The organism is Variovorax sp. GrIS 2.14 (genome assembly GCF_046115955.1).
Lineage (GTDB): Bacteria > Pseudomonadota > Gammaproteobacteria > Burkholderiales > Burkholderiaceae_C > Variovorax.
Genome location: NZ_JBJXIA010000008.1, coordinates 223,948 through 264,463 on the forward strand (window position 1 = coordinate 223,948; position 40,516 = coordinate 264,463).

33 protein-coding genes (1 of these 33 cut by a window edge) are annotated in these 40,516 nt (G+C 64.8%); 16 read left to right on the forward strand and 17 right to left on the reverse strand.

The genetic code is table 11. The annotated features are described in order from the left end of the window. On the reverse strand, positions 1–46 hold the beginning of the coding sequence (locus RCH10_RS15355) for a (2Fe-2S) ferredoxin domain-containing protein (protein ID WP_409053043.1). The gene continues 326 nt to the left of window position 1, outside the view; only the first 46 of its 372 coding nucleotides appear in the window; its start codon is at positions 44–46; the stop codon falls past the left edge of the window. A gap of 191 nt (positions 47–237) precedes the next feature. Between RCH10_RS15355 and RCH10_RS15360 the strand changes: the two genes are divergently transcribed. The 3 genes from RCH10_RS15360 to RCH10_RS15370 all read left to right on the forward strand — a co-directional run bounded on the left by RCH10_RS15360 (position 238) and on the right by RCH10_RS15370 (position 5,656). Beyond that, the gene (locus tag RCH10_RS15360; RefSeq protein WP_409053044.1) at positions 238–1,020 is read left to right on the forward strand and encodes a class II aldolase/adducin family protein; all 783 of its coding nucleotides are present in this window, start codon (positions 238–240) and stop codon (positions 1,018–1,020) included. 129 nt (positions 1,021–1,149) lie between these two features. Then, positions 1,150–2,415, forward strand: coding sequence for an arsenic transporter (locus tag RCH10_RS15365; protein WP_409053045.1), 1,266 nt, complete (start codon positions 1,150–1,152; stop codon positions 2,413–2,415). A gap of 82 nt (positions 2,416–2,497) precedes the next feature. Continuing rightward, positions 2,498–5,656 (forward strand): EAL domain-containing protein, encoded by a 3,159-nt coding sequence (locus RCH10_RS15370; RefSeq protein ID WP_409053046.1) that lies wholly within the window; start codon positions 2,498–2,500, stop codon positions 5,654–5,656. A 27-nt stretch (positions 5,657–5,683) separates the two neighbouring features. Here the strand turns inward: RCH10_RS15370 and RCH10_RS15375 are convergent, their stop codons facing one another. After that, positions 5,684–6,664, reverse strand: coding sequence for an aldo/keto reductase (locus RCH10_RS15375; protein ID WP_323495266.1), 981 nt, complete (start codon positions 6,662–6,664; stop codon positions 5,684–5,686). Between the two features lie 388 nt (positions 6,665–7,052). Between RCH10_RS15375 and RCH10_RS15380 the strand changes: the two genes are divergently transcribed. Further along, on the forward strand, positions 7,053–7,421 hold the full coding sequence (locus RCH10_RS15380) for a hypothetical protein (RefSeq protein WP_409053047.1): 369 nt from the start codon (positions 7,053–7,055) through the stop codon (positions 7,419–7,421). A 33-nt stretch (positions 7,422–7,454) separates the two neighbouring features. On the opposite strand, the gene RCH10_RS15385 is transcribed toward RCH10_RS15380, so the two are convergent. Further along, positions 7,455–7,772 carry a hypothetical protein gene (locus tag RCH10_RS15385; protein WP_323495264.1) on the reverse strand — a complete coding sequence of 106 codons (318 nt, stop codon included), beginning with the start codon at positions 7,770–7,772 and terminating at the stop codon, positions 7,455–7,457. Positions 7,773–7,991: 219 nt separating this feature from the next. Here RCH10_RS15385 and RCH10_RS15390 point away from each other — a divergent pair, with 219 nt between their 5' ends. The 3 genes from RCH10_RS15390 (at position 7,992) to RCH10_RS15400 (ending at position 10,319) form a co-directional block, all read left to right on the forward strand. Further along, positions 7,992–8,237: a hypothetical protein gene (locus RCH10_RS15390; protein ID WP_323495263.1), complete on the forward strand. Its 246-nt coding sequence runs from the start codon at positions 7,992–7,994 to the stop codon at positions 8,235–8,237. A 103-nt stretch (positions 8,238–8,340) separates the two neighbouring features. Next, a complete protein-coding gene (locus RCH10_RS15395; protein WP_409053048.1) occupies positions 8,341–9,840 on the forward strand; it encodes an MFS transporter in 1,500 nt (499 codons plus the stop codon). Positions 9,841–10,088: 248 nt separating this feature from the next. Further along, positions 10,089–10,319 carry a hypothetical protein gene (locus RCH10_RS15400; RefSeq protein WP_409053049.1) on the forward strand — a complete coding sequence of 77 codons (231 nt, stop codon included), beginning with the start codon at positions 10,089–10,091 and terminating at the stop codon, positions 10,317–10,319. Positions 10,320–10,340: 21 nt separating this feature from the next. Here the strand turns inward: RCH10_RS15400 and RCH10_RS15405 are convergent, their stop codons facing one another. The 8 genes from RCH10_RS15405 to bamC all read right to left on the reverse strand — a co-directional run bounded on the left by RCH10_RS15405 (position 10,341) and on the right by bamC (position 19,704). Next, positions 10,341–12,545, reverse strand: coding sequence for an EAL domain-containing protein (locus RCH10_RS15405; protein ID WP_409053050.1), 2,205 nt, complete (start codon positions 12,543–12,545; stop codon positions 10,341–10,343). A gap of 93 nt (positions 12,546–12,638) precedes the next feature. Further along, positions 12,639–13,871, reverse strand: a complete 1,233-nt coding sequence (locus tag RCH10_RS15410; RefSeq protein ID WP_409053051.1) for a pyridoxal-phosphate-dependent aminotransferase family protein — start codon at positions 13,869–13,871, stop codon at positions 12,639–12,641. Positions 13,872–13,913: 42 nt separating this feature from the next. Further along, positions 13,914–14,531 (reverse strand): DUF4337 domain-containing protein, encoded by a 618-nt coding sequence (locus tag RCH10_RS15415; RefSeq protein WP_323495259.1) that lies wholly within the window; start codon positions 14,529–14,531, stop codon positions 13,914–13,916. A 63-nt stretch (positions 14,532–14,594) separates the two neighbouring features. After that, complete coding sequence (locus RCH10_RS15420; RefSeq protein ID WP_323495258.1) at positions 14,595–14,855, reverse strand: hypothetical protein; 261 nt, start codon at positions 14,853–14,855, stop codon at positions 14,595–14,597. A 157-nt stretch (positions 14,856–15,012) separates the two neighbouring features. Then, on the reverse strand, positions 15,013–15,708 hold the full coding sequence (locus RCH10_RS15425; protein ID WP_409053052.1) for an SDR family NAD(P)-dependent oxidoreductase: 696 nt from the start codon (positions 15,706–15,708) through the stop codon (positions 15,013–15,015). A gap of 32 nt (positions 15,709–15,740) precedes the next feature. Then, complete coding sequence (locus tag RCH10_RS15430) at positions 15,741–15,953, reverse strand: hypothetical protein (RefSeq protein ID WP_323495256.1); 213 nt, start codon at positions 15,951–15,953, stop codon at positions 15,741–15,743. Positions 15,954–16,033: 80 nt separating this feature from the next. After that, the gene (locus RCH10_RS15435; protein WP_409053053.1) at positions 16,034–18,517 is read right to left on the reverse strand and encodes a diguanylate cyclase domain-containing protein; all 2,484 of its coding nucleotides are present in this window, start codon (positions 18,515–18,517) and stop codon (positions 16,034–16,036) included. A 65-nt stretch (positions 18,518–18,582) separates the two neighbouring features. Continuing rightward, positions 18,583–19,704, reverse strand: a complete 1,122-nt coding sequence (gene bamC, locus RCH10_RS15440) for an outer membrane protein assembly factor BamC (protein ID WP_409053054.1) — start codon at positions 19,702–19,704, stop codon at positions 18,583–18,585. Positions 19,705–19,815: 111 nt separating this feature from the next. On the opposite strand from bamC, the gene RCH10_RS15445 reads away from it, so the two are divergent. Together RCH10_RS15445 and RCH10_RS15450 are read left to right on the forward strand one after the other, a co-directional pair. After that, positions 19,816–20,418 (forward strand): gluconokinase, encoded by a 603-nt coding sequence (locus tag RCH10_RS15445; RefSeq protein WP_409053055.1) that lies wholly within the window; start codon positions 19,816–19,818, stop codon positions 20,416–20,418. Further along, entirely contained in the window at positions 20,415–21,833 is a 1,419-nt protein-coding gene (locus RCH10_RS15450) for a gluconate:H+ symporter (RefSeq protein WP_409053056.1), read from the forward strand. The genes RCH10_RS15445 and RCH10_RS15450 overlap by 4 nt, the downstream gene beginning before the upstream one ends. A gap of 429 nt (positions 21,834–22,262) precedes the next feature. Here the strand turns inward: RCH10_RS15450 and RCH10_RS15455 are convergent, their stop codons facing one another. From RCH10_RS15455 to RCH10_RS15465, 3 genes are read right to left on the reverse strand one after another with little or no spacing between them, the layout of a single operon-like run. Continuing rightward, entirely contained in the window at positions 22,263–23,765 is a 1,503-nt protein-coding gene (locus tag RCH10_RS15455; RefSeq protein ID WP_409053057.1) for an efflux transporter outer membrane subunit, read from the reverse strand. After that, positions 23,762–26,887 (reverse strand): efflux RND transporter permease subunit, encoded by a 3,126-nt coding sequence (locus RCH10_RS15460; protein WP_409053058.1) that lies wholly within the window; start codon positions 26,885–26,887, stop codon positions 23,762–23,764. Before RCH10_RS15460 ends, RCH10_RS15455 begins: the two co-directional genes overlap by 4 nt. Continuing rightward, positions 26,880–28,061: an efflux RND transporter periplasmic adaptor subunit gene (locus RCH10_RS15465; RefSeq protein ID WP_409053059.1), complete on the reverse strand. Its 1,182-nt coding sequence runs from the start codon at positions 28,059–28,061 to the stop codon at positions 26,880–26,882. The genes RCH10_RS15460 and RCH10_RS15465 overlap by 8 nt, the downstream gene beginning before the upstream one ends. Before the next feature lie 182 nt (positions 28,062–28,243). On the opposite strand from RCH10_RS15465, the gene RCH10_RS15470 reads away from it, so the two are divergent. Together RCH10_RS15470 and RCH10_RS15475 are read left to right on the forward strand one after the other, a co-directional pair. Then, positions 28,244–28,927 (forward strand): response regulator transcription factor, encoded by a 684-nt coding sequence (locus RCH10_RS15470; protein ID WP_409053060.1) that lies wholly within the window; start codon positions 28,244–28,246, stop codon positions 28,925–28,927. After that, positions 28,924–30,345 carry a sensor histidine kinase gene (locus tag RCH10_RS15475; protein WP_409053061.1) on the forward strand — a complete coding sequence of 474 codons (1,422 nt, stop codon included), beginning with the start codon at positions 28,924–28,926 and terminating at the stop codon, positions 30,343–30,345. Before RCH10_RS15470 ends, RCH10_RS15475 begins: the two co-directional genes overlap by 4 nt. On the opposite strand, the gene RCH10_RS15480 is transcribed toward RCH10_RS15475, so the two are convergent. Both RCH10_RS15480 and RCH10_RS15485 read right to left on the reverse strand, forming a co-directional pair. Beyond that, positions 30,329–31,465, reverse strand: a complete 1,137-nt coding sequence (locus RCH10_RS15480) for an ABC transporter substrate-binding protein (RefSeq protein ID WP_323495246.1) — start codon at positions 31,463–31,465, stop codon at positions 30,329–30,331. The genes RCH10_RS15475 and RCH10_RS15480 overlap by 17 nt on opposite strands. Positions 31,466–31,580: 115 nt before the next feature. Further along, complete coding sequence (locus tag RCH10_RS15485; RefSeq protein ID WP_409053062.1) at positions 31,581–33,212, reverse strand: oleate hydratase; 1,632 nt, start codon at positions 33,210–33,212, stop codon at positions 31,581–31,583. A gap of 151 nt (positions 33,213–33,363) precedes the next feature. On the opposite strand from RCH10_RS15485, the gene RCH10_RS15490 reads away from it, so the two are divergent. Further along, a complete protein-coding gene (locus tag RCH10_RS15490; RefSeq protein WP_409053063.1) occupies positions 33,364–34,116 on the forward strand; it encodes a winged helix-turn-helix domain-containing protein in 753 nt (250 codons plus the stop codon). After that, on the forward strand, positions 34,113–36,242 hold the full coding sequence (locus RCH10_RS15495; RefSeq protein ID WP_409053064.1) for a PAS domain S-box protein: 2,130 nt from the start codon (positions 34,113–34,115) through the stop codon (positions 36,240–36,242). Before RCH10_RS15490 ends, RCH10_RS15495 begins: the two co-directional genes overlap by 4 nt. On the opposite strand, the gene RCH10_RS15500 is transcribed toward RCH10_RS15495, so the two are convergent. Beyond that, positions 36,196–36,978 carry a helix-turn-helix domain-containing protein gene (locus RCH10_RS15500; RefSeq protein ID WP_323501332.1) on the reverse strand — a complete coding sequence of 261 codons (783 nt, stop codon included), beginning with the start codon at positions 36,976–36,978 and terminating at the stop codon, positions 36,196–36,198. The genes RCH10_RS15495 and RCH10_RS15500 overlap by 47 nt on opposite strands. A gap of 195 nt (positions 36,979–37,173) precedes the next feature. Here RCH10_RS15500 and RCH10_RS15505 point away from each other — a divergent pair, with 195 nt between their 5' ends. The 3 genes from RCH10_RS15505 to RCH10_RS15515 all read left to right on the forward strand — a co-directional run. Beyond that, positions 37,174–37,932, forward strand: coding sequence for a hypothetical protein (locus tag RCH10_RS15505; protein ID WP_409053065.1), 759 nt, complete (start codon positions 37,174–37,176; stop codon positions 37,930–37,932). 151 nt (positions 37,933–38,083) lie between these two features. Continuing rightward, positions 38,084–38,611: a universal stress protein gene (locus RCH10_RS15510; protein ID WP_409053066.1), complete on the forward strand. Its 528-nt coding sequence runs from the start codon at positions 38,084–38,086 to the stop codon at positions 38,609–38,611. 16 nt (positions 38,612–38,627) lie between these two features. Beyond that, a partial coding sequence (locus tag RCH10_RS15515) for a phosphoketolase (RefSeq protein WP_409053082.1) occupies positions 38,628–40,516 on the forward strand: 1,889 nt, incomplete at its 3' end.

Below are 40,516 nucleotides of genomic sequence, written 5' to 3' on the forward strand. Positions count from 1 at the left end.
GACGGCGGTAGTCGACGATCACTGGTTTGACAGGCTGCTCGCTCATCGGCTCGCTCCCATCAGAAGCTCGCCCGCATGCTGACACGAATTGTTCGCGGTTCAAGCGGATGTAGCAGCCGACCCTCGAACCCTTCGCCGCCATTGCAACCGGCCCCTTCACGCCGCGTGCACGACGTGCCCCAATACTCGATGTCCAATGACATATGCTCCGCTTATCTTCAGTAACAGGAGTCTGATGTGACGGACATCTTTGCCAAAGTAATACCTACCGCCCGCGATGCATCGATGTCCGACTCGGAATGGAAGGCCCGCCAGGAGCTCGCTTGCGCGTATCGGCTCTTTGACCATTTCGGCTGGCACGAACTGATCTACAACCACATCACTGTTCGTGTGCCAGACACACCCTATTTCTTGATCAATCCGTTCGGACTGAGATACGGCGAAGTTCGTGCCTCGAACCTGGTCAAGATCGACGTTGAGGGTCAGATCATTGGTGAGTCTGCCTACTCAGTGAATCCCGCGGGCTTCATCGTCCACTCTGCCATCCATGCAGCGCGGCCTGACGCGCATGCCGTCGCGCACACGCATACGACGGCGGGTCAAGCCGTCGCATGCCATAAGGGCGGACTGTTGCCCTTGAGTTTCACGTCGATGTTTTACACAGATGCCATTGCGTATCATGATTTTGAGGGCATCACCCTTGACCGCAGCGAGCGGGAACGCCTTGCCAAAAATCTGGGCAGCAAGTCGTTGATGATTCTGCGCAATCATGGGCTGCTGGCCTGCGGACCGAGCTTGGCACATGCTTTTCTAGACCTGTATCACTTGCAGCGCGCCTGTGAAGTTCAGGTAGTGGCTCAGGCGGCCGGAGAGGCAATGCTGCTACGGCCACCGCCGGAAGCGGCCGTCCGCAGTGCTTTACAACACCGCGTCGCAATGGACAGGGGCCTGGAACCGGCAATGGCATTCGCCGCGATGGCGCGGATGATGATGGAGAAGGACTCGACCTTCCTCCAATAACAGGGTCAGTTGTCGCCTCCGCCTGGGTTCGCAACATAGGGCGCATGACCGGAGTAAGGCCTGCTCGGAACCCGACCGGAAGCAGCGCGAACGGCTGGCACTGGTGAAATCCGCGCCATCATTCACCCAATGACCCTCGCTCCCCACGAAGCCCACCTCGCAGCCTGGGCCATCGCCGCGCTGACGGCGGCCGGCGTCATCGTGCGGCCGTTCAAATGGCCTGAAGCCGTCTGGGCGGTGAGCGGCGCATTGCTGCTGCTCGCGCTCGGCCTTTTGCCAGTGGACAAGGCATTGCAGGCGGTCGGCAAGGGCACCGACGTCTACCTGTTCCTCATCGGGATGATGCTGCTGTCGGAAACGGCGCGGCGTGAGGGCCTGTTCGACTGGGTCGCTGCGATGGCCGTCAACCACGCGCGCAGCTCGCCGCAGCGACTCTTTCTTTTGATCTACGGCGTGGGCGTGGTGGTGACCGCCTTCATGTCGAACGACGCCACGGCAGTGGTGCTGACACCGGCCGTCTACGCGGCCGCGCGCAAAGCCAAGGTCGAGCCTTTGCCTTACCTGTTCATCTGCGCGTTCATCGCCAACGCGGCGAGTTTCGTGCTGCCGATTTCAAACCCGGCCAACATCGTGCTGTACGGCGATCACACACCGCCGCTCGGCCCCTGGCTCGCGCGTTTCGCTGTGCCCTCGTTGCTGTCGATCGTGGCGACCTACGTCGCACTGCGCTGCACGGAGGGTCGCCGGCTTCCGGTCACTTGCGAAAGCAACGTCCAGGTCACGCCGCTCTCGACCGGCGCCCGCACGGCGCTGGCCGGCCTCGGCCTTACTGCCGTCGCGCTGCTGGTCGTTTCGGCGCTCGACTTGCAGCTCGGCATGCCGACCGCCGTCATGGGTGTGCTGACCACCGCGATCGTGTTGGTCATTGCCCGCGAGTCCCCTTGGCAAGCCGTCAAAGGCGTTTCTTGGTCGGTGTTGCCTTTGGTGGCCGGCCTGTTCGTGCTGGTCGAAGCGCTGGCTGCGACCGGCGTCATCGCGCAACTGGCTCGGCAACTGGTCGCGGGCGTGGAGCGATCGCCGGATGCGACCGCGTGGATTTCGGGTGGGCTCATCGCGGTCGCGTCGAACCTGGTCAACAACCTGCCCGCCGGCCTGGTCGCGAGTTCGACCGTGGCGCTGGCGCACCCGCCGCAGCACGTCATCGATGCGCTGCTGATCGGTGTGGACCTCGGCCCCAATCTGTCGGTGACCGGTTCGCTGGCGACCATTTTGTGGCTCACAGCGATCCGTCGCGAAGGCGAACACGTCGGCTTCTGGCGGTTTCTGAAATTGGGCGCGATCGTGATGCCGCCAGCGCTTGTTCTCGCGCTCGGTGCGCGGCTGCTTTTCGGCTGATACCGGCCAATTTCTACGGGGCTCGGGCAAACGGCCTGTGAGGGCACGCGCCTTGCATCGGTCTGCCGTACTTCGGAGTCCTATGCTGCAATTTCTTTCTCACCGCCTGGGCCGGCTCAGCGTCGGTCGCAAGCTGCTGGTCATCTACCTGCTGGATCTGACCGCGGTGATTTTCATCAGCGGCATCCTCATCAACGAAAAGTTCATCGCTATCGACTTCGGTCGCAAGGAGATGTCGGGCACTGCCTACATCGCCGAGTTGCGGCCGTCGTTGCTGGCGTTGGCTGGGTGGCGCGGCGCCGCTGTGGCGTCTGCGTCAGCGTTGCGCCAAGCCGAGCGCTCGCACGGCGACGGCACGCGCAGCAGCGAGGCCAGCGATGAATTCGTCGACGGCATAGAGCAGTTGTCCAAGACGGCCGATGTGGACAAGGCTGCGGCGGCCCGCATCGTGCTCGAAAGCGGCCGCGCCCTGGTCACCCGCATCGGCAACCAGTCGAACCTGATACTCGATCCCGACCTCGACAGTTATTACACGATGTCGCTGGTGCTGCTGCGTTTTCCGGAGCTGACGGAGCTGGGTGTCAGCATGGATTCGCAATTGCACAAGATCGGTGGCCGCGGCCTGGCCCTGACGGAATCGCGCACGCAGTACTTCATCCTCGAAGGTCGGATCGACGCCATAGCGACCGGCATCAACAGCGACTACAGCGAAGCATTTTCTGCAGCGACGGGCCCGCTCAAGGCGAATCTCGACGCCTCGCGCGTGCGCCTGCTGGCCGGGATCGACCGGTTCCGGCGCTCGGCCCGCAGCGCACTCGAAGCGGGCAGCGCCAGCGAGCTCACCAATTTCGAGGCCGATCAGCAAGCGCTCTTCGCCGACCTCGACAACGCGTGGTCGCTCGCTAGCAAAGAGCTCGACACCATGCTGAGCGCGCGCGAGCACGGCTTCTTCACGCGGATGTGGCTGCACCTGGGCACGGCGTTGTTCCTGCTCATGATGATCCTGACGGCGGTGTTCTACGTCGCCCGGCAAATCTCGGTGCCGCTGCGCCGCCTCTCCGGTGTGGTCGACACGGTGCGCCGCACGGGCGACCACAGCCTGCGCGCGCAGTGGGATAGCGGCGACGAAATCGGACGGCTCGTGCTCGGCTTCAACGACATGCTGGCGCAGCTCGACCGCGAGCGGCGCATTCAGCAGGAGCTGGCCGCCACTGCGCGGGCGGCAGAAGCGCAGCGCGATCTGGTCGCCGCCATTCCGATTCCGTTGATGGTTACCGCCATTCCGGGCCACGAGGTGCTCAACGCCAACGACCCGGCGCAGGCCTGGCTAGGTGGCCGCACGCTCGATCCGTGGGCACTCGGCCTCGACCCTGCGGTGCGCGCGCGGTTCTTCCAGCAGCTGTCGGACCGCAACGCCGTCGATGAATTCGAAGTGCAATGGAAAGGCGGCGCCGAGCCGTCATGGGCCGTGCTGTCTGCGCGCCGGCTCAGCTACCAGGGCCAGGACGCGGTGCTCACCGCCTTCACGCCGATCAACCATCTGAAGTTGATGGAGCAGCGCCTCGAACTGTGGGCAAAGGTGTTCGAGGCGTCGTCCGAAAGCATCATGATCATCGACGCGGAGCACGCGATCCTCACGGTGAACCGTGCGCTGTGCCGCCACACCGGGCATGAGCTTCGCGAATTGATCGGCGCCAAGCCCGAACAACTGCTCGCCGATGTCACGGTGAACCTGGGCGACCTGTGGCCGGTGCTCGACCAGCGCGGTTCGTGGCAAGGTGAAGCGAGCGTAAGGCGGCGCAACGGGATCACCTATCCGGCGTGGCTCATGGCCAGCGTGGTCCGCGACGGCCCCGACAAGATCTCGCACTACATCTTCACTTCGATCGACATCACCGATCGCAAACGCAGCGAAGAGCGCATCCGGTTTCTCGCGTTGCACGATGTGCTGACCGAGCTGCCCAACCGGTCGCTTTGCCTGGAGCGGCTGCGGCTTGCCATGGCGCAGGCGCAACGCACGGGCCAGCGCGTCGGCGTGCTCTTTATCGACCTCGATCGCTTCAAGAACATCAACGACTCGCTCGGTCATCACGTCGGCGACGCATTGCTGCGCTCGGTCGCGCGGCGCTTGCTGGAGGCAGTGCGGGTCGGGGACACGGTGAGTCGTCTCGGTGGCGACGAGTTCGTGGTGGTGCTGAACGGCGTGGCCGACAGCGACGAGATGCTGTCGATGGTCGAGCGCCAGCTGATGCCGCTGATCCGACGCACGCACGAGATCGACGGCGTCGAGCTGAACGTATCGTGCAGCATCGGCATGGCGGTCTACCCCGACGACGCCACCGACATCGACACACTGATGCGCCACGCCGACGTCGCGATGTACCAGAGCAAGGCCAGCGGCCGCGACATGGCGCGCTTTTTCACCGCGGAAATGAACGAGCGCGCACAGAAGCGGCTGCACCTCGAGTCGAAGCTGCGCCATGCCATCGAGCGCGGCGAACTGAGCCTGAACTACCAGCCGCGTATCGATGCGCACAGCGGCGAGCCCATCGGCGTCGAGGCGTTGCTGCGCTGGCGCAACGAAGAACTCGGCCAGGTGCCGCCGGCCGATTTCATTCCGATCGCGGAGGAGTCGGGGCAGATCGTGCGCATCGGCGCCTGGGTGATCGCGCGGGCTTGCGAGCAGTACGCTGCGTGGCGCGACGAAGGGCTCGGTGCGGTGCCGGTGTCGATCAACATGTCGGCGCTGCAGTTGCGCGACAGCGAGCTGATCGGCGTGCTGCGAGACGCCATCGAGGTCAACGGCGTGCGGCCGGCGGACATCGAGATCGAGCTGACCGAATCGACGTTGATGGATTCGGCGGAGCAAACACTGGCGCAGTTGCACGCGCTCAAGTCGCTCGGGGTGTTGCTGTCGATCGACGATTTCGGCACGGGCTATTCGAGCCTCAACTACCTGAACCGCTTCCCGATCGACAAGCTCAAGATCGATCGTTCCTTCGTGCACCGGATGCTCGACGAGCCAGCCGACCTGGCGATTGCGCGCGCCATCATCGGGCTCGGCCACACCTTGGGTTTGCAGGTGGTGGCCGAAGGCGTCGAGAAGGAGCAGGAAGCCGCAACGCTGCGGGGCGCCAGGTGCGACGAGCTGCAGGGCTTCTACATTGCGAAGCCGATGCCGGCGCAGGAACTGGCGACGTGGTGGATTCGTGAGCGTGAACGACAGCCCAGCGCGGCTTGAAATTCGGCCTGCACTTCAGGCTGAAATTCAAGAAAATCCGACCACCGCGTGCGGCACGTACGGCGCCTCGAGTGCGGCAATGTCTTCGGCGCTCAGCGTGAGCGCCAGCGCTGCGACTGCATCGTCGAGTTGTTCCAGTTTGGTCGCACCGATGATCGGCGCGGTGATGCCCGGCGTTTGCAGCACCCAAGCCAGCGCGACCTGGGCGCGCGGCACGCCCAGCCCGGCCGCGACTTTAGCCACCGCCTCGACCACGGCGCGGTCGGCGTCGGCCGTTTTCGCGTACAGCGAGCGACCGAAATCATCCGTTTCGACGCGGGCACTGGTGGTGTCCCAATCGCGCGTCAGGCGGCCGCGCGCCATCGGGCTCCACGGAATGACGGCGATGTTCCGGTCGCGGCAGAGCGGCAGCATCTCGCGCTCTTCTTCGCGGTAGAGCAGATTCACGTAGTTCTGCATCGATACGAAGCGCGTCCAGCCGTGCGCGTCGGCAACCGCGAGCGCACGCGCGAACTGCCACGCGAACATCGACGATGCGCCGATATAGCGCGCCTTGCCCGCCTTGACCACGTCGTGCAGCGCTTCCATGGTTTCTTCGATCGGTGTGCCGTAGTCCCAGCGATGGATCTGATACAGGTCGACATAGTCGGTGCCTAGCCGCTTCAGGCTGGCGTCTATCTCACCCATGATCGCCTTGCGCGACAAGCCGGCGCCGTTCGGACCAGGCCGCATGCGGCTGTTCACCTTGGTCGCAATGACGACGTCTTCCCGGCGTGTGTAGTCGGCCAACGCACGGCCGACGATCTCTTCGCTGCTGCCATCCGAATAGACGTTGGCGGTGTCGAAGAAGTTGATGCCGAAGTCGAGCGCCTTCTTCAGGAACGGGCGGCTCGCCGCCTCCGGCAAGGTCCATGGGTGATTGCCGCGCTCGGGTTCGCCGTAGCTCATGCAGCCGAGGCAGAGGCGCGACACCTGAAGGCCGGTCTGACCGAGACGAACGTATTTCATGGACGGCTTCTTTCTTGGTTTGCTGGATCGATGCGTCATCATGACAGCCGAATCTGTGGAGTTCTGCCCAGTCCCCAAATGTCAACTGTCTGTAACTCGTTCGACTTTCGACGCAGCCGTTTAACAATCGTGCGAACTTTTGGTTACACACGACATGAACTCACCTCGTTGGCTTGGCAGACTTCGCCACATCCTCGCTGGCTTTGGGCCGACACGCGGCAAACGCGCGTCCACGAAGTCGAGGGTCGCTGCTTTGGCACGGTCTGCCACGCGTTCGTCGCCTCTCGTTTCCTCGTCTGCGCCGCGGACCGATTTGCCTAGAACCGATGCGCGGCCCATACCCGCGAAAGTGACGAAGGCAGCGCCGGCCACTGCCACGGTAATCACCTTGACCGTGCCGGTCTCTGTGCCGGTGTCCCTCAAAGCGGCAACCCCGGTGAAAGCCGCACCGGCACTCGCGCTGGCACTCGCACCGACGCCCGCACAGATGCCCACACACACGCCTGCAATGGCCTCAACCCCGCGTACCGGCAAGCCGCAACGCACGCTCGTCGAAGTCCGCGCCGACCTGGCGCGTCTGCGCGAAAGTTCGCGGGAGCGTCAGGCAGAGCGCGAACGCACGCGCGACACCAATTTCGCACCGACTGATTTCATGGACTTTTCCGAGCACGAGATGCAGCCGGTCAAGCCGCAGCCGGCATTCGCTCCCACGGCCTATCTGGACTTCGGCGCCGCCAGGGCGCGCCAGAGACGCTAGAGGAAAAGGCGCCAACCGGGCGCCTTTCGCCGCTCAGCCGCTTTCCACGGTCACACTGGAATCACAGCCGCGGCCCGCAGCGACGAATCGGTGAGCCCAGTGCGCGACCCACGGCGCGGCCCGTCGCAAAGCTTTCGGCAAGAAGTTGGCAGGCTGCTCGATCAACCCGCACCGATAGGCGCCCTGGTCGTCGTTCCAGATCAGCGCCGCACAGGCGCCGCGCAATCGGCGGCTGACAATCGCACCCGCAGGACACGGCTCGCTTACGCAGCACACGCCGCAGCCGTTGCAGGGCTGGCCCGCATCCGGCTTTGCCGGCGCGGCAACATGAAGGTGGATCACCCGGTACATCCATCGATGATCGGCGCAACCTGGCGCGCCGATGCCCCGAATACGGGGACCGGAAGCCAGCTGTTCGGTCCAAATCGCTGATCTCAGAAGTTTTGTAGGACAAAGCCGTCTGAGGGCATAAGTTGTGAAATTAATGCTGGCCTGCAGCACAAATAGTAATCACAATTGCTTACATGGTCGGTTTAACTTTTTCCCAATTCATCGCCTGAGGCCCTCTCCGTGTTGACACTCGCCAACTACTTTCCGGGCACCTCCCGACTGAGCATCAAGGACCTTCGCGAAGTGGCCTACACGGTTCGATGCGACCCCAATCGCGATGGCGGCGCGTCTGAAGCCGTCGCCCGCGCACTCGAATCCGTTGCTGCACTGCGGACGGCACGCCTCGCCAAAATCCGCCGGCACGACGAGCTCAAGGCGATGTCGGTGTTTGAACGCGTTTCGCAATGGGCCGTGGCGCGCATCTGACCCGATAAGGTGCGAGAGCCCCAGCGTCGGCAAGGGCCGCCGCTCGCCGATAGGATGTAGGCCGCCGCTCGGCGTCGAATCGATCGACGTTCGCGGGACCGAAATGACATCTCCCGCCGAATCCGTAAAGACAACCCATCGCCCGCTGGTGATCGCCGCGGTCATGGCCTCGATGGCCATGGTGGCGATCGAGGCCACCATCGTCTCGACTGTGATGCCGCAAATCGCGTCGCAGCTCGGCGGCTTGCATCTTTACAGCTGGGTCTTCGCGTCCTTTCTGCTGGCACAAACAGCGATGACCGTGGTCTTCGGCAAACTCTCCGACGTGTATGGCCGCAAGCCCGTGATGCTGATCGGCATCGCGATCTTTCTGCTGGGTTCGGTACTCGCCGGTTTCGCGTGGTCGATGCCCGCCATGATCTGTTTCCGGCTTATTCAGGGCGTCGGCGCGGGCGCCGTGCAGCCGGTGGCGCTCACCATCGTCGGCGATCTGTATCCGGTGCGCGAACGCGGCAAGGTACAGGGCTACCTGGCCAGCGTATGGGCCATTTCCGCGGTGCTCGGACCAATGCTCGGCGCGCTCATCGTGCAAAAGCTGTCGTGGGGCTGGATCTTCTGGATGAACGTGCCGATCGGCATCGCAGCCGCAGCCGGCTTCTGGCTTTTCTTGCGCGAAGCACCGATCGCACGGCGCGGCTCGATCGACCTGATCGGCGCGTTTTTGTTCACGCTTGGCATCGCGGCCCTGATGATTGCGCTCACCGAGTTCGGGCTCGGCCACGAGGGCGCCGCGATGGGCTGGGCGCTGGTGTTCGTCATCACGCTGGGACTCTTCGTGATGCAAGAGCGGCGCGCACCCGATCCGATGGTGTCTTTCCAGCTGTGGGGCCGCCGCGTCATCGCCACGGTCAACGGCGCTGCGATTCTGTCGGGCATGGCGCTGATCGGCATCACCACGTTCTTGCCGATGTACGTGCAGGTGGTGCTGAAACATTCGTCGGTCGTCGCCGGCCTGGCGTTGACGATGGTGATGCTCGGCTGGCCCATCGGTGCCACGCTCGCATCGCGAACCTTTCAGCGCTTGGGCCTTTGGCGCCTCGTGTTAACGGGGTCGGTGCTGGTGCCGTTCGGTGCCCTCGCCTTCGCGACGATGGGGCCGGAGACATCCGTGTACATCGCCGGCGTCGGATCGTTTCTGGTAGGGCTCGGCATGGGATTGCTCAGCCTGAGTTCGCTCATCCTGATCCAGGAATCGGTCGAGATCACGCAGCGCGGCAGCGCCACGGCTTCCAACATTTTTTCCCGCAACCTGGGTAGCGCGTTGGGAGCGACCTTCTTCGGCGCGGTGTTCAATTACGGGCTGACGCAAGCCGGAACGGCTGGTGGCGCGGGCTTGTTCACCGAAGACCAGCTGCGCCAATTGTTGCAGGGGACGCTGACTTCTCCTGCCAGCGAAATGGCAATTCGGCTGACGCTCGCGGGTTCGCTGCATCTCACCTTCGTCACGATGCTCGCGATCAGCCTGGCGATCGTCGCGCTGGCGTTTTTGTTGCCTCGCCACGGGCTGGAAATCCGGCCGCTGGCAGTGCAGCGAGAGGGCTGAGCTGGCGGGCTGCCCTCGGCTGCTCCCCCGTGCGCCCACCACTTTGCTCTGCGACGTCGCGTGCACCGCATCCAGCCGATTCGCCACGTGGGGTTCGACAAAGAAACGACGTAGGGCGGCGACCACAGCTTTGTGCGATGGCCGCGCACAAGGGCGACGCATCGGCCGGGGTTCATTGCCTGATCGCCTACGGATAAGCGATTCCTGCAATCACAGCGACCGCAGCGTCGCCCACCGGACATCCCGCTTTGGACCTGCTCTCCCTCATTCAATGGCCCGCGTTCGCGGCGTCGGTGGTCGCTGCGTGGCTGGTGGCTTCCAGCTCGAAGCCGCGGCGCAACGTGGGTTTCTGGATTTTCCTTTTGAGCAACGTGTTGTGGGTTGCTTGGGGCATCCACACTTCGGCTTATGCGCTACTGGCTTTGCAGTTTTGCCTCGCTGCAATGAACATCCGCGGCCTCTTCAAGACCGAGGCCTGAGGACCTCTATCTGTTGTCTGCTCAGCACAGACGCAGCACGTTCCTGGTCGGCCTGACGATCGGTGGCATCGACAACGAAAGTCCTTCTCGCAGCAACGCTTCGGTCTGCAGCAACGGCAGCGGCGCACTGAAATAGTAGCCCTGAATCTGCTCGCAACCGTGGTGCCTCAAGAACGCCAGCTGCGCCGCGGTTTCCACCCCTTCGGCTATTACTTCCAGCTTGAGATTGTGTGCGAGCCGGATGATCGCCAGCGTGATGGCGGCGTCGTCGGGCGTGGCGATGATGTCCCTGATAAAAGCGATATCGATTTTCAACTTGTCGATCGGAAAACGCCGGAGATAGGCCAGGCTCGAATAGCCGGTGCCGAAGTCGTCGATCGAGATCTTCACGCCCTGCTGCTTCAGCTCCTGCAGGCTCGTGAGCGTGCGCTCGGTGTTAGACATGAGCGAGCCTTCGGTGAGCTCGAGTTCGAGCAGATTGGCCGGAATCTCGTTGCGTGCCAGCGCCAGTACAACGTGCTTCGCGAGATCGCTCTCGACGAACTGACGCTCCGCCACGTTGACTGAAACTGCGACCTTGCCGATCGGCGAGCGAAGCCACTCGCCGATCTGTCGGCACACGGTGTCGATCACCCAATTGCCGACGCGTACGATCAAACCGCACTCTTCCATCATGGGGATGAAAGCGTTGGGTGAGATCAGGCCATGACCCGGCCGCTGCCATCGCAACAAAGCTTCCAGACCTGACACCGTGCCGTCGCTCAGGCGCACTTTGGGCTGGTAATAGATGACGAACTCGTCGTTATCGACCGCTCGCCGCAATGCCATTTCGAGATCGTGTCGGGCTATTGCGTCCAGGTTCATCTGCGCTGTGAAAGAGCACCACGTGTCGCGCCCGGTTTTCTTGGCGCGGTACATCGCGATGTCGGCGTACTTCAGCAGCGTTTCGGCGTCCGTCGCGTCTTCCGGATAAAAAGTGATGCCGATGCTCGCCGTCAGGACCACTTCGTGGCCCTGCAGATCGAATGGTGCGCGAAGCACGTCGCGTATCTTTTCGGCCACCGCGCAGGCGCTCGGCGCCAGCGCGTCCAGTGTCAACATCAGGCCGAACTCATCGCCACCGAGCCGACCGATCGCGTCATGTCGGGTGATGCAACGCAACAGCCGTGCGCTGAAGTGCAGCAACAGTTCGTCACCGATGGCGTGACCCAGCGTGTCGTTGACGTTCCTGAACTGGTCCAGGTCGACGATCAGCACCGCCAGCCGCGCTGTGCCACCAGCGCTTGGGCTCATGTTGTTGCGCAGCGTTTCGTAAAACAGCGACCGGTTCGGCAAATTGGTCAGCGCGTCGTAGTGCGCAAGCCGATGCAACTGGCGCTCAGTGGCTTTCCGTTCACCAACGTCCCGCACCAGCGCCACGATGAGCCAGCTGTTGCCGAACCGCTGGGCCAGTCGCTCGACCTCCACCGTCACGATGCTCCCGTCCTTACGGCGCAGATCGACTTCCGATTGCTGGGTCGGACCGAGTCCGTCAATCACCGCATCGAATACGCCTTCAATCTGTTGGACCGTGACGTTGCCCAGGTTCGCCGGCCCGCACTCGAACATCTCTGCACGCGAATAGCCGAGCAGTTCGCAGGCAGTCGTGTTGACCTCGACAAAACGCATGGTCTGGCGGTCGACCAGAAAAATCGCGTCGGCGGTGGCGTTCATCGCCGTACGAAATCGCTGCAGATCCGCGTTGCGCGCCTGCACTTGGCTCGCGAGCGACTCGGTATGCCGGCGCAGCAAATCGCTCGACGCTTTCAGGCGAAGCAGGTTGCGTACGCGCAGCCACAACTCGGCACGATCGATCGGCTTCGTCAGGAACTCTTCGGCGCCGGCTTCCAGGCCAGCCAAGCGCGAGTTCGCGTCGACCCTTCCGGTGACCATGATGATGGGAATGTCGCAGGTGGTGACATCGGCCTTCAGTTTCTTTGCAACGGCATAGCCGTCCATGCCGGGCATTGCGACGTCGAGCAGGATGAGATCGGGTGCGCACTCGGCAATGAAAGAGAGCGCCTGAGGTCCGCTGCCAGCGCACTGAATGGTGTAGCCCTCGGGCTTGAGCAGTGCTTGCAGCAGGCGCCGGTTGATATCGTTGTCGTCGACGATCAACACCACGGCGGACTGTGCGGGGCATGTGGTTCGCGACGCGCGTGGCTGGCGCGCTTGATCAGGCTGCAACGAGTCGATTGGAAGGGGGTGACGGAGAGATACCGGTGCAACTTTGCTCATGCACCGTCATTTTCAGATCGACCCGTCAGACCGACCTTTGATTCACGGCATGAATCGATTGCCTGCCGCCAAAGGGGAAAGTCGGGACAGCTGGGAAAGCCGGGATATAGCGCGATCGACACCGCCGCGGCCGAACGGAATGCCCTGTACCGTCATCGCTGCTTCGATGCCGGCGAGGCAGCCGAGGATCATGGCCTCGTTCATATCGCCCAAATGGCCGATGCGAAACGCGCGCCCCGTAAGCGACCCGAGACCGCCGGCCACTGCGACCTGAAAGCGCTCGCGTGCAATGCTTCGCAGCGCTTCAGGATCGACGCCCTCGCCCACCGCGATCGTGGTGACTGACACCGACCTCGACGATGGCACCGTGGCAAAGAAACTCAGCGCGCCCGCTTCGCTCCAGCACGCGACCGCGGCATGTACCGCGTCGGCAATGCGCCGATGGCGCGCGAACACTGCTTCGATGCCCTCGAGCGCGATCAAGCCGAGCGATGCCTCCAGCGCAAAGACCAGACTCTGCGGCGGCGTGCCGCAAAACTTGCGGTAGACGAGCGGGCTCTGCCGCCGTTGCCAGTCCCAATAAAACCGTGGCGTGGTGTTGAGGCGGGAGGCATCCATGCCGCGCGCATTGACTGCGACGAACGCCAGTCCCGGCGGCACCATCAAGCCCTTCTGGCTGGCACCGAGCGCCACGTCTGCCCGCAATGCGTCCATGGCAAACGGCGCCGCCGCGAGCGAAGCCACCACGTCGACGACAAAGAGCGCCGGGTGCCCAGCCCGGTCGATGGCCGCACGCAGCGCCGCCAGGTCGTTGGTGATGCCACTGGCCGTGTCGGTGTGCACCACGAAGACGGCGGTGATCTCGTGCGCCTCATCGGCGCGCAGCACCGCTTCGATCTCGGCCGGATCGATCGGCAAGCCTTCGACCCAGGGCGTGCGAATCACGCGGCCGCCCATCGCCTCGGTCTGCACGGCCCACGATTCGGAGAAGTGCCCTGTGCCCGGTACCAGCACGGCCTGGCCCGGCGCCACAAGATTGGCGATGACCGCCTCCCATGCCCCGTGGCCGTTGGCGGCGTAAAAGTAGACGTCGGACGCTGAGGTTTGCAGCAGCCGCCTGAGTCCGGCTTCGCAGGCGGCGATGCAGTTGTCGAGCCGCGGGTCGGACAGGTCCATCGGCTGCCGGCTCATGGCGTGCAGCACTTCGTCGGGCACCCGGGTCGGACCGGGCGAATGCAGGAACCGGTGGCCCGGCAGGCGTGGCGAATCGTTCATCGCCCGATCCTAGACGCTGATAGCGTCATCCATTGGATGCAGTCAGATGTGCAGCATTGCCAGCGCGCCGACCACCAGGCCGATACCGGCCACGCCGAACATGCCCCACTCCAACCACTTCTTGCGAGTCAGCAAAGCCATCGCCGCCAACGCAATGGCGACTTGCAACGCAGTGGTCGCCTGGGCCCAACGGTGGTGCTGGTGCATTTGCGTTTCGGATTGATGATCCCAATCGGTGGCATCTGTTTCTAGCTTTTGGGCCACGAGCTGGATCTCGGCTTTCTCGCGCTCGTAGCGCACCGCCTTGTCTTGCCATGTGGCCCTGCGATCCTCAGGCGACATATCGCGCGCGAACTCCGCAAGCGACTGTTTCGTGCTCTTGGACTGGTAGTAATTCCACTGATTGGAAGCCTCGGTCTTCTTGATGCCGGCATTGTTCTTGTAGAGCCCGGCGTTCGCCTGCGTCAGGCCGCCCATGTACGAAAAGATAGCGCCAACCGTGGCGATGATTGCGGTGCACACCGCGATCTGATCGGTCATGGTGCGACGACCCGAGTGCGGCGCGGCGTCGTCGTCCGCGGCTTTGTGGCCATGGTCGCCTGCGGGATGTTCGAGCACGTGGTCGTGCGGGCCGTGAGCATGAAAACCGTCACCTGACATGGAATACCTCCGTCACCGAAAATTTTGGGACGGGCGAGTATGACGGTGGTTGTGAAACAGTGGTCAGGACGACCGGTCTCGCACCCTTCGGATCACGCGGTCCGCCAGGTTGGCGAAATAGGCGCGCAGCCGCGCCGCAGACATCCTCTCTTGCTGTTGTGCGGTAGCGAACGCAGCGAGGTCGTCGCCCTTGGGGCCGGTGCCGCTGCCACAGAGCTTGTCGCCCAGCGCCTCGATGATCTTTGCGCGGATGGCAGCGGTCGCGCGACGTCGACCGGCAAGGTCGTCGCGAAGATGTTGCAGAAAGGAGTCTTGATCGTCCATCGGGCCTTTTTCGTTAGGCCCAAGATGTACTACTTTATAGTTCTTTTTCAATCAGCCAAAGTGGCGGTGCCGACGTGGTCATCTTCTGACATGTGTCGTATGCCATCCGACGAACAGGCCGCCTGACATAGGCACGCCTTGGCCCGGCCACCCTCACTCACCAAGGCAATCGCTCGCCGGTGTACGAAAAGAAGCTGGCGGTGTGCTCCGGTTTCAAACCATCGATAACGCGCAACAGATCTGCCGCCGCGGCCGCTGCCGGACGACCGATTTCGGCACCCCGAAACGGCGCCGACAACGCCGAATCCACGGTGCCCGGATGCAGCGCCACCAGCACGGCATTCGGTTGCGCGCGCTGCACTTCGATCGCTGCCGTCTTGAGCAACATATTGAGTGCCGCCTTCGACGCGCGATAGCTGTACCAGCCGCCCAAACGGTTGTCTTCGATGCTGCCGACCTTGGCCGAGACCACGGCCAATACGGCGCGTTGGCGGTCGAGCAACGGTGCGAACTTTGCCAGCACCATCGCGGGCCCGAAGGCATTCACTTGAAAGGTCTCGGCCATTTGGGCGAAGTCCAGTTGAGACAAACGCTTTTCGGGTGCGAAGCGGGTCGTGTGCAGTACGCCGGCTGCGTTCACGACCAAATGGAATGGACCGCGAGATGCCAGAGCGGCGGCGGCCGCGGCCACGCTCGCTTCGTCGTTGAAATCGATGGATGGCAAAGTCTTCCGCCCGAGTCCGATCACGCTGCCGCAGCGCGGATCGGCTTCGAGTTGCCGCACCATCGCCGCGCCTATCGCTCCCGATGCGCCGATGACCACCGCTCTGAATCCTTCAGGAAAGGATTGCATGCGAACTGTGGAGCGCGGCCGGCAATACGCTTCTAGAAGTTTTTCGCAAGCCGGTTGCTTGTGAGTGTCGCTGGACGCGACCGCTTGTCGAGTTCCCGCTCGCACGCCACGACGATTGCCTCGGCCGGCCCGTCCCAGAACAAGACCCGATGCCTTGCAGCCATCAGCATGCCCAACAGTTCGATGTCGGTGAGCAGATCGATGTGGGTGGGCGCTTCACTCGGCAGTTGATTCGGTTTGTCCATGGAGATTGCGGCGTGGGGTCACGCATTCTGCGGACCGAGCATGACCATGGGCTGACCTACGCCGGCCCATCGGTCGTGCCCTATCTGTCGCGTCGAGCCCGCCCCAACCCTCCAGACCCCTCCGCGGCGTCCGCGGCTTCCGCGGCATTCACCGTGACTTCGTCACTGATCGCTTCGATGGCATCGTCAGCGTGCGTGGTGTCGCACACGAAGCTGTCGCGTCCATTGCGCTTGGCCTGATACAAGGCCGCGTCGGCGCGTCTGAGCAACACTGCCGCGTCGTTGTCATGCGGCCCGCGAAACGCGATACCGATGCTTGTCGACACGCCCGAGCCCCCGTCCTGCGTGTCGCTGAAGCCGCGCAGTTTTCGCACCCTTTCGACGATGCGTTGCGCCACCGCGGTCGCTTCGGACACGCCGGAGATGTCATTCAGAATGATGGTGAACTCGTCGCCCGCAAGACGCGCCACCGTGTCGCTCGGCCGTACGCACTCCTTGAGAATCGCAGCAAAAGCCACCAGCAACTTGTCCCCGGCCTCGTGGCCGAAGGTGTCGTTCACGCTCTTGAAGTAGTCGATGTCCAGGAACATGAGTGCCGACGTCCGATGTGGCCCGGCCCGGCTCAGCAACAGTCCTTTCAGGCGCTCATCGAACAGGGCGCGATTGGGCAGGCCTGTCAGCGCATCGTTCTCGGCAAGATAGCGAAGCCGCTCTTCGGCGGCCTTGCGCGGCGTAATGTCCGCGCCTGTGCCGGCGAGGCGTATCGCCATGCCTTGCGCGTCGCGTTCGACCACGCGCCCCAGGCCGCGAATCCAGATCCAGGTGAGCGCGCGGGTCGCCATCCGGAACTCGGCATCGAATGTCGCCGTGCGACCCTTGAGCGCGGCTTCGAAGCAGTGAGTGAGCCAGTCGCGGTCGTCGGGATGCACGCGATTCATGTACACGGCAAGGCTCGTCGTCTCTTCCAGCGCCGGCTCGCCGCGCATCGTCGCGGCCTGCGCGCTTTGATAGATGCGGCTGCGCTTTACGTCGAGGTCGAACAGTGCCGACCCCGATCCTTCGAGCGCCAGGCTGAGCCGCTCCTCGATGCGGGCGCGCAAGGCGGTGGCCTCGCGGCTGGCCGTAACGTCGAGCGGGAGCGCGAACAGGCCGACCACCGTGTGGTCGACGTCCCGATGCGGGATCAAAGTTACTTCCGCGCGACGCGGTCCCGCCAGGGTCTGGATCTCGCGCTCGTAGGCTATCCGGCGGCCGCCTAGACAGGCTTCGATGTCCTTGCGGAAGATGGCGTATTCCGCCTCACCATAAACCTCTACGAGACTCTTGCCGATCAGGGCATGGGTATCGACACCCAGCAATTCCTTGAAAACGTTGTTGGCAAACAGAAAGCGCTGCTGCGCGTCGAGGTACGAAATCATCGCGGGCAGGTTGTCGGTGATCTGTTGAAGCTGGAACCGGCTCGCCTCCAGCAAGGCCGTGCGCTCCTGCAACGAGTCCGACATGCGATTCAGCGCGCTCGCGAGCTGGCCGATTTCGCCGCCCTGAGACACGCTGCTCCGATGATCGAAACGGCCCTGCTCGAGCCGCGCTGCGTCATCGCTCAACTGGCGCAACGGCGCCGAAATGCGACGGCCGGCCACTGCTGCAGCGGTCAGGCCCAGCAGCAACATCGCCAGACCCGCCAGGAAAGTCTGCGCCAGATGTCGCTTCATCGGCGCCAGCGCGATCTCGTTCGGAATGCCGACGTAGACAAACCACGGCACGCGCCGCGATGCGGTAAAGCCGCCGATGCGCGATACCCCGTCGGCATTGGGGCCGTCTCGCACGCCGTCCACCAGGTTGGCGGCCACGGTGCTCGCCACGAACCCGGCACCCAGGTTTTTGCCAATCCAGCGCGCCGGGTCGAGTGACCTCGCCAGAATGACGCCGTCGTGGTCGAGCACGGTGATGACCGCACCGGGCGGTAAGCCACCGGCCGGCAATACCAGCGCCTGCAACAGCCGCAAACGTGCGGTCGCGGTCACCACGCCCACCACCCGGCCCTGCCGCCGGACCGCGGTCGCAAAGACGGCGACCTGTTCGCCGTTGGATGCGGCGAGGATCGGCGCTTCCACAGGCAGGTCGGCACCCGCCACCGCTTGCTTAAAAAACGATCGCTGAGCAACGTTCAGTCCGGTCAGGCGCAATTGCTGTTCGGCCGAGCCTGTCAACTCACCGTTCGCGCTCCAAACGGCAACGTTGTTGATCTGTGCGGGCCTGCGCGACGCAAGGCCCCTCAACAATGCATCGTTGGCGGCATTGCCTCCAGACTCGGGAGTGACGACTTCTGCGAGCACGCCGAGGAACTGACCGATGTCGCCGACGTGGTCGTCCAGTCGGGCCGAGGTGAGGCGCGCCAGGCTCAACATCTCCTGTCGGACCTGTTCGCGTTCCTGCCTCGTCTGCAGCAATGCCGTCGTTGCAAGAAAGATCGAGAACGGAATCGCCACCGCAAGGACGAGCAGGAACAAGCGTCCATTGATCGTGAGACCTTTGACAAAGCGGCGGCGGAGGCGGACCAGCATCCCCCTAGTTTCGCGCACTTTGTAGGCGCGCCTTGTCGGCGCGTGGACGGGCGCCTAACTGGTGCTCAGCGCAGGTCGCTGGCCAACACCTGCACGATGCGCTGCGCCACTGCCGATTGCTCCGGCGCCCCCGCCTCCGTCAGCACCGAAACCGTGCTGGCCTCGCCTTCGCTGCGAACCTGGATGCCGAGCTTCAAGGGCTTTTCGACAGGCGAAGGTTTGACGTACTCGACCATTTTGGTAAGGAGCCCCGGCTCCGCGCCGGGCGGCCGTGGCGGCACAAAACGGATGAAGTAGGTGCCCGTCCGGCGGTCACGGTCTTCGACAGTGAAGCCCGCGTGATCGAGGGCCAGGCCGACATGCCGCCAGGCGAGATCGAAGCCTTCGACAAGCTCGAGCGTGCTCCGGCCCGTGGTCGCATCCCTCTTCATGTCACCCTTTACGATCCGTTGCGGCACCCCGACCTTCGCGGTGCCAGCCGTGGGCGCGCTGCCGAGCGCAAGCATCATTTTGCGAAGGTATTCGCTTTCGAGCGCGATGTCGGCCGGCTGTGCCTGCCAGCCAGCCGGTGTGCCGGGCGTATCCCGAACGTTTTCATGCATGCCGCGGTGCGTCACGAAAATTTCCGTGCCGCTGGCCGTGCGTTCCAGCCGCGTGCGAAAGATGTCGAGCTCACCGGTCGAATGGCGGGAATCGACCAGCTTGCCCATCGCGTCGCGCACCAGGTCGCCGGGCACGTTGGCGTGGCTCTCGGCCCAATCGGTTTCCATGACGCCGCGCGCGGGGTCTTCGATGCTCAACAAAAATCCGCTCTCTTGCCAGAACGATTTGAGCGGCTCCCACAGCGCGTCGGGCGAACGGCCGATCGACAGCCATTGGTCGGTGCCATCGCCTTCGAGCTTGATATCGCCGACAGCGCGCACTGCCGTCGGCTGCACGAATGGCTGAGCCCTCTCGGAAGCGTATGCGCTTGCAGCCACCGACTTGGGCCGTGCGTCTGACCCCGATCGGGAGAGTTGAGCTACATCGGGCGGCACATCCAGCAACGGTGCCTTGCCGGAACTCGTGTGATAACGCATGCCGTCACCGTCCTTGGGCGCCGCGCACGCCATCAGGCTCGCGACGAATGCCAGCGCCAGGCTTGCTCTGAAAAGCAGCCAGGCGCCGCGTGTTTCGGTTGGGTTCATCGAGCGATGGTGGCCGCCGATTCGGGAGAAATATGGGAGGCCGACGGCAGCATCGCGCCCCTGGTGCTATGTTCAATACCGACCCGAGTGACCCAAGCAAGTGGAAGAACAATGACAACTCAAACCAGCACCAGAGATACCTCACCGCTGCCACTGCCGCTGACTTTGCCGATAAAGCCGCCCATCCCCCAACCGGTGGTGCTGGTGGTGATGGGCGTCTCAGGCTGCGGCAAAACCACCGTCGCGGCCCTTCTTGCCGGCCGCCTGGGCTGGCCTTTCGAAGAGGGCGATGCACTGCACCCGCCGGCCAACATCGAGAAGATGAAGGCCGGGCATCCGCTCGACGACAACGACCGCGCGCCCTGGCTGGAGAAGGTCGCCGACTGGGTCGGGGAGCGCCTCGACGCCGGCGGTAGCGGTTTGATCACCTGCTCTGCGCTGAAGCGTTCTTATCGCGACACCATCGACCGACGCGGTTCTGGCGTGGTGTTCGTCTACCTGCACGGGTCGTACGAAACCATCGCTGCGCGCCTGGCCGCACGACATGGTCATTTCATGCCGACCAAGCTGCTCGACAGCCAGTTCGCCGACTTGCACGAGCCGACCGCCGATGAGCCGGCGATCCGCGTCGATGTCGGCCCGTCGCCTTCGGAGATCGCCGATACCGTCATCGAAATGCTCGGTCTGGGCGTGGCGAAAGGAGTCGCGAAATGAACCCGACCGACCTGATGCACCAACCGCTGAACGCGCACGACACGCAGGTGCTGATCGTCGCTGCCGTCGGCATCGGCATTCTGATTTTGCTGATCGTGTGGCTGAAGATGCACGCGTTTCTGGCGCTGACCATCGGCGCTCTGTTCGTCGGTGTCGGCTCGGGACTGCCGCTAGACAAGGTGACGGCCTCGTACGAAGCCGGCGTCGGCGGCGTGCTTGGCTATGTCGGCGTGCTGATCGCACTCGGGGCCATGCTCGGCAAGCTGCTGGCAGATTCCGGCGGTGCCGAGAAAGTGGTCGACACGCTGCTGCAAGGTCGCCCGGCAACGCTGCCCTGGAAGATGGCGCTGGTCGCCAGCATCATCGGCATCCCGATGTTCTTCGAGATCGGGCTGGTGCTGCTGATCCCGGTGGTCATGCTCGCGGTGCACCACTCCAAGGGCCCGGCCATGCGACTCGGCATCCCGGCGCTGGCCGGCCTGTCGGTGCTGCACGGATTCATCCCGCCGCACCCCGGCCCGTTGGCGGCCATTGCGATTCTTCATGCCAATGTCGGCGTGACCCTGGCGCTGGGGCTGCTCATCGCCATCCCGACCGTCGCCGTCGCAGGGCCGCTGTTCGGCTTGCTCGCGGCGCGCATGGTGCCGATCGGCGCGGCGGGTGCCGGCCTGGCGGTGTCCTCTGCAAGTGCATCGAGCGCATCGGGCAGCACCGCGGGTGGCAAGGATGAGGACCCGAAGCCGACGCACAGCCCGACCTTCACCTGGACCTTGATCACGTTGTTGGCTCCGCTGGCGCTGATGCTCATCAAGGCCGGCGCCGACATCTGGATGGACAAGACGGCGCCGCTGCGGCCCGCGCTCGACTTCATCGGCGACCCGGTGTTCGCCTTGCTGATCGCGGTGCTGCTGGCGATGGTGACCTTCGGTACCTCGGTCGGCTTCACGCCCACGGTGCTGGCCAAGAAAATCGGCGCCAGCCTGCTGCCTGTCGTCGGCGTCATGCTCATCGTCGGCGCCGGCGGCGGCTTCAAGCAGGCGCTGGTCGACGGCGGGACCGGATTGGCCATCGCCAAGATCGCCCTGGCCGCCGGCCTGTCGACCCTGCTGCTCGGCTGGATCGTCGCGGTGCTGATCCGCCTCGCGACCGGCTCCGCCACCGTGGCGACGGTCACCGCCGCCGGCATCGTCGCGCCGCTGGCCGTGGGCCTGTCGCCCAATCACCTGTCGCTCGTGGTGCTGGCCGTGGGCGCCGGCTCGCTGTTCTTCTCGCATGTGAACGACGCGGGCTTCTGGCTGGTCAAGGAGTACTTCGGCCTGACCGTGATGGAGACCATCAAGACGTGGTCGTTGATGGAGACGGTGATCTCGGTGATGGGATTGATCCTGACGCTGGCGCTGTCGCTGGTGCTTTAGTGGGTGCTTTAGACAGCGGCGTCGAAGGCGGCACCGCCGCCTGCCGGCAATCACGCAGGTCGATGGAGGCCTCGTCGCCCACCGCCCACCTGCTGCCGCGCTCGATCAGGACGATGCGCAACCGGGAACGCCGTCCCTGTCGATAGGCCACTTCGGCAAATGCGCCGGCCGCGCGCACCGAGGGCGCAAGGGTCATGCGGCAATCGTCGTCCACCTCGCCCGGAGCGGGCAACGCATCGCCGAGCCGCACGATCACACCAAGACGCCTGCCACCGGCCGTATCGTCGCTCGATGGCATGGCCCCGCCTTGGGGCGCCGGCATGCCCGCGGCACATCCGCTCGCTGCCAGGACGCACACGCACAGGAACAGCAGCGTTGCGACGCACAGCCAGGCGGATTTCGGCATGAAGCGGCCCGGCCTGACCATCGTCAACTCCCCTGCCCGTTCGATGACACCGCGGCTGCATCGTTTCGCCGTGCGTCGACGGCGTGCAACCAGCCACCGCCCAGCGCCTGAAACAACGCCACGCTGTCGGCGAGCCGGGCCGATTGCGCCTGGATGCGCGCGATGGCGGCTTGCCGCAAAGCCTGCTGCGCGACCAGCACGGCAAACGATCCGGTAGCGCCGGCGTCGCGCTGCGCGCGGGCGATGTCGAAGCTGCGCGCGGCCGCCTGCTCGGCGCGGCTCTGCGCGGCCAGGGTCGCCGCATCGGCCTGGATCGCGTTCAGCGTGTCGGCAACATTCTGGAACGCGCCCAGCACCGTGCTGCGGTACTGCGCTGCGGCCTGCGCCTGCGTGGCCTCCGCTGCACGCTGCCGGTGCATCAGCGTGCCGGCGTCGAACAGCGGCTGCACGAGGTTGGCACCGATGCCCCAGAAGGCAGTGCCGGCAGTCGCGAGCTGCGACAGCCGCAACGCGGTGGTGCCGATGTTCGCGGTGAGTTCGAAGTTCGGCAGCCTGGCGGCCAGCGCCACGCCGATCTGCGCATTGGCGGCGTGCCACTGGGCTTCGGCGGCGCGAACATCGGGCCGCTGCACGACCAGTTGCGAAGGCAGGCTCAGCGGCAGCTCACCCGGCAGCTGCAATGCGTCGAGACCGATCTCCGGAATGTCCGCGTCGCTCGGCAGCCGGCCCAGCAACACCGCGAGCAGGTTGCGTTGTTGCGCCTGCTGCTTTTGCAGCGGCGGCAAGGTGGCTTCGAGTTGGGCCAGCAGCGCCTCTTGCGCCGCCACATCGGCCGTACCGACCTGGCCGAGCGCCTGCTGCCGGCGCACCATCGTCAGCTGCGAATCCGCCAACGCGACGATCTCTCGCGTGGCATCGATCTGCGCGCGCACTGCAGCGCGCTGGATCACTGTCGCGACCAGGTTGGCCGTCAGCGTGAGCTGCGCGGCCTCGAGCTGAAAGCGCTGCACGTCCGACAGCGACTGCAACGATTCGAGCTGCCGTCGATTGCCGCCGAACACGTCCGGCGCGTAGGCGATGTTGAGCTGCGCCGTGTGCAGGCTGTAGAGGTTGCCACCTGAGGCAACCGGGCTCGCCAGCGACGTTGCCACCGACTGCCGTGTCGGCGTGAACTGCGCCCCGACCGTAGGAAAGAAGGTGCCCTGCTGCGCCAGCACGTTCTCCTGCGCGATGCGAAGCGATGCCCGCGCTGCCTCGACGTCGGCGTTCGCTGCCAGCGCCTGTCGGACCATCGCATCGAGCGGTGCCGACTGAAACACCGACCACCATTTCTCCGGAATCGTCCGGCCATCGACAAAGCGTTGCACTGCAACACCAGCGGTGTCCTGAGTCTGCGTCTGTGCCTGCGCCAAAGGCTCGGCCGTGTAGCGGTCGGTGACCGGCGCCACGGGCGGCTTGAAGTCCGGACCTACCGCGCAGCCACCGATCAGAAAGACGCAGGCGACGGTCCATGCAATGCGCTTCATGTGGCTGCTCCAGCGGGGTCGGTGAGGTCGGCATGCGCTTGGGCGTGACGCGCGCTCATGGCCTCGAGCCGGCTTGCGACCAGGTAGTAGAGCGCTGGCAACCAGACCAGCGTCAGACCGGTCGCGGTGACCAGGCCACCGACCACCACCGTGGCCAGCGGACGCTGCACATCGCTGCCGAGCCCATGCGCCAGCGCGGCCGGCAGCAAGCCGAGGGCTGCCACCGTTGCCGTCATCAGCACCGGACGAAAGCGTTCCCGAGCGCCCTGGATCACGGCCTCGCGCAGCGGCAGCTTTTCTTCCACGCGCAACCGGTTCAGGTTCGACACCATGATGATGCCGTTCATCACCGTCACGCCGAACAAAGCAATGAAGCCGACCGCACTCGACACGTTGAGCGTCATGTCGCGCAGATGCAAGGCGACGAACCCCCCGAGCGCGCCGAGCGGCACAGCCAGCAGGATCAACGACGGTTGCCACAGGTTCTTGAACTGCGCAAAAAGCAGCGCGAACATCAGGACGATGACCATCGGCATGATGAGCATCAGCCGAGCCTGCGCACGCTGCTGGTTCTCGAACTGGCCGCCCCACGCGAGCTGGATGTGCGCGTGGTCGTACTTCACCTTGGCCTCGATCTGGGTGTGCGCATCTTCCAGAAAGGACGACAGATCGCGCCCGCGCAGATTCAGCCGCACCGTCAGATGCCGCTTGCCCATTTCGCGCGTGATGGTGCTTTCGCCATCGTCCAGCCGCAGCGTCGCGACCTGAGACAGCGCCACCTTGGCGCCACCGGGTGCGCTCAACACCAGCCGGCCGATCGCGTCGGGGTCGCTCCGGCTCTGCGGCGTGAAGCGCACCGCGATGTCGTAGCGCCGCTCGTCGACGAACAACTGCGCCACCGGTGCACCGCCGATGCCGGTGCCGATGAGGTCCGCGATGTCGGCCACGTTGATGCCATAGCGCGCAGCCGCCGCCCGGTCGACCTCGATGCGCAGCTGCGGCAGCGGTGGCTCCTGGTCGATGATGACGTCGGCTGCACCGGGCACTGCGGAAAGCACCCGGTCGATTTCGCTGGCGATACGCCGCGTTTCCTTGAAGTCGTTGCCGTAGATCTTGACCACCAGATCGCTGTGTGCGCCAGCGAGCTTGTCGAGCACGCCGTCGATCATCGGTTGCGTGAAGCCGACCTGCGTGCCGGGCAACTGCGCAAAGCGCGCCGCCAGGCCGCTGATCAACTCCTGCTTGCTGAGGCCCGATTTCCATTCGGCCTGGGGATGCAGTCCGACGCTCACCTCGATGTGCGACGCGGTCCATGGATCGGTGCCGTCGTCGTTGCGGCCGAGTTGCGTGACGACGTACGAGACCTCGTCGAACTCACGCGTGGCGTCGCGCAACCGGTTCGACATCTGCGTCGCCTTGTCGAGCGAAATGCCCGGCGGCAAGGTGACCTGCAACCAGAGCGAACCTTCGTCGAGATATGGCAGAAAGTCTCGCCCAATGGTCGCCGCGGCACCGATCACGCAGACGAAGGCCAGCGCAAAAGCGGCCAGCGTCAGCGCACGTTGCCCGACGATGCGTCGCAGCAGCTGTTCGTACCACTGGCCGAGCTTTTCGAGTGCGCGGTTGTGAAACACGCGGCGTGGCTTGCGGTAGGCCAGGTAGGCCAGCCCCGGAATCAGCAGCAACCCAACCGCCAGCGCGCCGACGAGTGCAAAGCCGATCGCAAAAGCCATCGGGGCAAAGAGCTTGTATTCGATGCGCTGAAAGGCGAACAGCGGCGTGTAGGCCGTGATGATGACGACCATGCCGAAGAAGATCGGGCGCGTCACCTGCAAGGTGGCCTTGAGTACGTCGCGCGGCTTCAGGGGTCGGTCTGCATGCGCCTCGCGCTGGCGCAGGATGTTCTCCATCACGACGATGGCCGCGTCCACCACGATGCCGAAATCGATCGCGCCCAGGGACAGCAGGTTGGCCGGAATCTTCAGTTGGTGCATGAAGGCGAAAGCCGTCAGCAACGACATCGGAATGGTCAGCGCCACGATCAGCGCGGCGCGCGGGCTGCCCAGGAACAGCAGCAGCACCAGCGTGACCAGCGTCATGCCTTCGAGCAATGTCTTGCCGACCGTGTGCACCGTCGCCTGGACCAGCATGGTGCGGTCCAGGTAGGGCACGACCTTGACGTCTTGCGGCAGCACGTTGTCGTTGAGGTCGCGCACCGCTTCGTGCACACCGTCGAGCACCGTCGAAGGGTTCTCTCCCTTGAGCAGCAGCGTCACGCCTTCGATGGTGTCGGGGTTGCTGTCCTTGCCGAGGATGCCTTGCCGCTCCTTGTTGCCGAGCTTGACTTCGCCGAGGTCTTTCACGAGCACGGGTACGCCGTTCTTCTGGCTCACCACGATCTGCGCCAGGTCGTCCAGACCGCTGATGAGCCCCACGCCGCGCACCACGAAACCTTGTTGGCCGCGCGTCAGCACGCTGCCGCCGGCGCTCGAATTGTTGGCGTTGATCGCCTGCGTGACCTGGGCCAGCGTGATGTTGTATTTGCTGAGCTTGGCCGGATCGAACTCCACCATGAATTGCGTGGTGAGCCCGCCGAAGTTCGACACGTCGGCGACGCCCGCCACCTGCTTCAGGCGCGGGATCACCTTCCAGCGCTGCAACTCCGACAACTCACGCAGGTCGCGTGTTTTCGATTCGAGGGTGTAGCGGTAGATCTCGCCGATGGGCGATGTCAGCGCGTCGAGGCCAGGCTGAGCGCTGTACGGCAGGGCGACGCCACCGATGCGCTCCTGCAGCCGCTGGCGCGACCAGTAGTCTTCGGCGCCATCGCGGAACACGACGGTGATCAGCGACAGACCGAAGGTGCTCTTGGAGCGCATCACGTACATGCCGGGCGTGCCCATGATCTCGCGTTCGAGCGGAATCGTGATCTGCTTTTCGACCTCTTCGGCGGCCAGCCCCGGCACCTGCGTGACCACCTGCGAGGTGGTGTCGGCGATGTCGGGATAAGCCTCGAGCGGCAGCTGGGTCCAGCACCAGGCGCCATAGCCGGCCGCCATGGCGAACACCAGCCAGACGATGCCGCGCCGCTTCAGGCAGGTGGTGACGAATGCGTCAATCATCCAGCAGCACCCCGTCCTGTACCACCACGCGCTCGCCGCTCTTCAGGCCGGCAAGCACCTCGATCCGGTCGCCGACCCGTGGACCGACACGCACCACGCGCGGCTCGAAATGCCAGGGCGATGCTTCCACGAACACGCGGCTGTGCAATCCGCTTTGCACCACCGCGTCCATCGGCACCAGCAGTCCGTTGTGCGGCTTCGACAGAAAGGTGGCGTTGGCGAACATGCCCGGCTTCAGACGGCCGTCGCGGTTGTCGAACACCATGCGCACCTTGACGCGCCGGGTGTCGGGGTCGAGCACTTCGCCGATGTAGCGCACCGTTCCGCTCAGGGCTTCGCCGGGAAAAGCGTCGAGGACCACGCGCACCGGCTGGTCGACGAACAGCGCCTTCAGATCGGCCTCGCCCGCACTGGCGGTCACGAACACTCTGGACAGATCGGCCACCGTCATCAGCGAGGCGGTTGCATCGTTCCAGTACGCGCCCTGCGCAGCGCTCAGGTCGATCACGCGGCCCGCCACCGGCGAGCGCACGGCCAGCAGGCGGCCCGTGCCGGCCGTGCCCGGCCCTGCATCCGGCTTGTCGGCCTGCCCTGCGCCGAGTTGCATCAGCCGCGCCCCGGTGCGCGCCACTTCGCTTTGCGCCTGGTCGAAATCGTTGCGCGCCTGTTCGATCTCGCGATTGGCCGCGATGCCGGACGCGCCGAGCGCGCGTTGCCGCTCCAGCGACTGCGTCGCGAGCGCCAGGGTCGACCGAGCCTTTTGTGCGTCGCTGCGCGCCTGCGCCAGATCGGCAGAATCGATGCGAAACAGCACATCGCCCACACGCACCGCATCGCCCAGGCCTTTGTCCAGGCTCGCCACGCGCCCCGTCACGGGCGGCGACACCTTGACCAGTTTGGCCGGATCGGCCTCGACCACCGCCGGCAGCGACAGCGGCACCTCAATCGCCTGCGCGTCGGCCCCGGCCACGACCAGTGACTGTCGCAAGGGCGAGCCCTCGGGGACCACCACCTGGGCACCGACGTGCTCCAGCACACGCACCGGCACGGCCTTTGCCGCCTCGGCGGCATGTGCCCAACTTGCCATGAACCACCATGCGACGCCAATGGCGATCAGCGCCACGGCGCAAATCACGAGCAGCGCGCGGCGCGACTTTCCTTTGTCGTCATGCATGTTTTTTCCCTGTTTTTTCTGTTGATCGACTCAGTCGGCTGCAGAACGAGTCCGTCCACCGGGAGCGCGACGCAGCTTAGACAGCCACGCCTGAAGAACGCCGCAAGAAATCCTGAAGTCTTCTTCAGGATCGGCGTTCGCCGGGCTGGCCGCCGGGCATTGGTGCGAGACTCGCGGCCGTTATGAAAATTCTTCTTGTCGAAGACGATGGAAAAGCGGCCCGCCTGCTCGCGCGCGGGCTCGAGGAAGAGGGTTTTCTGGTCGACATCGCAGGCTCCGCCGAAGATGGCGAACAGCGCGTTTTTGCCTCCGACTACGACCTGCTGATCCTCGACTGGATGCTGCCCGGCAAGGACGGCCTGGCGTTGTGCGTGGCGTTGCGGCGCCACAAGATCCACACGCCGATCCTGATGCTGACCGCGCGTGACGCGCTGGGTGACCGCGTGACCGGCCTCAATACCGGCGCCGACGACTACCTCACCAAGCCCTTTTCTTTCGACGAACTTCTGGCCCGCGCCCGAGCGTTGCTGCGCCGCTCGGAGCTGACGCGGCCGTCCGTGCTCACGGTCGGCGACCTGAGCCTCGACCCGATGGCCCAGCGTGTGCAGCGCGCCGGCACGGTACTCACCCTGACGCGCAAGGAATACGCGATCCTCGAGGTGCTGATGCGCCAGGCCGGCGACGTGGTCAGCCGGTCGCGCCTCGCCGAGCAAGTGTGGAAGGCCGACCTGGTCGCCATCGACAACCTGATCGACGTGCATGTCGGCAACCTGCGCCGCAAGATCGATGCGCCGGGGCTGCCAACGCTGATCCAGACGGTGCGCGGGCGCGGCTTCAGGCTCGGTGCCGCGGAAGGCGAAGCATGATCAGTTTTCGCCGCCGGCTCACGCTGGTGCACCAGGCCGTCATCGTCGTGGTGCTGACCGTGACGGCGCTGGCTGCCTACTGGACGCTGTCGCGCGAGGTGCATGCGCAGCTCGACGCGGCCCTGTTGGCGCTGGCTGAAACCGAAGCCGCTGCGCTGCCCGAGCAAGGCGGTCAGGCCGTCACCGTGCACGAGGCGGTGGCCGCTGGCGCGCCGCCATCGTTCGAACGGCTCGACCGTCTGCTGCAGATCGTCGGCGCCGACGGCGAGGTGCTGGCGCGCAGCCGCAACCTCGGCGCGGCCCGCCTGCCGTTGTCGCCCGATCTTTCCAGGCGACTAGCAGCGGGCGAAGTGGTTTTCGAGACGCTGCATAGCTTTGGCAGTGAGCCGACGCGCCTGGTGTCACTGCCGGTGCAGGGCCACGGCAATGTGCGCGCCGTGCAGGTGGCGGGCTCGCTGGACGACGTCGACCGTGTGGTCGAGACCGCCAGCGTGCTGTTCGGCGTGATGGGCGCGACGCTGCTGCTGGCCGTCGGCGCGGCGGGTTTCCTGCTGACACGAGGCGCCTTCAACGCGATCGGCGATGTGGTCGAACAGGCACACCGCATCGGCGATGCCAGCCTGGGTCGTCGCTTGCCGCACCCGGGCACCGACGACGAGATCGGCCGGCTGGTGCAGACGCTCAACGAGATGCTCGACCGCCTGGAGCACGGCTTCGATGCACAGAAACGCTTCACCGCCGACGCGTCGCACGAGCTGCGCTCGCCCTTGTCGCGCCTGCGCACCGAACTCGAACTCGCACTGCGCAGACCCCGGGAACCGGCCGCCTATGTGGATGCGATGCGCTCATGCGTCGAAGAAGTAGAACGTCTCACCCTTCTCGTCGAAGAACTGCTCACGCTGGCGCGGCTCGATGCCGGCCAAGAGCGCGGGCCGACCGAAACCGCGTCGTTGAAGGCGCTGGTCGAGGAGGCGATGGCACGGCAGGAGAGCGCTGCTCAGGAGCGTGGCGTGCGCATGGCACTGGCGCCATCGGCGATGCGGCACGAGCTGATGGTGGCGCGCGGGCCGGCGAGTCTGGTGCTGGCCAACCTGCTGGACAACGCGGTCAAGTTTTCACCGCACGGCGGCCGGGTGACGGTGCAGCTGGCGACCGAGGGCGCCGAAGCCCGGGTGAGCGTGGGCGACGAAGGCCCTGGCATCCAGAAGCAGGATCTGCCCTACGTGTTCGAGCGCTTCTATCGCGGCGCCGCAGCACGTGCCGGCGCGGTGCCGGGAATCGGCCTGGGACTGGCGCTGTCGCACGCCATCGTGAAGGCGCATGGCGGTCGCATCGAGGCGTCGAGCCCCGTAGCCGGCGGCGCACTTTTCACAGTGTCGCTGCCCTTCGCCGACGCGGCGGTTACTGCTCGACCTTGAACTCCCCGTTCACGACCTTGAGCATCACGCCGGTCTCGTTGGTGTAGCCCCAATGGTCGTCGGCGGTCCAGTTGAGGACGCCGTGCGCCAGCACGGTGCGACCCATGTTCTCCATGGCATCGCGCAGTGCAGCACGAAACTCAGGTGTGCCGGGCTTGGCCTTTTTCAGCGCGACTGGCACGGCGATTTCGAGTACGGTCAATGCGTCGGTGCCGTGTCCTGCAAACTGGTTGCGCGAGCCCGGGCCGTAGGCTTGCTCGTACTGCTGCACGAACGCCACCGCGGCCTTCTTCGACGGATGGCTGTCGGGCAACTGGGCGCCGATCATCGCCGGGCCGGAGACGACGAACGTGCCTTCGGCATCCTTGCCCGCCGTGCGCATCAGGTCGGGTGATGCGGCTGCGTGCGTCTGGTAGATCTTGCCCTTGTAGCCGCGCTCGACAATGGCTTTTTGCGGCATGCCGGCGCCGCTGCCCGAGGCCACGATCAGTATCGCGTCGGGGTTGGCAGAAGTCAGCTTGAGCGCTTGCGCTGTCACGCTGGTGTCGGCGCGTGCAAAGCGCTCCACACCGACGACCTTGATGCCGGCCTTGGCGCCCTGTTCGGTAAACGCCTTGAGCCACAGCTCGCCGTAAGCATCGGTGTAGCCGAGAAAGCCCACCGTCTTGATGTTCTGCTTCTTCATGTGCTCGATGACCGCGTAGGCCATGACACCGTTGGACTGCGGCAGCCTGAAGAACCACTTGTCTTTGCCGGGTGGCAGCCCGGCCGGCGACGTCGACAGCTGCGGCGTGCCCGACTCGGCCGTGACCTCGGCCATCGGTGCGGCCACCGGTGTGGCGGACGAGCCGACAATGACGTCGACCTTGTCGTCGGTGACCAGGCGCTGCGCGTCCTTGACGCCCGTCGTGGGATCGCTGGCATCGTCCAACACGATCACCTTGAGCGTTTGGCCCGCGATGGTCTTGGGCCACAGCGCGATAGCTTTGTTGACAGGAATGCCGAGGCCGGAAGCCGGTCCGGTGAGTGGTTGCACCACGCCAATGGTGAGATCGGCATGGGCGGTGCCCAGCATCGTGGTGGCCAGCACGGCGGCAAGGGTGGCGAGTTTGAAAGTCATGGCGGCGCTTCTCCTGAAGAGGTCGTCAAAGAACATGGTGATGGCGCATAACCAATGGTTATGCGGGATAACCAAATCTAATCTTTGAACGAAGCGCGGCCATGAGGGCTTACCCTCAAAGCATGAGCGCCTTGAAGCTCTCCAGCGCCACCTTGGGATGCACCGCCCCGTGATAGATCGCAGGAATCTCGTTCTTCAGGTGCAGCAGTCCGTACACGGCATGCATCGCGCTGCGCACCGAATACTCGACAGTGAACACCACATCTTCCGGAATCTCCACATACTGGCCGAGCACTGCGAAATTGCGGGTGCCACCGGGAACGACAGCGGGCCGATCCGTCGGCTCGCGACGCTCGAACTGACTCGTGATGTAAGGCAGCATCACCGGGATCACGGTGCTGGTGCGACGCACTTCTTCGAGGATGTCTTCGAAACCCAACTGGTGCATCAACTCGGTCAGGATTTCTTCACCGCTGCTCTCGGCCATCGACTTGTCGACGTAGTCGCCCTTCTTGTCGATGAAGAGCCCATAGCCCCATATCGTGTAGACGCCCTCGGGTTGACCCGCGAAGTGCGGTGCGTGCGGCACGACGATCGACATCAACCACGGCGAGTCCTTGAACGTCATGAGGCCGCCCGTGCCCGGCCCGTTGCCTGAGTACGCTTCGATGCGCTTCACCAGCAAGGGGCTTCGCAGCGTGACGGTGAAAGACTCCCACTTGCTCTCGTCGACGTTGCCGTTGAACGTCTCCGGTCGGCCCAGGGTCGGCACCTTGCGCGCGAGGTTTTCCCAAAGCGTCCAGCCGCCGTCGCGCTTGTCTCGCAACAGTGCCGGCGCGTGATCGTTGTCGCCGATGCGGGTGTCGGCGGTCATCGAACCGAGCGTGGCAAAGACCACATCGTCGGGCCCGACCTGATGCAAGAAGAACTCGTCGCCGCGATTGCAATGGATGGCAGTGACGCGCAAGCCGTCGGTGTTGCGCGCGACCTCGGTCATCTCTGCGAAGTCTTCGAAATCCATGTCCATGACCTTGGTTCCGAACTGGAACGTCACGCCTTGCCCCGCGAGCCAGTCCTGCATCGGTCGGACGATCGAGTCGTACTGATTCAAGGCTGTGCGACGAACGCCGGCCAGCGTGTGAATGCGCGGCAGCTCCTGCAGGAAGCGGAGCAAATAGCGTCGCATTTCGACGGCGCTGTGCCAGTTCTGGAAGGCGAAGGTTGTGCGCCACATCGCCCAGAAGTTGGAGTTGAAAAAGTGCTCGGTGAAGCAGTCTTCGATACGCTCGGCGCCGAGCATGCGCTCCGGCGTGGCGAGCAGGCGCAGCACATCGAGGCGGTCGCGCGCATCGAAGCCCAGATCGGCCGCATCGAGGATGCGGTGCTGCCGGTCGATGAGCCGCGCGTTGGCGTGCGATTGCAAAGCTTCGTTGAAGTCCCAGACCGCGTCTTTCAGCGACCCTGCGCCGTGACGGTCCGGCACCGAATCCAGCACATTCCACAAGCAGACATAAGCCTCCTCGGTCCACATGCGGCCGCCGCGGGTTACGTAACCTGCTTCGGCATCGCCTGAACCGTCCAGTGCGCCGCCTGCTACCTGCATCTCTTCGAAGATGAAGATGTCGGTGCCCTGAAATCCGCCATCGCGAATCAACAGCACGGCGGCCGACAACGACGCGATGCCGCCGCCAACGAGAAAGGCCCTGCGCCTGCGGTTCGGGGCCGACGTTGAGATGGACGTGTTCATGAAGTTTGAAAAGACGAGGGTCATAGGATGCGCAACATTGCGCAGCACCGATTGAAAGCGCCTGCAGCGCGGGAAGGCTTGATGCAGGTCAATCCGCGATCAATGTGTCCAACGCCGCACTCCATGACTTCTCTTGCATCTAACATGGTGCGTGCCCTCAACCTCCATCCACATCGCTGTTCTCGACGACGAAACCGAGATCACCCTGCTGCTGGCCAACTATCTGCAGGTCCACGGCTTTCGTGTCAGCCAGCGCCATTCGGGCCGAGCCCTGCTCGACCTGATGCGGCAAGACCCGGCGGCGGTCGTGTTGCTCGACCTCGGCTTGCCGGGTGAAGACGGCATCACCATCGCGCGGCAGGTGCGAGAGCGATGGCAGTGCGGACTGGTGATCGTGACTGGCCGCGGCGATGCTGTCGACAAGGTGGTCGGCCTGGAGATAGGCGCTGACGATTACGTGACCAAGCCCTTCGATCTGCGCGAACTGCTGGCGCGCATCCGGGCTGTGTTGCGCCGGATTGCAGCGCCCGCGGCGGCGCCTGTAGTGGCGGTCGTCGACGCGGCGTCCGCGCCCGATGCGCCACCCACGATGCTTCGCTTCTCCGGCTGGACGCTCGACATCGCAGCGCGCCGCCTCCGCGCGGCGCAGGGCGATGAAGTGCCGCTCACCACTGGCGAGTTCGATCTGCTGCGCGTCATGGCCGAAAACACCGGCCGCGTGCTGTCGCGCGACTTCCTGCTGGAGCGAACACGAGGCCGCGATGGTGGCCCGTTCGATCGAACCATCGACGTGCAGATCGGCCGGCTGCGCCGCAAACTCGGCGACGACCCGAACCAGCCACGCATCGTCAAGTCGGTGCGCGGCGCCGGCTATCTTTTCGTGCCCGCCGTCGTGTCGGCATGAATACACCGCGCAAGCCGGTCGTTCCCGGCTTCGACGACGGCACCGTGTTCCGCACGCTGTTCGCCGCCTATCCCGATGCGCTGCTGGTGGTCGACCAGCGCGGCGTGATCGTGCTGGCCAACCCGACCGCCCTCGAACTGCTCGGCTACACCGCAGATGAACTGGTGGGCATGTCGGTCGACACGCTGGTGCCCGACGCGACTCGCCCGCGCCATGCCGCTTACCGCGAGGGCTATGCCACGCACCCACGCAAGCGCCCGATGGGAACGCAGATGGACCTGGTCGCCAAACGGCGCGACGGCAGCGAGGTGATGGTCGAAATTGCGCTCAGCCCGCTCAACGATCACGGGCTGCCGCTGGTCGTGGCCGCCATCCGCAGCGTCGCTTCTTATCCGCGCGTCCAGCATGCGCTGCAGCGTGCGCGCTATGCCGAGCATCTGGCGCAGTTCAGCAGGCACGCTGTCGACGTGGCGGATCTGCATCTTCTGCTGGACCAGGTGCCCGTCATAGCTGCAGAGGCGCTTCAGGTCGAAACGGCGAAGGTGCTGCTGCTCGAACCCAATGGAGCCGAATTCCGCATTGCCGCTGGCGTCGGGCTGCTGCCTGAAGAAGCGATCGGCGATCGCATCGCCAACGAAGCCCAATCACCCTCCGGCCATGTGATGTCGAGCGGCCAGTCGGTGCTCATGGGCGACTACGCAGCAGAGTCGCGCTTCACTATTCCATCGCACTACCTGGCTGCCGGCTTCGTCTGCGAGATCACGGTGCCGCTGGCAGACCGAGGTCGCACCATTGGTGTGCTGTCCGTGCGCTCGCGCACCGCAAGGCGCTTCGGCGATGAAGAGGTGCGCTTTCTCGAATCGCTGTCGAGCTTGCTGGCCACCGTGTTGCAACGTACGCAGATCGAGGAAGCGCTCGGCCACGCGCAGCGGCTCGAAAGCGTGGGGCAGCTCACCGGCGGCATCGCGCACGACTTCAACAACCTGCTGACGGTGATCTCGGGCAACCTGCAGGTGCTTGAAGACTCGCCCGCCATCGGCGACGACGCGGTGTCGCAGCAACTCATCGGCGCTGCCATGCGCGCCACGCGACGCGGCGCAGAACTCACCGGCAAGCTGCTCGCATTTTCCCGGCGGCAGGTGCTGCAGCCGACCATCGTCGACACGCGCGCCCTGCTGCTGTCGCTCACCGACATGCTGCGGCGCACGCTCGACCAGCGCATCGCCATCACGCTGGTCGCCGACGCGGCGCTGTGCATGGCCGATGCCGGGCAGCTGGAGTCGGCCCTGCTCAACATCGCGATCAACTCGCGCGATGCGATGCCGCAAGGCGGAACGCTGACTTTTTCTTGCCGGGTGGTGTCCGCGCTGCCGGCCGACCTGCGCTCGGACCACGACACGCAAGCCCAGCCCTCCATGCCTACAGGCTACGTCGCCATTGCCGTGTCGGACACCGGCGATGGCATGCCCGAAACCGTGCAGGAGCGGGCCTTCGAACCGTTCTTTACGACCAAGGAAGCCGGTCGCGGCACTGGGCTCGGGCTGTCGACCGTGTACGGCTTTGCCAAGCAGTCGCACGGCGCCGTCAAGCTGGTCAGCGCGCCCGGTGCGGGTACGACCGTCACGCTTTTCTTGCCGCGCGCCGAGGACGACGACTACTTCGATTACGACAGCGACGGCGAGGACGCTGCGGACGACGACCGCATCGCCGACGTCACGCACGGCGCTGTGCCGCATGGCCTTCGTGTGATGCTGGTCGAAGACGATGCCGAAGTACGGAGCGTGCTGCAGAAATTTCTGGCGTCGATGGGATGCGAGGCCGTCGCCTGCGGCCAGGCCGAGCAGGCGCTGGCCTCGTTGATGGCCGGCAGCGCGATCGACTTGCTGCTGACCGACATCGCGCTCGGCGTCGGCATGCAGGGCACGGAACTGGCGGCCAAGGCGCATGCGTTGCGGCCCGCGTTGGCAGTGCTGCTGATGTCGGGCTTTTCGAGCGAGCTGGCCGATGCACCGCCCGATTGGGAGTTGCTGCCCAAACCGTGTACGCGCCTGGAGCTGGAGCGCGCGATGCTGCGGGCGCTCAGTGCAGCGCCACTGCCGCCGACGCTACCGACCCGCGCTGCATGAAAGCGGTCAGCGCTTCGACATGGGGAATATGGATGTCGCGACGTCCCTTCTCCGAGAAGCGGATCACGTCCCCCCGTGCCAGCCGCGACAGTGCTCGGCTCACCGATTCGAGCGTCATGCCGAGGTAGTTGCCGATCTCGGCGCGCGTCATGCGCAGGGTGAATTGATCGGTGCGGAGACCGCGCTGGGCCAACGCTTCAGCCCAATAGCGCAGAAAGCCTGCCACTCGCGCGTCGGCCGACAGCGTGCACATCGACAGCATCGAGTCCTGCTCTCGCACCAGTTCGCGGCTCATGGTCTGGTGCAATGCGGTGAGCAATGCGGGCGTACGCAGGCTGGCGCGCAGCAGGTCGTCGTAGCGAATGGCCCATAGCTCGCCGGTGTCCATTGCGACCGCGTCGCAGCCGTAGTGCGCGTTCGCGATGCCGTCGAGACCGAGCCAGTCGCCCTTGAGATGCAGGCCGACGACCTGCTCGCGGCCTTCGCTCGACAGGTTCACCATCTTGAAGAAGCCGGCGTTGACGACGTAGAGACATTCGAAATCCTGTCCCGCCTGATAGACCGAATCGCCGGCACGCACGACGCGCTTGGTGATCGGCACGCTCTGCTCGATGAGCCGCAGCATGTCGCCGATACGCTGCAGCGGGGCTTGTGCCGCGCTCGGTCCGGCGCTCGGGATGGAGAGCGTGGCACGGTTCGAAAGTGGCATCGGTTGCTGCAGTGCGGCGTATGACATGGTGGGTTCCTTGTAGGTTCCTGATGGAGTGAGGCAAGCCTATTCGCCGAGTGCAACAGCTTCACCACCGCAAGGGCGCGTTGCGTAACAGACCGTCAACGCTTTGTGTCTTGAGTGCGCTGCCACCTTTTTTGCGCAATGGCTTGACGCAAATCAATCGCCGATTTGAAGGCGCACCTAAGGTCGGACACGCCTATGAACTTGCCCGCCGCACCTGTCGATAGAACTTTCTGGCCAAGCCAGGGCTTGGGCGGAGCGGATGTTCGACGCACGTTCGACCTCGCGCGCAGCCTCAAGGCCAACGCCCTGGTCGGCGAGGGGCTGCCGCTCGCGGGCAAGAACCTGGCGCTGTTGCGCGCCACGTCGGCGCCGCAGGACGACTCGGTGTTCCAGGACGCAGCAGCGGCCCTCGGCGCCCGGGTCGCGGATGTCTGGCTGGGCGACTCGATCGGGCCACCGGGGAGCGAGTTCCAAAACTTGCCGAAGATGCTCGGCCGCCTTTATGACGCCGTCGATTGCGGGAGCGTGTCGGCCATCTCGGCTGCGCAGATCGAAAGCCAGGCAGGCATTCCCGTCTACCGCGGGCTCGAAGGGCATCCCGCTGCGGTGCTGGCCGACCTCATGGCACTGTGCGAGCAGCGCCCGCTCAATGTAGCCGCCGCGGCCAATACAGCCGAGGCAGCGCTGCTCTTTGTCGGCGACGTGACGACCGGCCGCGGTCGAAGCTTCCTGCAGGGCGCACGGCAACTCGGCTTCGACGTGCATTCGATGGACAGCCCTGTCGATGCGCTTCAGGATGCGTCGGCAATCGATGCGCCCTTCGTCGTCGATGCGACCGATACCGAACATTGGGTGCTGGCCGGCCCGGCGGCAAGCGTCGAGGATGCGCAACGAACAGCGAACCATCGCTTCGTGCTGCAGGCGGTGCTGTTGATCACCCTCCTGGCGCGCTGAACCGAGCGCTGGAATTTCGCGCTCCGTTCGAGCCGATGGCAATGCCGATTTCCCTTGATCTTTATCAAGCTCGGCCAAAAGACGGCTTCCATACTGACGCCACCGACTTCATCTCACTCACGGCCCCCCCTATTTCAGAAAAGAGCGCGCCATGTACCAAAAGATCCTGGTTCCCATCGACGGCAGTGCGACCTCCGCACGCGGCCTCGAAGAAGCGATTCAACTGGCCAAACTGACCGGTGGCCGGCTCCGGCTGATTCACGTGACCGATGAACTGTCCGCAGGCTTCGCGATGGAGTGCTACGCCGGCACGGGCGACTGGCTGACGATCGTCCGAGAGAACGGCAGCAAGCTACTCGAAGTAGCGACCGCCACGGTCAAGGCGGCGGGCGTGCCAGTCGATTCCGTGCTGCTCGACGGCTTGGCCGCAACGGTGCAGTTGCTCGTGACCACCGAAGCGACGTCGTGGGGCGCCGATCTGATCGTGCTCGGAACCCACGGACGGCGCGGCGTAGGGCGTGCGTTTCTCGGCAGCAGCGCAGAACAGGTGCTGCGCTGCTCGCCGGTGCCGGTGCTGCTCGTGCGTGCGCCCGAGCTCGCGGACACGCCGGTGAGCGCCGCTGCAGCGAGCCAGACGGTCCACTTGAAATTGCCTTCTGCTGCGTTGTCGATCGAATAACCCGGAGCCCATGCTGATGTCACTGCCGATGCCGACCGCGAACCCCACCGACTTCTCGCAGCTGGACGCCTGGTGGCGCGCCGCCAATTACCTCTCGGTCGGTCAGGTCTACCTGATGGGCAACGCCTTGCTGCGCGAGCCACTGACGCTGGCGCACATCAAGCCGCGGCTGCTCGGGCATTGGGGCACCACGCCGGGCCTCAACTTCGTCTACGCGCACATGAACCGCGCCATCGTCGCCCGCGACCTCAATGCGATCTTCATCGCGGGTCCGGGCCACGGCGGTCCCGGCGTGGTGGCCAACACTTACCTCGAAGGCACCTACAGCGAGGTGTACTCGTACGTCACGCAAAACGCCGAAGGCATCCAGCGGCTCTTCAAGCAGTTCTCGTTTCCGGGCGGCATCCCGAGCCACGTCGCGCCTGAGACGCCCGGCTCGATCCATGAAGGCGGCGAGCTCGGCTACTCGTTGCTGCACGCGTACGGGGCGGTGTTCGACAACCCCGACCTCATCGCCTGCTGTGTGGTCGGCGATGGCGAGGCCGAGACCGGTGCACTGGCAGCCAGCTGGCACTCCAACAAGTTCCTGAACCCCACACGCGACGGCGCGGTGCTGCCCATCCTGCACCTGAACGGCTACAAGATCGCCGGCCCGACCGTGCTGGCACGCATCGGCGACGAGCAGCTGACCCAGCTCATGCGGGGCTACGGCTACGAGCCGCACTTCGTGTCCGGCCACGAGCCGCTGGCCATGCATGCGGCAATGGCCGCCGCGCTCGATGCATCGCTCGACGCGATCTGCGCCATCCAGACCGAAGCCCGCTCCGATGGCTTCAAGAAACGCCATCGCTGGCCGATGATCGTGCTGCGCTCGCCCAAGGGCTGGACCGGCCCCAAGGTGGTCGACGGGGTGCCGATCGAAGGCACGTTCCGCGCGCACCAGGTGCCGCTCACCGGCTTCGTCGAGAACCCGTCGCATGTGCAAATCCTCGAAAACTGGATGCGCAGCTACAAGCCCGAAGAGCTGTTCGACGAGGCCGGCACGCTGCGCCCCGAGATCGCGTCGTTCGCACCCAAAGCCTTGCGCCGCATGAGCGCCAATCCGCACACCAACGGCGGCCTCCTGCTGAAAGACCTGGCGTTGCCGGACTTTCGCGACTACGCCGTGGCCGTGCCGCGGCCGGGTGCCAGCACCGCCGAAGCCACGCGCATCACCGGCGCCTTCTTGCGCGATGTGATGCGCATGAACGACGTCAACAGCAACTTCCGCGTGATGGGCCCGGACGAAACCGCATCGAACCGGCTCGGCGCGCTGTTCGAGGTGACGGACCGCACCTCGACCGCCGAAGTCGAGCCTGGGGACGACCACGTCGGCGCCGATGGCCGTGTGATGGAAGTGCTGAGCGAACACCTGTGCCAGGGCTGGCTCGAAGGCTATCTGCTGACCGGTCGCCACGGCCTCTTCTCCTGCTACGAAGCCTTCATTCACATCATCGATTCGATGTTCAACCAGCACGCGAAGTGGTTGAAGGTGACGCGCCACATTCCCTGGCGCCGCCCCATTGCGTCGCTCAACTACCTGCTCACCAGCCACGTCTGGCAGCAAGACCATAACGGCTTCAGTCACCAGGACCCGGGCTTCATCGACCACGTCGTCAACAAGAAGGCCGAGGTGGTGCGCGTGTACCTGCCGCCCGACGCCAACACCCTGCTTTCGGTGGTCGACCATTGCCTGCGCAGCCGCAACTACGTGAACGTGATCGTTGCCGGCAAGCCGCCCGAGGCGCAGTGGCTCGACATCGATGCCGCCGCCCGCCACTGCAAGATCGGCATGGGCATCTGGGACTGGGCCAGCAACGACGACGGCGTTGCGCCCGACGTGGTCATGGCCTGCGCCGGCGATGT

What these genes read in the sequence shown, in the direction of transcription:
- RCH10_RS15365 (WP_409053045.1), top strand. Translation starts at nt 1,150, where the DNA reads ATGACCCTCGCTCCCCACGAAGCCCACCTCGCAGCCTGGGCCATCGCC.
- RCH10_RS15370 (WP_409053046.1), top strand. Translation starts at nt 2,498, where the DNA reads ATGCTGCAATTTCTTTCTCACCGCCTGGGCCGGCTCAGCGTCGGTCGC.
- RCH10_RS15375 (WP_323495266.1), bottom strand. Translation starts at nt 6,664, where the DNA reads ATGAAATACGTTCGTCTCGGTCAGACCGGCCTTCAGGTGTCGCGCCTC.
- RCH10_RS15385 (WP_323495264.1), bottom strand. Translation starts at nt 7,772, where the DNA reads ATGTACCGGGTGATCCACCTTCATGTTGCCGCGCCGGCAAAGCCGGAT.
- RCH10_RS15395 (WP_409053048.1), top strand. Translation starts at nt 8,341, where the DNA reads ATGACATCTCCCGCCGAATCCGTAAAGACAACCCATCGCCCGCTGGTG.
- RCH10_RS15410 (WP_409053051.1), bottom strand. Translation starts at nt 13,871, where the DNA reads ATGAACGATTCGCCACGCCTGCCGGGCCACCGGTTCCTGCATTCGCCC.
- RCH10_RS15415 (WP_323495259.1), bottom strand. Translation starts at nt 14,531, where the DNA reads ATGTCAGGTGACGGTTTTCATGCTCACGGCCCGCACGACCACGTGCTC.
- RCH10_RS15420 (WP_323495258.1), bottom strand. Translation starts at nt 14,855, where the DNA reads ATGGACGATCAAGACTCCTTTCTGCAACATCTTCGCGACGACCTTGCC.
- RCH10_RS15425 (WP_409053052.1), bottom strand. Translation starts at nt 15,708, where the DNA reads ATGCAATCCTTTCCTGAAGGATTCAGAGCGGTGGTCATCGGCGCATCG.
- RCH10_RS15430 (WP_323495256.1), bottom strand. Translation starts at nt 15,953, where the DNA reads ATGGACAAACCGAATCAACTGCCGAGTGAAGCGCCCACCCACATCGAT.
- RCH10_RS15435 (WP_409053053.1), bottom strand. Translation starts at nt 18,517, where the DNA reads ATGCTGGTCCGCCTCCGCCGCCGCTTTGTCAAAGGTCTCACGATCAAT.
- bamC (WP_409053054.1), bottom strand. Translation starts at nt 19,704, where the DNA reads ATGAACCCAACCGAAACACGCGGCGCCTGGCTGCTTTTCAGAGCAAGC.
- RCH10_RS15445 (WP_409053055.1), top strand. Translation starts at nt 19,816, where the DNA reads ATGACAACTCAAACCAGCACCAGAGATACCTCACCGCTGCCACTGCCG.
- RCH10_RS15450 (WP_409053056.1), top strand. Translation starts at nt 20,415, where the DNA reads ATGAACCCGACCGACCTGATGCACCAACCGCTGAACGCGCACGACACG.
- RCH10_RS15455 (WP_409053057.1), bottom strand. Translation starts at nt 23,765, where the DNA reads ATGAAGCGCATTGCATGGACCGTCGCCTGCGTCTTTCTGATCGGTGGC.
- RCH10_RS15460 (WP_409053058.1), bottom strand. Translation starts at nt 26,887, where the DNA reads ATGATTGACGCATTCGTCACCACCTGCCTGAAGCGGCGCGGCATCGTC.
- RCH10_RS15465 (WP_409053059.1), bottom strand. Translation starts at nt 28,061, where the DNA reads ATGCATGACGACAAAGGAAAGTCGCGCCGCGCGCTGCTCGTGATTTGC.
- RCH10_RS15470 (WP_409053060.1), top strand. Translation starts at nt 28,244, where the DNA reads ATGAAAATTCTTCTTGTCGAAGACGATGGAAAAGCGGCCCGCCTGCTC.
- RCH10_RS15475 (WP_409053061.1), top strand. Translation starts at nt 28,924, where the DNA reads ATGATCAGTTTTCGCCGCCGGCTCACGCTGGTGCACCAGGCCGTCATC.
- RCH10_RS15480 (WP_323495246.1), bottom strand. Translation starts at nt 31,465, where the DNA reads ATGACTTTCAAACTCGCCACCCTTGCCGCCGTGCTGGCCACCACGATG.
- RCH10_RS15485 (WP_409053062.1), bottom strand. Translation starts at nt 33,212, where the DNA reads ATGAACACGTCCATCTCAACGTCGGCCCCGAACCGCAGGCGCAGGGCC.
- RCH10_RS15495 (WP_409053064.1), top strand. Translation starts at nt 34,113, where the DNA reads ATGAATACACCGCGCAAGCCGGTCGTTCCCGGCTTCGACGACGGCACC.
- RCH10_RS15500 (WP_323501332.1), bottom strand. Translation starts at nt 36,978, where the DNA reads ATGTCATACGCCGCACTGCAGCAACCGATGCCACTTTCGAACCGTGCC.
- RCH10_RS15505 (WP_409053065.1), top strand. Translation starts at nt 37,174, where the DNA reads ATGAACTTGCCCGCCGCACCTGTCGATAGAACTTTCTGGCCAAGCCAG.
- RCH10_RS15510 (WP_409053066.1), top strand. Translation starts at nt 38,084, where the DNA reads ATGTACCAAAAGATCCTGGTTCCCATCGACGGCAGTGCGACCTCCGCA.